Genomic DNA, 46,161 nt, shown 5'->3' with positions numbered 1-46,161 from the left:
TGGTATTTAAATTATACTACTAACTAAAACTCAGTCAATATACCCTTTTCAAGAAATTGCACATTTGCATGTACTACTTTAAAGCGCTCTGGAATTTGAGTATGAATTGGAAGAAGTATCTCAGGATTTATTTCCTTCGCCATCCAAAGTATTTCAGTTTCCGAAGCATGCCCTGGAGAGTGAATCCTAAATAAAGGAAGATTAAATTTTGAAAGCCAATTTTCCAAAATCTTCGTGTTTAAAGGATCAACTGAAGAAAGTGGCTCTCCTCCTGACATTATGTATGCTGATCCTTCGATGGGTTTAATATCAATAAGTTCTGGAATATGAGAAAAATTTAAAAGCAAAATTTCATTAACCTGATTTGACGCTAATTCATCTTTTGTAACGAACTTTTCCTTTGGTATGTTAAGTTTACTTCCAAACGGTGCATAAACAAAAGTATTAGGAGCATTTAAAATTTCACTTGCAATCGTTTCAAATTCGCCATATTTTAGAAGTGTGCTTGCATAATCCTCATGAATAATAAATTTCTTTCCAAGTTCACTTGCTGCATTAAAGAATGTTTGAATTCTCGTAAGATGAATTTCATAAACATTACCGATAATTAATCCCTTGAAAACCGACGCAACTTCCTTAATCTGTTCCTTAAGTTCGGGCTCGGTATTGCTCACAATACCGTTCCAACCGATACGAGTTCCTTCTGTGATAAGTATATAAGGCCTAAGAGATTTTGCATATTCAACGAACTTATTGGAAAGTTCACTTTTAACACCTTTAAAGTAAATATCGCCTGTGTAAATGACTAATCCTTTTGGCGTTTCAACAAAATAGGCAACAGCTCCCGGAACATCATGATCTATAAAGTAAGGAGTTATTTTAAAATCACCAATTTGAACTGTTTTTCCATCAACTATTTCAATATTTGAAGGCATACACTCTACAATACCCTTCTCAACAAAATAACTTAGTGTTGCAAAACTTCCCTTAGTCATATACTTTTTTAAAGAATCACTCAAATAACAAATTTGGCCTATATGATCAAGATGGGCATGTGAAAAAAACAGGCCACCAATCTCAATTGGAAGAGATTTTTCTTCACTTAATTCGTTTTTATAAAAGCCCCTAAAGGGTGGAAGTTCTCCTAATTCAACATAGTCTTCAAATCCTTTTTCAGGTCTCCCCTTAATAGTATCGTTAAAGAAAACCTGAGATGTGGGAAACCTTCTCCCAAAATCAAACACTATACCAACTCCATTTGACTCCATAAGGATTATATTTCCACCAATTTCTCTTACACCACCAAAAAACCCTATTCTCATATAATCACTCCCTTTTCTTAGTTATTTAGAGCACATATTATACACCTAATTTTGCGTTTGTCAAGTATTAATCGTACTGTATCCAACCGTTTTTTAAGCCTTCTTCTTTTACAATTTTCTTTACTTCATTTATCTCTTCTTTCAAAAGTTTTCTTGCAAGTTCCTTAAACTCGTACGCTCTGTACACTGGAACATATTGAGTCATAACGGAAATAAATACAGAATCTCCGAATTCTTTCTTGAGGAGTCTTAAAGCTATACGCAGCTCATCAAGCTTACCAGGAAATACCAAATATCTTACTACAACACCCTCTTTGAGAAGTCCATCAGTTCCGAATCTGATATTCTTTGCTTTTACCATTTCTTTTATTGCTTCTAATGTAATTTCAAAATATCTTGGTGCCCTTGAATATTTAAAGGCATCTTCATCATTTACATATCGAAGATCAGGAAGATATATATCAATAAAATTGTTGAGAAGTTTTATAACTTGAACAGTCTCATAGCCTATGGTATTCCAAACTGTAGGAATTTTTAAACCTTTTTCTCGCGCAAGTGTAAGAGCAGCCATTGCCTGTGGTGCATAGTGCGTTGCCGTTACGAAATTTATATTTGCAGCACCTTTCTTTTCAAGCGAAAGTATTAAATTTGAAAGTTCTCTTACCGAAACAGTCTTTCCCGAACCCAACTGGCTAAAATTATAATTCTGACAATAAACACATTTGAGATTACAATTACTAAAGAAAATCGTTCCTGAACCAAAACGACCCGATAGAGGCGGCTCTTCCCCTTTGTATAAAACTGCTGAAGATATTTTTACAAAAATATCAGAGTTGCAGAGTCCAATTTCACCCTTTAACCTTTCAACATTACATCGAAGGGGACATAGATTACAAGGTGATATAAGTTTATAAAGTTCCTTAAGTGATGTCAATTCATTCATATCATACCTCTTACAAGTTCTATTGATTTAATTGAATCCTCTATAAATTTTTCTTTTCTTTTGTTTTTGGGAATTTCAAAATATTTTTTAGGAATAAGGCCAAAGTTTGCACGCATTGGTTGTGGATCTTCAAGATCATTTTCAACAAGAAATCTAATGAGGCTTCCTATCATTGTTTCATCAGGTATTTCAATAGGTTTTTCTCCCCGATACAATCTTGCTACATTTATACCAGATACAAGTCCTGTAAGAATTGCCTCACTATAACCTTCAGATCCTGTAATTTGCCCTGCAAGAAAAACATTTGGAAATTTTTTAGTCTGAAGTGTTTTATTTAGAATTCTATTTGCTCTGAAATAGGCGTTCTTATGAATGCTTCCGTATCTTACAAATTCAGCATTTTCAAGTCCTGGAAGAAGTCCAAAAACCCTTTTTTGTTCCTGATACGTTAAAGATGTTTGAAAACCTACAAGTTCAAAAAGATTTCCATCTGTATCTTCTCTTCTTAATTGCACAACCGCAAAGAAGGCCTTCCCAAAGCCTTTTGGTGTTAAAGGCCCAAATCTTAAAGCATCAAAACCACGCCGAGCAATCTCTTCTATGGGAAGACACGACTCGAAAAATATTCTGTCAAAATCGTGAGGTGTATGAGTTTTTGCTTCAATAAGTTCCTTATAAAATCTTTCATAGTCATCATAATTAAGAGGTATATTCAAGTAATCAGGTGATTGATCGTATCTCCCACCAAAAAACATTTTTGATAAGTCAAGCGACTCTTTTGTAACGACAGGGGAAACTGCATCATAGAAGAAGAGATTTTCTCCAAAAAGTTTTTGCAACTCACTTAATAGTGCATCACTCGTTAAAGGTCCCGTTGCAATAACTACTATGTCGTTATCAAAATCTATTTTTGTAATTTCTGCTCTTTCGACATGAATTTTGGGATGTGATAAAATAATGTTTGTAATTTCCTCGGAAAATTTTACTCTGTCAACTGCAAGCGCCTTTCCAGCAGGGACCTTATTTTTTAACGCTACTTGAAGTAGAATTGATCCTAATCTCAAACCTTCCTCTTTTAAAAGCCCCCTTGCATCGGTAAGTTCAACCGATCCTAAAGAATTACTACAAACAAGTTCTGCAAAGTTCCCTGTGCGATGCGCTTCAGTTAATCTTATAGGTCGCATTTCATATAGAATTACTTCTATTCCTCTTTCTGCAATTTGAAGTGCTGCCTCACTTCCTGCAAGGCCACCTCCAATCACAATAACTCTCATATCTTAAAATACCTCCCTAAGGTTTTCTTTAAATAACCCCTCACTTCAAGTGTCGTAAGTGTAGCCAAAATTTCAGAATCACTAATCAAAAAATCTCCTACGGAAATTTTCTCCTTCAAGGTGTCAAAGGTGTCTCCGTCTTCAAGCATATTAAGAATTGTTTGCTCTATTTCTGAAAATTCTTCGATACGTTTACTTAATTTCAAATGGTTCAATTCTTTTATATTTTCAAAAATATCATTTACATCAAGTAAAGGGATTGCACCATCTCTTATAAGCGCATTGGTTCCTAAACTTGTTGGGCTTGTGATGTTGCCGGGTACTGCAAAAACCTCCTTTCCTTGCTCTATTGCATGCATCGCAGTTATAAGTGAACCACTTTTTAATTCAGCCTCAACTACAATAACACCAAGGCTCAAAGCACTTATAATTCTATTTCTAAAAGGAAAGTTGTATTTCATAGGCTCTGTTCCAAAAGGAAACTCAGAAACAATAAAACCATTTTCCTCAATTTTCCTTGACAAACTAAGATGATCCCGTGGATAAATTACATCAATGCCGCTACCCAAAATTGCAATTGTTTTTCCATTTGCATCAAGTGCGCCGTTGTGGGCAGCACTATCAATACCATATGCAAGCCCGCTTACGATAGAAACCCCTACGCTTGCAAGGTCATATGCAATTTTATAAGCAACACTTTTCCCATAATTTGTACATTTTCTTGAACCAACAATTGCAACTGCATCTTTTGGAAACTCAATGAAATCACCTTTTACATACAGTAAGATTGGTTTATCTTTTAAAAGAGATAAGGCATTAGGGTACTTTTCATCATAAAAAGGGATAAGTTGTACGTTATATTCTTTGGCCTTTTCAATTTCTTTTTCTGCAAACTCAATATAATATTTGTCAACATTAAAATCAAACGAATCGTTATCTAAAAATTCCTTTAAATAAATTTTTGCTTCTTTTGGTTTATTAAACCTTAGATAGTTTAAAGCAACTGTTTTGAGTAAATCCATACCAAAACAATATAACGAATTTTGAATTTTTTACAAAATTTACTAAAATATGATGCCTCCAGGGCAAGGTGAGTTACCCAAATGGGTAACAATTCCTGATCGGTGGTGATAGGGTAAACCCCTTAAGCCCACGAGCAACCACAAGGGTTGTTGATTGGGTGAAAGTCCCAAGCCGACAGTAAAGTCTGGAAGGAAGGAGGTTTAAAATGTCCTGGAAAAATTTAAGAAGTATCATTTTTGCTGGAATTCTTGCAGCCCTTAGTTTTGTACTAATGAGGTTTACAGAGTTTCCTTTGCTTCCTCAAGCAAGTTTCCTCAAAACAGATTTAGGGGACATTCCTTTACTTGTTGGTGCATACCTTTTTGGTCCAATTGCTGGAATTGCTATTGCATTTGTAAAAGATTTGCTATTTTTTGTTAGTGGATCAGGACAAGGTGGTCCCATTGGTGTCCTTTTGAACTTTATCGCAACAGGCACTTTTGCGTTAGTTTTAGGTTTGGTAAGCTTTAAAAAGAAAAATGACTTAACGCTTATTTTGGGGCTTATCTTGGGAACGATTGCAATGGCACTGATAATGATCCCTGCAAATCTTTGGGCAATACCAAAGTTTTTACCTTCATGGACAAAGGAACAAACACTTTCTTACATCTGCACAATAAATGTTCCTTTTAACCTTATAAAGGGGCTGCTTGATACAGTAGTAACATTTTTCATAGCAAAGGCATTAAAAAGCCGAAGAATTTTTACTGAAAAGTAAATAAAATTAGGGGGGAGCGTTTGCTCCCCTCTAAAAGTTGATTGAAGGTTTAAATTTTATGCTTTTACCCCGTTTTTCTCAAGTGCCTCTTTTGCCTTATTCACAAGTTCTTCAAAAGCCTTCGCATCATTTACAGCAAGATCTGCAAGCATCTTTCTATCAATTTCAATACTTGCAAGTTTCAATCCGTTAATGAATCTGCTATAAGTTAAACCATATTCTCTTGCAAGTGCGTTAATTCTCGCAATCCAAAGTTTTCTAAATTCTCTCTTCTTCTCTCTTCTATGAATGTAGGCATACTTAAGGGCATGCATTACTGCCTCATTTGCGACCTTAAATCTACGTGAAGCAGCCCCTCTATAACCTTCTGCTAATTTTAGAATCTTTTTATGTTTTCTTCTTGTAACAACTCCTGCCTTAACTCTCATAATATCACTTCCTTTCAAAAATTTTTGTTACTTTAAATAAGGAGCAACACCTAAAATGTTCTTTACATCAGTCTTAGAGATTACATGCAAACTGTTGAGTCTCTTTTTTCTTCTTGAAGATTTCTTTTCAAGATGGTGGCTATAGTTTGCACCATAAGCAACAAGTTTACCACTTCCTGTAACTCTAAACCTCTTCATTGCTGATCTGCTTGACCTGATTTTGTTTTTCATGTGCTTCTCTCCTTTCCCTTAATTTCTTTAAAACTTCTTTGTTCGGTTCAAGGGAAAAAAGTAAATTCTTGCCAGTCATTTTTGGGGGACTTGCAACAACTGCAACATCAGATAGTGCATCAATTATTTTATTTGCAAGCTCATAACCTTGATCTGTAAATGCCATTTCCCTTCCCCTAAACCATATTTCAATATTTACTCTATTGCCATCTTCTAAGAACTCTCTTACTTTTTTATTTTTTATAGCAAGATCATTTGTGTCAATCTTCAATCTGTAGCGCATCTGTTTAACTTCAATTTTTGTCTGTTTCTTCTTTGCTTCTTTTTCTTTCTTTGTTTGTTCGTAGAGATACTTGCCTAAATCTACAATCTTGCAAACCGGCGGATTTGCATTTGGTGCTATAAGCACTAAGTCTAAACCTTTTTCTCTTGCAATGTTCAAGGCATCCCTTGAGCTCATAATTCCAACCTGAGCGCCATTTTCGTCAATGAGGCGCACTTCCTTCAGGCGGATGTTTTCGTTTGCGATTACGTCCTTACTGTTAATACCTCACCTCCATAAAATAAATATAGGTAGCCGAGAGGCTACCAGAATAACATACAATTACTAACTATTAAAAACCAAAACCTTTTCGCAAGCTCTCGGCCGCTTAAGGTAGGGCTTTGCCCTTTTTCTTCAATTGTCCAAGTGCTATTATACAAATTCTTCAAAATTAGTCAAGTATAAAAGAATTTACTAATCTATAACTCTATTCTTAACTTCATTCAAAATGCGTTCAAGGAATGCATCTACACTCATTATCCCAATGTCACCTGAACGTCTTTTTCTAACGGAAACACTACCTAAAGAAACTTCTTTATCACCCACAATAAGAATATAAGGGATTTTTTCAGTTTCAGCATCTCTAATTTTTGCATTCATTTTTTCTGCTCTTTCATCAACTTCAACACGTAATCCATTTAGGAACAGTCTTCCCCTAACAGATTGAGCATATTCAAGATGTCTGTCTGCAATAGGCACAATTCTTACCTGAATTGGTGCAATCCAAGTAGGAAACGCCCCTGCATACTGCTCGATGAGAGTGCCGAAGAATCTTTCCATTGAGCCAAGGACAACTCTATGAATCATAATGGGTCTATGTTCTTTTCCATCTTCCCCAATATATGTTACATCAAACCTCTCAGGTAAATTAAAGTCAACTTGGATTGTTGGCCCTTGCCATTCACGTCCAATTGCATCAACAAGCTTTATATCAATCTTAGGTCCATAAAACACACCTTCACCTGGATCAATCTTATAAGGAATCTTTAACTCATCAAGTGCAACCTTAAGCGCATTTGTTGCTAATTCCCAGTTTTCAAGGCTTCCGACATATTTCTCTGGACGAGTTGAAAGGTAAACATTGTAATTTTTAAATCCAAAAGTCTCAATCATATATTTTGCAAATTCCACAACACCTATTATTTCTTCTTCCAGTTTTTCAGGTTGTACAAAAAGATGTGCATCATCCTGAGTAAAACCCCTTACTCTCAAAAGACCATGAAGAACGCCTGCTCTCTCATATCGGTAAACAGTTCCAAGCTCTGCAAATCTCAGAGGTAAATCCCTATAACTTCGCGTTCTTGATTTGTAAATTGCAATATGAAATGGACAGTTCATTGGCTTCACCATATAGGAACCTTTATCAACTTCCATTGGAGAAAACATATTTTCTCTGTAGAAATCCCAGTGTCCTGATGTCTTCCAAAGCTCAACTCGTGCGATATGTGGTGTATAGACGAAGTAATACCCACGTTTTATATGTTCATCACGCCAGAAATCCTCGATAATTTTTCGTACCGTTGCCCCTTTGGGGTGCCAAAGAATTAGTCCTGGTCCTATCTCTTCCTGAATACTGAACAAATCCAATTCTTTTCCAATTTTCCTGTGATCACGCTTCTTTGCTTCTTCCAGGAAATTCAAGTACTCCTTTAGGCGCTCTTCTGTTGCAAATGCAGTACCGTAAACACGCTGAAGCATTTTATTCTTTTCATCGCCCCTCCAATAGGCACCTGCGACATTTAGTAATTTAAAGTGTTTTGCGTAAGAGGTATCAGGAATGTGAGGGCCTCTACAAAGATCCGTGAAATCTCCTTGTCTATATATTGAAACAGTATCTTCCTTAACTTCTTCAATAATTTCTATTTTGTATGGTTGATTTAATTTTACAAAAAGTTCTATTGCCTTTTCTTTAGGAAGTTCAAGGCGCTCAAAGGGTATCTTTTCATCAATAATCCTTTTCATCTCTTCTTCGATTTTTGTTAGATCCTCTTCCGTAAGTGGATTTTCGAGGTCAAAATCATAATAGAATCCCTTCTCAATTGCAGGTCCAATGGTATATTTCGCATTTGGGAATAGATGCATTACCGCTTGTGCAAGGATATGAGAAGTGCTGTGTCTTAAAATTTCTTCCCCCTCTTCTGTATCAATAAATATTGGTTCTATTTCAACATCTTCATTTATCTTTGTCTTTAGGTCTTTCTCAACGCCATTAACCTTTGCAGCAACAATTTTTGAAATATCAAAGTTAATTTGTTTAAAAATCTCTTCTATGGTAAGCCCTTCTTGGAACTCATAAATTTTACCTGATATCTTTATTTTCACGCCCGCCTCCTAAATAAAAAATGGTGGGCGATAGTGGAATCGAACCACTGACCTCTTCGGTGTCAACGAAGCGTTCTACCTCTGAACTAACCGCCCACTCTGCATAACTATTTATATCAAAATTCATCTTTTTGTCAAGAGTTTAGACCTCTTTTATAAGTATGTTAGCAATAAGGTCTGCTGCTTCTGAAATTCTATCAGCAGAATTACTTATATGACGATAAACTTCTCTCATTTTGAATATGTAGTGAAAATCATCATGAGAAAAAAGGTCTGCAAGTGCCTCATGATACGTTTCCTCAATTTCATTTTCTACAACCTTTGCAGAAACAACATTACTGTTTGCAAGATTCTTGTCAGTAAACATGTTATCCACTGCATAGCTTATATGATTAACACCGCGAGAAATCTTCTCTATCATCTTCTTCAAATAGAAGTTGGGATAAAGCTGATAGATTATCATTTCTTCAATTGTATTATAAGCATAGTCAAGGATATTATCTATTGTATTTGATAGAGTATAAATATCCTGCCTATCAATTGGAGTTATAAGGCTCTTGTTGAGTTCATTTAACAGGTCTCTTCTTAAATTATCTCCTTCTGATTCAATCCTTTTTATTTGAATTTTGAGATTGTGTCTCAAAACATCCTTATTTACAACATCTTCGTTTATTCCCATAAACTCGTTTAAAGTATTAACTCCTTCTACAGTTTTTTTTGCCTGCTCCTTTAGGAGATTTTGAAATACATCAGGCCTCTTAAACATTGAATCCCAAACTTTCATTTTTTATCACCTCACATTATTTTAATATTGTAATAAAAATCTTCGATATTCCATGTGAAATAAGAATTGACATTGGTACTGTTACAAGCCATGTCAGGACAAGATTTCTAACAACATTGTATTTTACTGCATGTGGCTTCTCTGCAACGCCAATTCCAACAACTGACATATTTAAGGTTTCCGTTGAACTTACAGGAAGACCAAATTTTGCAAACGTGAGAACAGTTGCCGAGGTTATACTCTGGGCAAGAAAAGTTTCCTTAGGATTACTTTTCATAAGTCTAAATCCTGCTGTTAAAAGCGAATTTGCACCAAAGAAAAGTGTTCCCAAAATAAACAAAAAAGAGAGAAGTCCAATAACAAAAACATTCTTGGGATTAACGGCAAAATTAACATGTGAAATTATACTTGCCGTATAAACCAAACTCAATGTCTTTTCTGCATCGTTTGCTCCATAACCCATAACAAGAAAAATGGACGATATAACTTGGAGGATTTTAAAAAAAGGTGAAACCTTTGGGCTTAACGTACGCAAAATAAAATTAAAAATCTTCGTTAATACAAAAGAAACAATTAAACCTATAAATATAGAGGCAACAAGTCCTCCGAAAACTTTTATAATTTCAAATGTATTAATTTGTGTGTGCACTTTACTTGCAATAGCACTTCCCACAAGTGCACCAACAAATGTGTAAGAAATACTAACAGGATATTTAATTTTTTGGGCAACTACAACCCAAAGCATTGTCGCAATAATAGCACCATACAACATAGGAAGAGTTATGAATTGCATTGGAATTATCTTAGTACCAAGAGTTTTTACAACTTCGGTTCCAAAGATAAGTGGAGCAATAGTCAAAGACAAAAATAGTAATATTACTCCAAAAAGAGGATGTATGAAATTTGAAGAAATAATAGATCCAAGCAAAACTCCGCCATCGTTTGCTCCCATTAATATCTGGAAAACACCAGCTATAATTAAAAAAACTAAAAAACTTATATTGTTCATGGTTTAAAATAATAACACAAATTGGGTTTTTGTCAAGAGTCTTGTGATCTTAGAGTTTTGAAATTGAACTTGTTAAGAATTCTTTAAAATCGGTTTCAAGCGAATATAAATTCTTTTGTAAATTTACAAAAACTTTATTGCCTACGATATTAAATGCGAAATCCCCATTTACAATTACAAAATCAGCCACTTCTACAAGTTTTTTTGCCTCTTCCTTTATGGATACTCCATTTTTTCCAACAAAAAGAAATAGACTTGGCTTCATTATCCTATAAAAAACATTTCCTTCAACAATTACAGGGTCATCTAAAGTTTCAATAAGCTCTTTAATATGAATATTTATATACTCAAAGTCACCCTTTGCCCAAAATACATGCTTTGCATTTTCAAGGAGAAAATATGTGTCTTTTCCAAAAGGTGCGGTCTTAAATGTCTCCTTAGTAATCCCTAGTCCATGGATTAGATTATTTGTAATTTTAATAGCAACAAAAGTTTTCGGAAATAATTTTAGAATTATTCGCGCAAGTGTAGTCTTCCCGACATTACTTTTGCTTCCGCCTATAAGAACGATTTTTTGCATTTTTATTCTCAAATTCAAATTTTACGCTTCCGTCTTCTAAAACAAGATATGCTTTAAAGTTTTTTCCTTTTACCGAAATAAAATCTGAAATGAGTTCTGTTTTATGATCTTTTAGAAGTTTCTTAACCTCGTCTCGTTTGATTTCCCTTCCTCCCATCACCTTCTTTATTCTAAAGGTACACTTTCCTGGGTAGTTTTCACAGGCATAGACTGTCTCTTTCTCATAAACTTGACTACCACATTTAGGACAGGTACCAAGAGGTTCACTATTTGTAATGGTTTCTTCCTTTGGCTTTTCGAATATAAATGAAACTTTATTATCAACAAGTTGAATTTCTGCATCAAAATATTTTTTCCCATTTGAAAGTATCCTTTTTAGTTTAACCCGATTACCATTAAGTAGCTCCCTTGCCATATCTCTTGTAATTGTTTTATTTTTTAATTTTTTCCATATTACAAAATCACAAGTTCCTTTTTCTACGTTCTCACAGGTAAAACCTTTTGGAGTTTCATAAACTTGACCACCGCATTTAGGACAAACACCAACAGGTTCTTTCGAGCCTGTCTTTATATGATAATCACCACTATATGTTTTTACTTTTAGAACGATTTTAGTGGTTAGTCCTTTTATCCCCCCCATAAACTTATCAACATCGTATTTGCCCTTTTCTATTCTTAATAGTTTGTATTCCCACTCCCCAGTGAGAGCAGGAGAAAGGAGTTCTTCAACTTTCACATGTGAAACAAGTTCAATGAGCCTCATTCCTTTCTCTGTTGGCATAAGCAATTTTCCAACTCTTTCAACATACCCAACCTCAATAAGTCTTTCTATAATTTGTGCTCTTGTTGCAGGTGTACCAATACCTTTTTCTTTAAGTGCCTCTTTCAATTCGTCTTCTTCAACAAAACGACCCGCATTTTCCATCGCAGACAAAAGTGTTGCATCAGTAAATCGTGAAGGTGGTTGTGTTTCTTTCTCAAGTATTTTCAAATCTCTCACAAGGACAATATCATCTTTTATGAAAGTTGGATATTCTTCTTTTTCTTTCCCATAAACCTTTTGGAAGCCGGGTTCTATAAGGAAATTAAGCGATGATACAAAATGATTATCCATAACTTTAGTTGTAAGATTTATCTTTTTGGTTTCTGAATAAGGATAAAAAACCGAAAGGAATCTTCTTATAATTAAATCAAAAATCTTTTCTTCATCCTTAGTTAAATCTTTTAAATTTGAGAAATCTCCTGTTGGAATAATTGCGTAGTGGTCTGTTACTCCTTTATCGTTAATAATTCTAGCCGTAAAATTTATCCCTATTTGAAGGATCTCTTTCGCAAACAAGTCGTATGGCTCAAATTTAATTGCCTTTATTATTTGCGGAATGTATGTCTTTAAAGTACTCGGCAAATATCGTGAATCAGTCCTCGGATAAGTGATAAGTTTTCGCTTTTCGTAAAGATTTTGGGCAATATCAAGGGTTCTCTGTGCAGAAAATCCAAAAGTTTTGTTTGCATCTCTTTGAAGTTCAGTTAAGTCATAGAGCAGTGGTGGAGGTGTTTTTATAACATTTTCCTCAACGCTCTCAATTATTCCATTTTTTCCTTTCACATTTTTTAGGATATTCTCTAAAATCTCTCTTTTCTTAAACTTTGTCTCGTTGTCTTTTATATAAGTCCCGCTATAAATAAAATTATCTTTATCGAATTCAGCTTCTAATTCGAAGTATTTTTCACTTACAAAACTTTTTATTTCTTTTTCTCTTGCGACAATGATATTCAATGTGGGAGTTTGAACTCTTCCTAAAGACAACAGATCTCCCCATCTTCTTGTAAATGCCCTTGTTGCATTTATTCCAACAAGCCAATCTGCTTCTTCTCTTGCAAATGAAGCTTTCCCAAGATTATCAAATTCGCTTGCATCTCTCAGATTTTTGAACTCTTTTGTAATCTCTTCTTTTGTCATTGAAGAAAGCCACAATCTTTTAAGATTTTTACCTTTAGGATTCACCAAGAGTAAAATTTCTCTAAAAATGAGTTCTCCTTCTCTTCCTGCATCACATGCATTTACGATAGTATCAATATCTTTTCTTTGAATGAGTTTTTTAAGAACATTAAATCTATCTTTGGTATCTTTCTTGGGCTTGAATTTGAATTCCTCAGGAATAATTGGAAGATCTTGTAAAGTCCAATAACTAAGTTTTTTGTTGTAGTCTTCTGGCTCGTATAGTTCACAAATGTGTCCCAAGGACCATGAAATTACATATCTTTCGTTTTCAAGATATTCTTTTTCATCCTTAAATTTTCCAAGCGCTTTTGCAATATCTCTTGCAACTGTTGGCTTTTCTGCAATAATAAGCGTTTTCACGATTTAAATTATATTGATTAAACAGATTTTACAAAATAAAAAATATTAGCCCCGCTTGAGCGGGGCATTAAAAGTGTTTAGATTACTCTCTTAGCCAACTACTTTAACATTTACTGCCTTATCGCCTTTCTCTGTTTTCTCAATCTCAAACTCTACCTTTTGACCTTCCTTTAACGTCTTGTAACCACTTGACTGAATTGCTGAGAAATGCACAAAAAGATCCTTACCACCATTGTCTGGGACAATAAACCCAAAACCCTTCTGAGAGTTAAACCACTTAACTCTTCCTGTCAATTTTTCCACTTCTAAAATACCTCCGTAAAAAATTCCGCAATTTTTGCGGTTAAAAAATTATAATACGAATCAAAAAATTTGCAATAAAAAATCTAACTATCTTTCAAAAATTTCTTTCCCTTAAGTTCCTGAGGTAAGTAGTCCTCGCCTTCAACTTTATGGCGAGGATAGTCGTGTGGATATTTATAATCTTTTCCATAGCCAAGTTCTTCCATTAATTTAGTAACAGGATTCCTTAACTTCAATGGAACTTCTAATGAACCAGTTTTCTTTATCGTTTCCATAATCTCAATCTCCGCAAGGTAAAGACCATTATCTTTTGGCGCTTTTGATAGATACGCACAGGCTTCAGCAAGCAATAAATAACCTTCAGGCGGACCAATTAGATCAAATCCCTGAAAGGCAGACACTGCAATCATTAGTGCCATGGGGTCTTTTAAACCAATATCTTCAGATGCAAATCGAATCATTCTTCTTGCGATATAAAGAGGATCTTCTCCTGCTTCAATCATTCTATACATGTAATATAGCGCTGCATCCGGATCACTTCCTCGCATACTTTTTATGAATGCCGAGATGAGATCGTAATGAGCTTCTTTTCCATAAGAAAGAGTTACTACTGAATACTCTTGTGCTATTTTGAGAGTCACAACTCCGTCTTTCGCATTCTTTGAAACATTTTCAAGGATGTTAAGAGCCTTCCTTGCATCTCCATCTGAAACTTGTGCAATAAAATCAGATACTCCTTCTTCAAATTTCAAACCTTTTAGAACTTCGTCTTTATTAATTGCATTTTCAATAATCTTCTTTATTTCAGCATCTGTGAGCTTATTAAAAACAAATACAGAAAGCCTCGAAAGTAAAGCATTATTGACATAAAATGACGGATTTTCAGTAGTAAGTGCAATGAGTATAATCTTTCCCTGTTCTATGAACGTTAGAAAGGCATCCTGTTCTTTTCGATTAAAATGCTGAATTTCATCAACAATAACAACAGGTGTTTCTTTCACAAAAAGGTTTTCTTTGGTAAGGTCCTTTAGAAGTTTTTTAACATCTTTAATGTGCTCAGTTGTTGCTGAGATTGTTATGGTCTTTCTTCCCTGTGTTAAAATTTGTGCAATGGTTGTCTTTCCAGAGCCAGGTAGCCCCCATATTATAAAGGAGGAAAGTTTACCACTCTTTAACATATTAAAAAGGGGAGCACCCGGCTTAACAAGGTGCTCCTGCCCTACGAATTCCTCAAGTGTTTTAGGTCTTACCCTTACGGGAAGCGGTTCTAATTCCATCTAAATCTCTTCTATTTGTGCAAGTTGTTCTAAGACAAAATTCCTAATCTCCTCAGGCGTCTTATTCTCATAAACCACTTTTCCGTTGAGAATTATGGGAACAAGCGCCTCAGTGCCAGTCCCCGTTTCGTCGTTTTTCTTTACCTCGTAAATAACTTTGCCATTTTCAAATCTTTTATAAACCTTTTTTCTTCCAGAATATTTTCCTCTTTTTGCAATTGATGTGCCGTTTACTTCAACAATATCCATTGCAAAATCTATTGTATCAGCGTTAGAAATAGAAGTCCCCACTCCAAAACCATCCACAACACCAGATTCTACAAGTTGTTGTACAGTTTCTTCATCAAGTCCACCAGAGACAAGGATTTTTACTTGATCAAAACCACGTAGGTCAAGTTCCCAACGGACTTCTCTTGCAATATCAACGATATTTCCGCGGCGTGATCCTGGCGTGTCCAGTCTTACACCGTAAAGATGCTTTCCTATTGTTTGCGCTGCAAGAATAGACTCAAATTTTTCGTCTTGGAACGTATCAACAAGTGCAAGCCTTGGGACTGACGGATCTATAATTTCATCAAATGCCTTTACTGCTTCAACAATTCCTCCCATATTTATAATTAGCGCATGCGGAATCGTACCCGTTGGAGGTTTTCCTATTGTACTTGCTCCAATCAAACTTGAAACCGCATCACAACCGCCAATGTATGCTGATCTATCAATCATTGGTGCAATCGCAGGATGCATTCTCCTAATTCCAAACGAAAGAAGAGATTTGTCTTTTGCTATTTTTCGAAGCCTTGCAGCCTTTGTTGCAATTCCAGATGCTTCACAAATAAAACCAAGGATTGGAGTTTCAAATCGAGCAAATTCAAGATACGGCCCCTCTATAACCATTACAGGCACAGGATATCCTCTTACATCCCTTGCCGTAAAAATGCTTCCCTCAGGAAGTGCATATAGGCTAACATTTTTCCCTTCAAGAACTTCTATTACCTCAGGAAGTCCTACAAATACACCCCAAGGATATTTAAGTCCCTGCACAGTAAAATCAGCAACAACATTGTTATTAATACCTTTCTTTTTTAAAATTTCTTCGGTTCTTGTAAAATAAACATCAGTTGTTAAACCTTCTTTTATCTCTTTTTCACTTGCAATAAACACATTCAACCTCCTTCAACTATTTTTTCACTTCCATCGCTCTTGCAAGAATAAGGACTGCATCCTTTCTTTTTATAGGGTCGTTTGGATAAAACATAAGTTGCATATCGGAAACAGACCCCTGTATTATATTCAAATCAAAGGCTGTTCCAATCTCTTTATAGCCAAAATAAGTATAAGGAACATCAGAGAAAGGAGACACCGCATCAGGCTTTGCTAGTAAGAGTGCTCTCATAAGAAGTGTAACAAATTCCCCTCTTGAGATTACACGAGTTGGAGCAAATTGGTTAGAGGAAATTCCTTTAATTATCCCCCTCTTAACACCTTCTTCAATATAATTATGAGCCCAATACGTAACGCTTACATCAGAGAAAGATGAAGTTGAATAGTCTTTAGGTGTAATTCCAAGTGCTCTTAAAATAAGGACTGTTGCCTCGGCTCTTGTAAGGTTATTATCGCTCCTGAATGTGTTATCGGGATACCCTTTTACAATTCCTTTATCAACAAGCACCTTTAGATATTTTGAAACATAGTAATCGTTTACGTCTGAGAAAACAGGCGTAAAACTTGGAGTTCCAATCGTGAAATTGGTTGTTGCCTCAACTCCATAGTTATTGACAAGATAAAATTTTACAGTATATATCCCTGTATCAACCTTATTGCCTTTTGAATCAACCATATCCCAGGATACTGAAAACGCCTTTGTACCATTCGCAGGAATGTTAACCTCAGTTATAACTTGAGCAAACATTCTTGCAATTCCCCATTTAAAGATAATCGCGTTGCCCTTCATGATAACAAAGTCGTAAATCTGCGAAGTATTGAATTTCAGAGTAATAGGCGAATCAGAAGTATTCGTTACGGTAAAAAGAAATCTCACTGTCTCATTCAAGGCATACTCATTTCTATCAGTCACAACCTTACCTACAAGAGGCAGATTTGCAGATTTTCCATTAGCTACACTTGTAAAAGTCATAAACATCACCAATAAAGCAATTAAAATTTTCTTCATTCTTATCACCTCCATTAATTAGATATCCTATTCTCCTTTTTTGTTCCATTAAAATGCTTCCCCCGGTTTCAAAATAAGGCATGTTGAACGAGTTTCTTTATCAACCATTTCCTTAAATCTTTCGATATCAACAGAAATTATATCCCAGGTATTATAATGCATAGGGACAACATACTTGGGATGAATCATCTTTACTGCCATAAGGGCATCGTTTGCATCCATTGTAAAATAACCACCAACAGGTAAAAATGCAATATCAATAGAAAATTGGGATCCTATAATGCTCATATCAGAAAAGAGTGCCGTATCGCCTGCATGATAAATCGTCAAGTCATCCAGTTTTATAACATACCCTACAGAGACCCCTCCGTATATCAAATTTCCATTTGCATTAATGGAAGAGGTATGAATTGCCTGAACCATTTTTACCGAAAATTTATCAAAATAAACAGTCCCACCTATATTCATCAAGACAAGATTTTTAACACCTTCCTTCCCAAGATAATGTGCAACTTCATAAATTGCTATAACAGTTGCGTCATTATTCTTTGCAATTTGAATAGTATCCCCAAGGTGATCCGAATGTCCATGTGTTACAAGAATATATTTTGTGTTGCACTCTTCAACTTTCATTGGATTTAAGGGATTACCTGTAAAAAATGGATCAATAACGATGTTCCCAAAATCGTTAATTATCATAACTGTTGCATGTCCTAAATAAAGAATCTTGCTCATATTAACCCTCCTTTATTTTGCAATTCTTTGAAGAATGTATCAAGTTCTTCATGAATTACAAAATCAAACATATAATCCATTGAAGTTTTTGTTTTATTTACAAGAATTTTAGAACCTCTTGCAAATTGAACAAGGGTATTTGCAGGATAAACTTCTAAAGATGTACCAAGCGCCAAGAAAACATCGTAATCAGAAACACAACTTGAAGCCTTATCAAAATCAATTACTGGCTCGCCAAAAAATACAACATCAGGTTTAATTATTCCACCACATGATTCACAATGAGGCACAACATTCTTCTTTATTAATTCTTTCATTCGATCAAAAGAATACTCTTTTCGACAATTTAAACAGTGAGATTTCTCTACACTTCCGTGCAAATGGATCACATTTTTAGATCCGGCTTTCTCGTGTAAAAAATCAATATTTTGAGTAACAATGCAAACAGGACATTGGCTCTCGAGGTTAGCAAGAAATTTGTGAGTAAATGTTGGCTCTGCTTTTTCAAAAACTGGATACATTTCTCTTGCAAAATCGTAAAAAGGCTTTGGATCATGGAGAAAGTAATATATGTCAAATACATTTTCACTATAAAGTCCCTTCGTATAAATGCCTGTTTCTCCTCTAAAATCGGGGATTCCTGCATTAACCGATATACCTGCACCTGTCAAAACTGAAATACTTTTAGCATTTTTTAAAACCGCAAGGACCTCATCAATCATAAGCTCTTTATTTTTTCGACGACACTTGCTATACTTTGTGCTAACTCATTATCAAAGTTCTCGGAAACCCGCAGTGACTCTTCGTAGTGCAAAAGCGCTTTGTCCTTGTCTCCCAGATAAAAGTATGCCTCCCCAAGGAAGAATTGGGATGTAAGATAAGTATAAGGATTTTTCGTTTTGTCAATATCGTTAATAATTTCTTCAATATGATCTCTCACTTCAGAAATAAGTTGTGGGTCATTTTTAAGAAAGAAAAGTTCCCTTAAACACACTGAAATTTCGTAATGTATTCTTATGAAACTCTCCTTGTGAGTATCCTTAGGGAAGTAATTCAGCGCCTCTTCAAAATAACCCAGTGCATTCTCAAGTAGTTCTATCTTTGTTTTTTCATCAATATCTTTAAGTCTTGACTCGTTAAGGTAAAGAGTGCCAATATTAAAAAGTGTTGTCGCATAATCTTGAGGATCTTTATCTTTGTAGATATCAAGGACATATTTGTAGTGTTCAAGTGCTTCTTCATAAAAATCTTTATCTTCCTTTAAAAGGGCAAGTTCCAAAAGAGACGATGCAATGTGCGAACGGGTTGAAGCAATATCAAGGAGATCGTCGTTTTCAAAGTAGTTAAGACTTTCTCTAAAGGCTTCTATCGCTTTCTTAAGAAACTCTTCCTTTTTCTCAAGATCCCTTTCAAATTTTCCCAAAATAAAGTTTGACACACCAATGCCATGGTAAATGAGCCCTATAATCTTATTATCCTCTGCCTCATCCTTTAGTTTTAGCGCTTCCTCAAAATACTTAAGAGCCTCTTTTATGGATTCAATTTCCTTTCCTAAAAGATATGTATTTGCAAGATTATAATAAACCCTTACAAGTTTAGATTTATGGTCTGTATCCTTTAGAAGCTCAACTGCATTAAGATAGTGCTTTGCTGCTGTTTCAAGATTATAAAGAGGATCCTCAATGTGAGCAAGTTTATAAAAGACAAATCCCTTGTTAGATTCAATTTCCGCAAGGTCCTCTTTATTTTCAACGGTTTTTGCAATTTTCTCAGCCTCATCAAAGTTAAGTAGGGCGCTTACTATATTCTCACGCTCATCACCAAGGTCAGAAAGTAATAAATATGTCAATCCCAAATTCATAAAAATACGCAGTCTCTCGTAAGAAGACTTTGCATTCTTTAACTCTTCTTTTAATGACAAAATTGAATTCAAAAGTTCGTCGTAATTTTCCATTTTTTCATCTCCTCACAGAAATTATACTACTTATGCAAATTTAAGGGAAACTACTTTTGAAACACCTGCTTCTTCCATTGTAATACCGTAAAGTATATCGGCTTTTTCCATTGTTTGCTTGTTGTGTGTAATTACGATAAGTTGAGATTTTTTTGACATACTTTCAAGGAGTTTTCCAAATTTGTAGACATTTTCATCATCAAGAGCAGCATCCACTTCGTCCAAAACATAAAAAGGTGAGGGGTTTACTTCAAATATAGCAAAAAGAAAGGCAAGTGCAACCAAAGATTTCTCACCACCCGACAAAACGCTTAGTGGTTGTTTTTTCTTAAATGGAAGTCTTACGCTTATCTCAACTCCCTTAACCTCAGAAAATTCATCTAAGATTTTTTCTATCTTTGCTTCTCCTTCTCCAAAGATTTCAAGAAATATTCTTTCAAAATGCTTATTCAGAGCATTAAATGTCTCTTCAAATTTTTCCTTTATGGTGTGCTCAAGCTCATTTATGTACTTTTCAAGTTCTTTCTTTGCATTTGCTATATCATCAAAAACAACTTTCTTCTCCTCATAATTCGCCTTCAATTCTCCTTCTTTGTCAACGGAAGTAAAATCAAGAGGTTTAAGGTTTTCAATTTCACTTTTAAGTCTCTCAATTTCTTTCTTCAGGCTCTCTTCTGATAACTCGTTACTTACGGGCGCTTCCTTAAGACCTTTTTCTTCTAATTCATTTATGATGCTTCCAATACCTACTTCAATTCTTGCGATGTTTAGTTCAATCTTTTCTATGACTCCATGGATTGATTCTTTCTCATCATTCAATTTTTCAAGCATTACTCTTAAATTTCCTTCCTCAACTTTTTTCAAATTCAACTCATCTTTTATTTTTTCGATTTCCTTTGAAACTGAAAGAAGTTCTAATTCAGATTCGTTTAAGAGTGCAATTTCATTATTTAAAGCATTTTTCTTTTCTTCGATCTCTTTTAGAATTTTTTCGTATCTTTTATCAATTTCTATAAGATCCCTGTCTATACTTTCAATTCTTTTACTTAAATCATTATTTTCATTTTCAAGATTTTGAATTTTAAGCTCTATCTCGCGCTTCTTAATTGACAACTTCGATATTTCATCTTTTAATTTGTCAGTTTCGCTTCTTAGACTTGATAGCTTTGAGAAGTCGAATGAGGCTTTGAATTTTAACTTTTCTGCACGTTCATTCTTAAGGTCCGTCAATAACTTTTCGAATTTCTCAATTTCTATTTTGTTATTTTTTAATTCGTCTTCAAGCTTTTCTCTTTCAAGAATTTTTCTTTCTGTATCTTTTGCCAAATTTAACTCGTTTAGTAAATTTCTTCTACTGTTATCAAGGATATTCAAATCGTTCTTTTCATTTTGAACAATAACTTTAAGTGACTGTAGCTCTGTTAAGAGTGCATTATACTGATGCTCTTCCTCGATATTTATTCCTGAGCTTTTTTCTACCTCAAATGGCGAAAGGACAACATACCCATCGCCTGTAACAATTTTTCGTATAAAAATTTTTTTGTATAACGCCTTAAATCTTTCAATCGCTTCCTCAAGTGTTTCTGTGTAATAAATTCCCAAAAGAAATTTGCTATCAATTCCTATAACTTCGCCTATTGGCTTAAGTCCCCACTGAGCATCACTTAGATCTCCGAGAGGAACATCTATAAAAAATCTTTTCGCATTTTCTTTTCTAATATCTTCAACCGATTCAACTACAACACCTTCAAAATAATCCTTCAAACCAAAAAGGTTTTTATTAATGCCAAGAATTTGTCCAAGTGTACCATTTTTGAAAGAGGGAATTGTTGCACTATCGAGAATATTTTTGAGAGTTTTAATTCTAAACTCAAGCACTGCAATCTCTTTTTCTTTATCAACTATCACCTTTTTCTTTTCTTCTATTACCTTATTTACCTCTTCAAGTTCCAAATTAATCTTGCTTATATCTGCAGGTATTAAGTTTTTTAATGGAGCAATTTTTTGCTCAAGTTCAAAAGATCTCCTCTTAATAATTTCTAATTCTTTTTCAAAAGCGCTTATTTTTCTTTCTATTTGAATGCGCTCTGATTCTCTTTGTTCAATTTCCTCGTTAAACCTGTTGTATTCTTCTTCAAGGGCATCCCTTTGGTTTTTCTTTATTGTAAACTGTGACTTTAGAATATTTTCTTCGTTTTCAACTTGTAGAAGCTCTTCCTTCAACTTTTCAAGATTTTTCTTATTGTTTTCGATGTCAGAATATATATAGGACTTTGTCTTCAAGAGACGTTCTTTCCTTAAGTTTTGTTCTGTAAGTTCGTTTTCTTTAATTTCAATTAGATTCTTAATTGAATCAATATCGTTTAAGATCTTATTTTTCTTTATGGTAAGGTCTTCTCTTTTTTTATTATAGGTTTCAAAGACATCAAGTTTAGCTTCAAGCTCGCTACTTAGCTTTTCATACTGACCCTTTACCTCAAGCAATTTTTCTTGAATACCAGTCTCCTCTTTTTTCTTTTCATTTAACCCAATTTTTAAAGATGAAAGCTCTCTTCTTAATTTAAAGAGTTTAAGCCCATACAATTTTTCTTCAAGAGATTTCAAATCAGACATAAGAGAATAATAAATATGGACTTTTTTTGCTTCTCTTAGAACTCTGTCATACTCATTTTTTACAGAGGAGAGCACAACTGAAGCCTTTGCCAAGTTATCTTCTGTCTCTTCAAGTTTCTTTTTTGCTTCCTCTTTACGCTTCCTTAGGTCTGTAATCCCCGCAACTCGGTCAATCATACTTTTCTTTTCCTCTGGTTTTGCAAGAAGAATTTCTTCAATTCGACCCTGTCCAACAATTGCATGTGTAAGTCCAAATATATTTGAAGACTTAAATATCTCCTGAACACTTTGGAGGCTAGAATCACTACCATTAACAATGTATTTAGTTTCTTTGCCTCTAATAATTCGCCTTTCTATGATGATCCTTGGCGTTTTAAGAGGAAGTAATTTATCTTCGTTATTGATTATAATTTTAACTGAGGCTACATTCATGGGCTCTTTACTTACGGAGCCAGCAAATATTAGATCAGAGGACTCACTTGCGCGCAAAAGTGAGAGTCTATTCTCACCAAAAAGAAACCTTATAGCATCAACAATGTTGCTCTTTCCAGAGCCATTAGGACCAACAATACAAGTGAGTCCCCTTCCAAGAATAAATTTGGTATTATTAACGAATGTTTTAAATCCAAAAATCTCGATACTCTCAATATGCATTAAAACCCTTGTATATATCCGTTTTCATCAATATTAAGTTTTGTTGCAAGTGGTTCTTTTGGAAGCCCTGGCATTGTGTTAATTTTGCCAAGGATTGGCACTATGAAGTTTGCACCCCTCAAAGCACGCACCTCTTTAACAGTTACAACAAAATTTTCTGGTCTACCAAGAAGTTTGGGATTATCGGATAAAGAACTCTGTGTTTTTGCCATACATACAAAGGCATTATCCATAGAAAGCTTTTCTATTTCTTTAAGATTTGTCTCAGCTTCATCGCTATAAACAACATCCTTTGCTCCATACATTTTTGTTGCAATTTTATATATCTTTGCCTTCACAGGTTCATTAAGTTCATACAAGAAAGATGGAATTACCTCTTTTGCATTCTCAACAACTGCCTTAGCAAGTGCTTCGCCACCAACACCGCCTCTCTCATAAACATCCGATAGTGCAAAAGGAACACCTTCCTTTGAAAGTAGATTTGAAATTACTTCAATCTCCTTTTCTGTATCAGTTGGGAATTTGTTCAGTGCAACCACAACCGGAACACCAAAAGTTTTCATATTTTCGATATGCTTCTCTAGATTTGCAAAACCTCTCTTAACCGCCTCTACATCTTCGACATTCTCATCTTTTTGTCCACCGTGATATTTCAAAGCTCTAATCGATGCAACAATTACAGCTGCAGAAACTTTAAATCCACCAACTCTTGAAACTATATCTAAGAACTTCTCTCCGCCAAGATCAGTTGCAAAACCGCCTTCCACAAACACATAACCTGCAAATTGTAATGCAAGTTTTATTGAAATAACTGAGGCACTCCCATGTGCAATATTTGCAAAAGGACCCGTATGGATAAAAACGGGGTTATTTTCAAGGGTTTGGACTAAATTGGGGTTTATAGCATTCCGCAAGATTACAGCCATTGCTCCTTCTGCTTTCAAGTCCTTTGCGAAAACAGGGGATCTATCGTAAGTCATTCCTACATAAATTCTTGAAAGCCTTTCTTTAAGATCATTAAGATCACTTGAGATTCCTAAAATTGCCATAACTTCTGAAGCAACGGTAATGTTAAAACCATCTTCCCGAGGAATTCCACCCTCAATTCCACCAAGTCCAACTACTATGTGCCTTAGAGCTCTATCATTCATATCCATAACTCTTTTGAATTTGATTCTCCTCGGATCAATACCAAGAGGATTCCCTTGATAAATACTATTATCAATCATTGCACTTAGGAGATTATTTGCGTATTCTACTGCAGGAAAATCGCCAGTGAAGAGAAAGTTAATTTCTTCCATTGGGACAACTTGCGCATATCCTCCACCTGTTGCACCACCCTTAACACCAAAAATAGGGCCTAAAGATGGTTGCCTTAAAACACCTATTGCTTTATATCCTAAAAGATTTACTGCATCCGTTAAACCAATCGCAGTAGTAGTCTTGCCTTCTCCATGAGGGGTGGGAGTCATGCCAGTTACAAGGACAAGCTTACCTTGTATTCTATCAATCGATTTCAACAACCTATGATCAATTTTAGCGACATAATCTCCATAAAGCATTAAGGAATCCAAAGGAATATCAAAGTTACTTGCAATTTTGTCAATCTTCATCAATTTTGCATTTTTTGAAATTTCGTAGTCTCTTATATTCTTCTCCTTAAATAAATTTTTCTAAAATATACACAAAATGTTCAAAACTTGCAACCATTCTTTTTAAACTATTTACGCATCTCCTTCTTATTTCACTGTTAAACATATTTCTCATTAAAGCGTCTTTTGAGATTCTTTCAAATTCTCTAAAGAACATTATCGAATCTCCTAAGGCTTCAATCCCCTCAAATAAAATCTTCTGCTCATCTTTAGAAAGGAAGTGATAAATACCAAGCAAATATACCTTCAACCCGTAAAGAGCAGTCATTTGATTTTGTATTGTCTCAGTTAAGATTAATGAACTCATGCCGTGAAAAGTCTTTGAGTTATCGCCAAGATCTTTTATAAACATTTTGAAGGCATTTTTTCCAACGAAGTAGTTTAATGAGTCTTTATTCCTCTCGTAGTAATTGTGATGTATTTCATATGCTATATCCCTAAAAATTGATTGTTGATAAAGATCCTTTCTTTCAATTTTAGATACATTAAGCTTTAAGATTCTAACATTCTCATCAAAACCACCAACAGAAAGTTTAAATCTATCAAACCCATGCTCACATATCAAAGTATCTTCTGTGCGCTCAATTACAAGACAATTTCCTGGAATCAGAACAAAAGGAAGTTCAACATCTTTAATTGCATCTACATTTAAAAAGTTCAACTGAAAATTGAGGTATTTCTTTAAATTGAAAGCAAAATAAGAAAAATCTTCGTAAATTGAAGGATTTTCGTAACTATATACGAATCTCAATGAAAGTCCCAAAAAAACCGCAAGTTCATGAATGAGAATTTCAATATCATTTTTTAAGATTATCTTCTCAAGAGCAATAAGAAGATCATATGTCGGTAGATTTTCAGTATTTTTCAGTTTTTCAATAATTGAATCGTAGTCCATTTCAATAAAATTATAAGTAATTTCTGTAATTTTAGCATTTGAAATTTTTGTATATTTATTATAATTTGTTAATGGATTACAATATAATTCTTTACTTAACAGGTTTTTTGGGAGGTTTATTATCATTTTTCCCGTTTGGCGTACTCAAAAAAGGAGCAGTAAAGCTCAATAAGAAAGTTTCTGTAATTATTCCTGCAAGAAATGAGGAAAGTAATCTCATAAACATTTTAGAAGACTTAAAAAATCAGACATACAAGCCTTACGAAATAATTGTCGTAAACGATGAGTCGGAAGATAAAACTGAAAGTATTGCAAAACAAAATGGCGCAAAAGTAGTATCAATTAAGGAAAAACCAAAAGAGGTTTTAGGTAAACCATATGCATGTTTAAAAGGATTTGAGGAATCAACTCAAGATTTACTACTCTTCTTAGATGCTGACCTAAGACTTGGAAATGATGCAATTGAAAAACTTTTATACACATATGAGCTTGAAAATGCCGTAATAAGTGTATGGCCATATCATGAAATCAAAACATTGGAAGAAAATTTTTCTTTCTTTTTTAATTTTATAGGGGCAATTTCCCTTAACAATTTTTCCTTAATAAATCGATTCTTGCCTATACAAGGCCTTTTTGGCACATGCATTCTCATAGATAGAGATACCTACGAAAAAACTCAAGGACACAAAAACATCCTGAAAGAAGTAGTTGAAGATTTGGCTCTTGGGAAAGTAATCGCAAAAAAAGGGCATTAAAATAAAAAATTTTCTTGGAAGAAAGGATATTAAGTTTAGGATGTATAAAGGTGGCTTCAAAGAATTACTCTCAGGCTAGTCTAAAAATTTTTCAAAAGGTGCTGTTTCAACACATCCTTCGAATTTTATCATCGTTTTCATTTTCATAACGGCAACTTTCTCGATTCTTTTTCATCTTAAAGAGTATTTTATATTTGCAATATTTTTCTCAGTTGAGTTTCTTCTTTTTGGAAGAATTATTGGAAACTTTAATCCAGTTTTACTTATGCTATATCCCATACATTTGTTTATATTCTTTATAATTTTTGCAAATTCAATCTTGCAAACTTTTATAAAAAGAGAAGTAGAGTGGAAAGGCAGAAAAATTAAAATAAGATGAGCTCAACTAAATTTATATTTCTATTTTTAATTGAGTACTTAATCGGTTCAATAATGTTTTCATATATAATTGCTAAAATATATAATATTGACCTCAGAAAATTCAGAGACGGCAACCCTGGTGGTTCAAATTTATGGAGACTTAAAGGCATTAAGCTTGGATTAATCGCAATTTTCCTTGATTATTTAAAAGGGTTTATACCTCTTTACTTTATTATCTCAAAAAACAGCTTAACTCCTTTTGAGCTAACTTTAATTCCAATTGCACCATTACTTGGACATATTTTCTCTCCGATGTTGAATTTCAAAGGAGGCAAGGGAATTGCAACAACATTTGGTATATGGTCAGCACTTACAAAGTATGAAGTTCCGCTAATTTTAGGTACTGTTTATACAATTTTTATATTCATCAAAAGAGAAAATACAACTCCAGAATTCGATGCCATTCGTGCATTAAGCGGTATGTTTTTAACCTTAATATTCATTTATGTAGCACATAGAGAGTTTATTAATGTAGCAATTTTAAACACAGTTCTATTGATTTTTTCTCACAAAAGAGAGATAATAAACATAGTAGAAAGGAGGCAAATATGATTAAAAATCAGTGGTATGTCGTCTTATCATCAAAAGAATTGAAAGATAAACCTATTGGACTTACAAGATTCGGGGAAAAACTTGTAATGTGGAGGACAAAAAACGGAATTGCATGTATCAGAGATATATGTGCCCATAGAGGTGCAAGCCTCTCAAGAGGAAAAATTGTCGAAGGACACATTCAGTGCCCATTTCACGGCTTTCAATATGATTCAAACGGTAGGGTAGTTTTAATACCAGCAAATGGAAGGAACTCAAAAGTTCCTGAAAACTTTAAAGTAAAAAGTTATAAAGTAAAAGAAAAAAATGGATTTATATTTTTGTTCTATGGTGATGAAGAAAAAGCTCCCGATAAGATACCATTTTTTGACTGGATTGACGATAGTTTTGCATATGATGAATTAAAAGATCCTTGGAATACGCACTATTCAAGATGCATTGAGAATCAACTTGACCCAATTCATCTTCCATTTGTCCACTATAATACAATAGGAACAGGCAATAGAACTGTTGCAGATGGACCAGTTGTGGAGTGGTTTGATACTGATAAGATGCGCTTCTATGTGTTTAATAGAAAAGACGATGGTACTCCTCCAAAGAAACCAGAAGAACTAAAAGGACAGAAAAGTAAGGTTTATCTTGAATTCATTTTCCCAAATATTTGGCAAAATCACATAAGTGACAAATTCTTTATCGTTGCTGCATTCGTTCCTGTTGATGAAGAACACTCTTTAGTCTATGTTAGACAGTATGTAAAACTTACGGGAATTAAATTTATAGATAAACTCATCGCAACGCTTTCCATTCCATTTGATAGAATTGTGCTTCATCAAGACAGAAGGGTTGTGGAAACACAAATTCCCAAAAAGAGTTCATTACATATGGATGAAAATCTTGTGCAGGGGGACCTTCCAATAATTGAATACAGAAAAAGAAGGGAAGAACTCATAAGGCAAAATAACTGACATGAAGAATTATAAATTTAACTTAATTATTCCAAAGCTTGAGAAATTTGTAAAAGACCTTGGAGTGCCCGTTGTAACTCGCATTAAAGAAAAGGAGGCTGATCCTTTCAAAATTCTCATAGGCACAATTCTTAGTTTGCGAACGAAAGATGAAACAACAGAGCAAGCCGCAAAAAGATTGTTTGAGGTTATAAAAACGCCTCACGACCTTGTTAAACTAAGTGAAGAAGAAATAGAAAAACTCATATATCCTGTAGGTTTTTACAAAAGAAAGGCAAAGCAAATAAAAGAAATCGCATGGACACTTATACAAAAATATGGAGGCCGTGTCCCAAATGATCTTGAGGAACTCTTAAAAATGAAAGGCGTTGGAAGAAAAACTGCAAACCTTGTCATAACTGAAGCCTTTGATGACTACGGCATTTGTGTTGATACTCATGTTCACCGCATTTCAAATAGGCTTGGCTGGGTAAAAACAAAAACCCCTGAACAAACCGAAATGGAATTGCGAAAAATACTCCCAAAGAAGTACTGGAAGACCATAAACCCCATTCTTGTCACATTTGGCCAAAATATTTGCAAGCCTGTAAGCCCTCCCTGTTCTAAATGCCCCATTAAAGAGTTATGCCCAAAAATAGGAGTAACAAAGTCTCGGTAAGAAATTTTGAAACATACCCCTTTTGTTGTAAAATAATTCGCTATGAAAAAGATAATTTTAGTTTTATTAATATTTTCTCTTTTGTATTTTGTAGGTTGCGGCAACTCTTATAAGATAAATTTCTTTGATGAAGTCACAGGAAAACCTATTAATACCGTTATTATAAATGGAAAAACAATTGAAGGGGAAGTGAAGCTCTCTCCAAATACTTATGAGGTGTCTGCAAATAATTATGAGGAAAAAACAGTATCTGTAAATAAGGATACAACAACTTTTTTCTTAAAGCCTATTTCTTACCTTTCAGTCGAAGCAAATGCAAGGATTAACTCTATAAAGATTGATAACAAATATTATGAACCAGTAAGTCTAATTGTAAATGGACGAGAAGTATTCGTTATTTCCCCAGTTGCATTAGGAAAGCATAAAATTGTGATCGAAAGCAAATTCTTTATTCCACTCTCAAAAGAAATCGAATTCAAAGAAGGCGAAAACCATTTAAATGTTGCTCTTTCGGTAGATAATGTTACATTCTCAAAGTTCCTTGATACGGTCGAGTTTCCTCTTGAAGGCTCTTCAAATAAGAAGATTGCAGTAAAAATAAATGGTATTGCAAACAAAAACCCCGTGAAAAAGGAAATTGAAGTTGAAAAAACCGGCGATTTCCTTACCTTTAAAGATGGAAATTTAACATACTCTTATAAAAATGGTGATTTTGACATCAATGGTCGTAGACCAAATGAAGAAGAAAAGGCAATTTTATCTTATTCAAAATCTGTTATCGAGGAGTTTTTAAATTTAAGAAGTACTTTAAAATCTTTGAATCTAAAAGAAGTTAAAGATAACGAATTTATTTTATCAAAGACAGGTGACTTTGAAGGAAGAAAAATAAACGAGTCAATATCATTTACTCTAAATAACGCAAAAATTACTAACATAATTTTGAACATTGTACAAGAACAAATAAACACTAACTTGTCAATAGAAGTGGAGGTTAAGTAGTTATGGGATTTACACACTTGCATCTTCACACTGAATATAGCCTTCTTGACGGAATGAATAAAATTTCAGAACTTTCTTCCCGGGTTAAAGAATTAGGAATGGATGCTGTTTCTATAACTGACCATGGAAATATGTATGGAGTTATTGAGTTTTATGATGAAATGAAGAAAGCAGGCATCAAACCCATTATTGGTGTTGAGGTTTATATTGCTCCAAATGGTGTGGAAAAAAAAGAAAAAGACGAAGAGCGATACCATCTTATTCTTCTTGCAAAAAGCCTTAAAGGATACAAAAACCTTACAAAAATTGTAACAGAAAGTTATATAAAAGGATTTTACTATAAACCAAGGATTGACTTTGAAATTCTCAAAAAATACAATGAAGACATTATCGCAATGTCTGCCTGTCTTCAAGGCGAAATTTCTGCAAAAGCACTTAAAGGAGACATAAAGGAAGTCAAGAAAGCACTTTATAAATACCTTGATATATTTGGCAAGGAAAACTTCTTTGTTGAAGTGCAAAATCACGGACTTGATGAAGAAAAGGCAGTTATAGAAGTTGCAAAAACTCTCAAAGACACAGAAGGCGTCAAACTTGTTGCTACAAATGATGCACATTACTTACGAAAAGAAGATGCGCACGCACACGATATACTACTATGCGTTCAAACTTTAAGGCCATTTGATGATCCAGAGAGAATGCGTTTTCCAAATCAAGAGTTCTATATAAAAAGCGAAGCTGAAATGCTTGAAGTATTCAAAGGTCTTGAAGATGCAGTTTATAATACAGAACTTGTAAAAGAATTGTGCAATGTCGAATTTGATTTTTCATCATACCACTTACCTGTTTATAGAAAAGATGAAAACTGGGATCCATCAAAAAACAAAGAGTACCTCGAAGAGTTAACTTTTAAAGGGATAAAAGAAAAATACGGAGACAAAGCAGAAGAAGTAATGGAACGAGCTCGCTACGAACTAGATGTCATTGAAAAGATGGGTTTTACCGACTACTTCCTTATAGTTCAGGACTTCATAAATTATGCAAGAAATAATGATATTCCCGTTGGACCAGGACGTGGTTCTGCCGCAGGGTCTGTTGTTTCATATGCTTTAGGTATAACAGAAATTGATCCGATTAAATACAATCTATTCTTTGAACGATTCCTAAATCCGGAAAGAATAAGTATGCCTGATATTGATGTTGATTTTGGTGATAGAGGTAGAGATGCTGTTATAGATTATGTAAGAAAAAAGTACGGGGAGTCTCATGTTGCACAGATTGCAACATTTGGTAAAATGGAAGCACGCCAGGTTATCCGTGATGTTGGTCGTGCCTTAAAGTTCACATATCAGGAAACAGATAGAATTTCTAAACTCATTCCGCCAGGACTTAAACTTAAAGAGGCAATTGAAACACTTCCTGATTTAAGAAAACTCTACGAAGATTCACGCTATAAAGAACTTTTTGATGTTGCGCTAAAACTTGAAGGCCTTTCAAGAAACTTTGGTACCCATGCAGCAGGAGTTGTAATAGGTGATGCACCATTAACTGAATATCTACCTCTTCAGACTGACAAAGATAATTCTATTATCACTCAATTTGATAAAGATGTTGTAGAACACATTGGGCTTTTAAAGATGGACTTTCTCGGTATTAAGAACCTCACAATAATACAGGATACAATAGACATGCTTAAATCGAAAGGGATCAATATTGATATAGACAAAATTCCTGAGGATGATAAAGAAACTTTCGATATGCTCAAACGTGGTGATTCAGTGGGCGTGTTCCAATTAGAAAGCGCAGGTATGAGAAGAGTTCTAAAAGGAGTTCAACCTGATAGTATAGAAGACCTTACAGCAGTTGTTGCCCTCTACAGACCCGGCACCATAAAGGCAGGAGGTATTGAAGAATACATCAACAGAAAATCTGGTAAAACAAAAGTAACTTACCCTCATCCAAAACTTGAACCAATTCTTAAAAATACATATGGAATTATTGTTTATCAGGAACAGGTAATGCAGATTGCAAATGCCCTTGCAGGCTACACTTTGGCAGAAGCTGATACCTTAAGGAAGGCTATAGGTAAAAAGATTCCCGAAATAATGAAAGCTCAAAGGGAAATATTTGTAAAGAGAGCAGTCGAGAATGGTGTTGATAAAATTGTTGCCGAGAAAATTTTTGATCTCATTGAATTTTTTGCAGGTTATGGATTTAATAAGTCTCATGCAGTCAGTTATGCAACGCTTGCCTACCGAACTGCTTATTTAAAAGCACATTATCCCAAGGAATACTTTACTGCCATATTAAACTCATACATAGGAAATGAAGATAAAACTCGTGAAACTCTCCTTGAAGCAATAAGCAAAGGCATACCCATATATCCTCCTGATATAAACAAATCAGATGCCCTATTTAAGGTAGAAGGAAGCGGAATTAGATTTGGTTTTCTCGGTATAAAGAATGTAGGAGAAGCCTCAATTAATGAAATAATAAAAGAACGCATTGCAAACGGGCCATTTTCATCGTTTAAGGATTTTGAAAAAAGAACAGCTTCCTTCAAGGTAAACAAAAAAGTTATTGAAAGCCTAATTAAGGCGGGTTGCTTTGACTCACTTGATGAGGACAGAAAAGCAATCCTTGAAGGTGGTTCAGAAACTCATGCAACCGTTTCCCTGTTTGGTGGGCTGCCACAGGCTACAACACCAAGGGTCCATGCAACAAGAGCAGACATCCTAAAATACGAGAAAGAAGCATTTGGATTTTATCTTTCTGATAACCCAATAAATGCATATCTTGGAATCCTTGAAGATCTTGGAATTGAAACAGTATCGCAAGTGATTTCAAAATTTAAAAGAGAAGAGGATATTGAAAGCGAAAACTCTCTTGATTCATTAGAAATTGAAGAAATCACAATTAACAAAGTCAAGGTTGCAGGCGTAATAAACAACGCTAAAAAATCAAAAACAAAAAACGGTAACTTTATACTCAGGTTTGACCTTGAAGATGGCGCAAATAAAATTGGATGCCTTGTTATGCCACAATACCTTGAAAAATTTTCTGAATATCTCGATAAAGATGGAATTGCAATAATCGAAGGAGAAATAAGGCAGGAAGAAGATTCGTTCACTCTCTTTGCAATGGATGTTGTTAAGTTCTTAACAGAGAAAGATATTAAGAAAAACGATAAAAATAACGCACTCCATATAAATATCTCATTGGATGAAGAAAGCTCTCAAACAGTATTTACAAAACTTTCAAAATTAAAGGAAATCGCACAGAGTTTTAAAGGCGAAGTCCCAATTATACTGCACATAAAAACTGACGGTGTAATCGTAAGAATTCACTCATCACCGAAATTCTCAGTTGATCCATTAAAGGGATTTATTTCAAAGTTAGAAGAAATATTTGGAAAAGACTCTTACGAAATTAAAAGCTTCCTTGAATAGAGTTGAAAAAATCTTCCAATAATGTATAATTCATTGAGTGCCGGAGTGGCGGAACTGGCAGACGCGGCGGACTCAAAATCCGCAGGGGTTCAGAGCTCCGTGTGGGTTCGACTCCCACCCCCGGCACCATTTTTATTTTCAAATATAAAGTAAATCTTTTGTATAATATTTGTATAATATTTATGAAATCATCTTGAAGGAGGTCGATTTAGATGGATTTAGGCATCAAAGGGAAAGTTGCATTCGTCATGGCTGGCAGTAAAGGGCTCGGTAAAGGTGTTGCCCTTAAACTTGCAGAAGAAGGCGCGCTTGTTTCAATAATGGCTCGTTCTATGGAAAATCTCAAAAAGGCACAAGAAGAAATAAAAACTAAAACTGGCTTTGAACCGCTCATCGTTTCGGGAGACGCCACCAAAAAGGATGATGTACTAAGAGCAATAGATGAAACAGTTAAAACTTATGGCACAATACACATTCTTTTTACAAATGCAGGTGGACCACCATCAGGTGGATTCTTTGACGTAAAACCCGAAGACTACCTTGATGCAGTTCATTTGAATCTAATGAGCACAATCTATGCAGTTTATGGTGTTAAAGATCTTATGATAAAACAAAAATGGGGAAGAATTATTGCTTCAACTTCAATATCAGTTAAGCAACCACTTGATAATCTTATTCTTTCAAATGTTTCAAGAGCTGGGGTTGTTGCATTTATAAAGTCTGTTTCAAATTCACTTGCACCTTATGGAATAACGGCTAATGTAGTTGCTCCAGGCTACACAATGACTGAGAGAGTTGAAAACCTTCTTAAAGCAAGAGTAGAAAAAGAAGGAATAACGTTTGAAGAGGCAGAAAAGACAATGGTTGCAAGTATCCCGATGAAGCGTATTGGAACTGTCGAGGAATTTGCTTCTACTGTTGTATTTCTTGCTTCTGATAAGGCTTCTTATATAACTGGTATCGTTTTGCCAATCGATGGTGGCTTTATAAAGGGGGTGTAAGAATGATTAAGATAAATCCAGAACAAGATTTTGAGGTTGTATTAGATATTGCAACTAAGATGTGTGTTGCAGCTCGCACTGCTCCAAAAGCAAATGGACTTGATTCAATTGTTACGGCAATAGTATATGGGGAAGAACTTGATAAAATTAGAGAAGAAATGGTAAGATTTGGCACAGAGAGAAATCTTCAATACTTTATAAGAGATGCAAAAAACATTGAGGGAAAAGTTGTTGTCATTATCGGTTCTAAACCAAAAGAAAAGGCACACGGCTTTGAAGATGGCGAATCTGAGGAAACGGTTTTAAAAGAAAGTAGTGCAATAGACCTTGGTATCGCAATTGGAAGTGCTGTATCGCTTGGAAAAGATTTATGCATAGATAACAGAGTAATGTATTCGATTGGAAGAGCTGCAATTAATCTGAAAATTCTTGGCGAAGATGTAATAATTGCGTATGGCATACCTTTGAGTATTTCGGGTAAAAATCCGTTTTTTGATAGAAAATAAAAAGGAGGTAAACTTATGCAAGAATTATTACTAATTCCAGGGCCAACTCCTGTAAGTGATGATGTACTTGACGCAATGTCAAAACCCGTTATTTCACATACAAGTGTTGAATTTGCAAATTTGCTTAAAGAGACATTGTCCTATGTAAAGGATCTTTTTGGAACTAAAAATGGTTTTCCATTTGTTATAACAGGATCGGGAACTTTGGGTATGGAAATGGCAATAACAAACATTCTTGGGGAAAAGGACAATCTTCTCGTGTTATCACATGGATATTTTGGCGATAGATTTGAAGAACTCGCAAAACATCTTGGAATAGAAGTCGACAAGATAAAGGCAAACCCAGGCGAACATGTAGATCTTGAATTGCTAAGAAAAACACTCAAAGAAAAACACTATACTGCAGTAACTTTAACTCATGTTGATACATCAACAGGAGTGCTTGCAGATGTTGAAACTGTTTCAAAAATACTTCAAGAAGTAAGTCCTGAAACTCTATTTATAGTTGATGGCGTATGTGCAACTGGGGGAGTAAAAGAGGAGTTCGATAATTGGAAAATAGATGTAATCTTAACTGGCTCGCAAAAGGCACTTGCAACACCACCAGGACTAACACTTCTTACCTTCTCAAAAAGAGCAATCGAAAAAAGGAATTCAATTAAGCCACGTACTTATTATGGTGATATTTTAAAATGGATACCTGTTATGGAAGATGGCACAAAATATTTTGCAACACCATCCGTTAATCTATTTTTTTCACTTCATCAATCTTTAAAAGATATCTTTGATATGGGGCTTGAAAATTACTTTAAAAAACACGAAGACCTTGCAAGAAGAGTAAGAAACGCAATGAATGAGTTAGGTTTAAAGCTTGTTGCAAAAAGACCTGCACCAACGCTATCAGTATTCCTATATCCTGAGGGAATTGATGATAAAACATTTAGAGGAAGATTAAAAGATCATGGAGTTGTTATTGCGAATACGCTTGCAGAACTCTACGGAAAGGGTTTTAGAATCGGACACATGGGAAGCATTACGAAAGACGAACTACTAGTTGCAGTTTCAAAAATTGCAGAAACATTCGAAGAATTAGGAGTCAAAGTTAGTAAAGGAAACGTAATTAATGCATTCCTAAGTTAAGAAAATACTCTTGAAAAGAGGCGCTCTCCTAAGACAAGGAGTGTGCCTCCTATTATAAATGTAGCAAAGTAGCCAAGGTGAAGTGCAATAAATCCCGCAACAAAGGAGGCAAGAATTACAGCAAAATTGATTGACATGTTAAAAATTCCTAAAGCTTTACCACGTTCTTTGTGAGGTGTAAGATTTGTGATTTCAAGCGTTAAAGGAATGTAAAGAAAAGGCCAAGTAAAACCGAAGAAAACAAAACTTAAATAGATAAATACTTTCATGAAATCGATTTTAAATACAACAAAAATTCCAATTAGAATGAAAAGCATACCTCTTAAAAATAAGACATACCTTATAAAGAGTCGATCATATTTGGTCGTACGCAATTTTCCTATTAAGAAAAAGGCGATATTACCTGCAAAACTGTTTGCCGAATAAAGTAGGAATATCAGCTGAGATGATACTTTGAATACTTCCTTTAAAAATACAGTAAATATTGAGAATACAAGGTTTGCACCAAAAAATGCCATAAAAACAGCCATAGTAATAAGTCTAATATTCCTTGGTAGATTTCTTAAATCCACAACTTTAAAGAATTCACTTGCAAAATTTGCAACTTTAAGGAATAAAATCTTGGTTGTACGGAGATTCGGTATAACTTTAACCTTTAAGGCACCTCGTTCAATGGTTAAAAAAGAACTTAAAAGAAGAAGAATTGAAGCAATAAAAAAGATCATTTTGAGCTTAAGTATATCATTTAGGCTCTTCACTATGGTAAGCACAAAACTTCCAAAAAGCATACCGAAAGTCGAACCAACACTATTAAAGAGATTTAAATTATTAATTTGCCTTCTTACAAAGCCTTCATCTCCGATCTTCGAAAGGTGTAGAGTCATTGCAGGACCAGTGAAAGAAATTACATTTCCAAGTATGATTGAAAAAAGATAATAAATAAAGATAGATTTAACAAAAGCCATAAGAACTATTATAAAAGATGCAAGGAAAAAACTTGTATATATCAAGACAGAAATTCTTTTAATTCTATCCAATATGATACTTGCAGAAATTGAGCCTAAAAGGTTTCCAAACGAAAATAGTGCAACTGCAATAGATGCACTTTGTACATTGCCCCTTAGAGCAACTACCACATACAAACTTATAACTATATTAAAAAGAGAGATCGATGCACCTTGCAGTGCAAACGAAATAAACCATTTTTTAAATCCCATTTTAACCTTCAAGGATATTTTATATTAAAGATGGTTTTTGGCAAACTAATTTAAAAAGTATTGACTTAAAAATAAAACTTCATATAATAAAAAAAATTTTGCAAGGAGGAGAGCATGAAGAAAGTTTTAGTAAGCTTGATCTTGGTTGCACTGTTGCTTACAGTGTTTGTCCAAGTAAAAAGTGCTGAACCCTTATTTGTTGGTGGAGAACCACTCTCAATTAAGAATGAGGTTGCAACCGGTGAGTTTATCGTTGGATTTAAAGATGGGATTAATGTTGGATTAAAGGCTAAAGCACTCGAGAATTCAAAATCCTTAAAAGTAAAAAGAATCGGTCTTAAGAACTTTGCGGTATTTTCATTGACTCAAGGAAAAACAGTTGATTCAATGAAAGAATTATTGCAGAACGATCCAGATATTGCCTACATTGAACCAAACTTTATTGCACACGCATTTGCAATCCCAAACGACCCACTATTCTCACCATACCAGTGGGATCTATATGATTATGGAATGCTATCCAATGGATATGCATCTAATTATGGCATTCAGGCTGTTTCAGCTTGGAACATCACAAGAGGCACAGGCGTAAAAGTTGCCATAATCGATACAGGCATTGCTTATGAAAATTACACTGATCCTGTAACAGGCACTCAATATGCTCTTGCTCCCGATCTTGCAAATACAAAGTTTGATACTGCAAATGCCTATGATTTTGTAAATAATGATACTCACGCAAATGATGACAATGGACATGGAACACATGTTTGTGGGACAATTGCCCAATCAACAAATAATGGTATAGGTTGCGCTGGTATTGCATATGAAGCTACAATCCTCCCAATAAAGGTGCTTGATAGCTCTGGCTCAGGAACCTATGATGCAATTGCAAATGGAATTATATGGGCAGCAGATCATGGTGCAAGAGTTATTAATATGAGTTTAGGAGGAAGCCAAGGCTCAACCACGCTTTACAATGCTATTAAATATGCATACAACAAAGGTGTTGTAATTGTTTGTGCCGCAGGAAATGACGGAAGGTCTTTGGTAAGCTATCCTGCAGCCTATACAGAATGCATTGCAGTTGGAGCAACTCGATTTGATGGAACAAGAGCAAGATATTCAAACTACGGAAGCGCACTTGATCTTGTTGCACCGGGCGGAGATACATCAGTTGACCAAAACAAAGATGGCTATGGCGATGGAATATTACAACAAACATTCTCAGGAAGTCCCACAAGTTTTGGATATTACTTCTTCCAAGGAACTTCAATGGCAACTCCACATGTTGCAGGAGTTGCAGCATTAGTGCTATCGGTTCATCCAGAATTTACAAATGAACAAGTGAGAACTGCACTTCAATCAACTGCAAAAGACCTTGGATCAAAAGGTTGGGATAAATACTACGGTTATGGACTTGTTAATGCTTATGCTGCAGTAAACTGGAAACCATAGTTTATTAAACTATAAAAGATTGGGGGGCTTTTGCCCCCTTTCTTATATTTTCATATCCCTTCCACCTAAAACAATTACAATTTCACCTTTAGGCGGATTTGCCTTAAAGTATTCCAAAACCTCTTTAACAGAGCCTCTCACAACACTTTCATGAATCTTTGAAATCTCCCTTACAACTGAAACATAACGGTTAGAATCAAAAATGTCATTCATTATTGAAAGAACCTTTACAAGTCTATATGGAGATTCATAAAAAACGACAGGGTATTCAAACTCTTTAAAGTATTCAAATGTCTTTTTAATTTTGCCTTCAGCTCTTTTAAGAAATCCATAGAAGAAGAATTTATCTGGTGGAAAGCCAGATAAAATAATTGCAGGGAGCACTGCGTTTGGCCCAGGTAAAACTTCAAAGTGAATATCCTCTTCTATACATCTTTTTACAAGATCATAGCCTGGATCAGAAATACATGGAGTGCCTGCGTCAGAAACAAGAGCAATTGATCGACCAAACTTTAGATCTTCAACAATATTCTCTAAAACTCTTTTATTTGAATATGAATGAAAACTCTTCAGAGGTGTTTTTATTTCATATTTATTGAGAAGATTTCTTGTAATTCTTGTATCTTCTGCAATTATATAGTCAACGCTTTTGAGTACTTCAAGAACTCTTAAGGTTATATCTTTAAGATTACCTATAGGTGTTGGGCAAATATAAAGTGGCATCTATTAAACTTCTTGCACCTCAACTACTTCAAACTCATCTCCAACCTTTATATCATTGAAGTTCTTCAAACCAACGCCACACTCATATCCTTTAACAACCTCTCTTACATCCTCCTTGAATCTCTTAAGTGATGAAACCTCAGTTGTATAAATAACAGTATTATTTCTTATAACCTTAACCCTTGCCCCTCTGTAGATTTTCCCTTCATTAACAAGGCATCCTGCAACTGTTCCAACATTGGGAACCTTAAATGTTTGTTTCACTGTAACTCTTCCAACAACGACTTCCTTTGTCTCTTTTATCTCAGCACCTTTCAAAAGCCGCTCAATCTCGTCAACAAGTTCAAATATAATATCATAGGTTCTTATTTCAATTCCTCTTGATTTTGCCTCATTTATCGCTTCTTGAACAGGCCTTACGTTAAATCCAAGAATAAAACCTTTAGAGGCCGATGCAAGGAGCACATCACTTTTGACAATCCCACCAACACCCTCGTGTACAATTTCAATTGGAATTGGCGATTTTATCTCACTTATTGCCCTTTTTACTGCCTCAAGAGACCCTTGAGTGTCTGCTTTGAGAATAACATAAAGGTGTTTTTCCTCGCGTTCCTCCATCTCTTTCAAAAGCTCCTCAAGAGTTTTTGGAACACGCCCTTCTTCTTTTGCCTTCTTCTTTGCCTCTTCTATTTTTTCTTTTTCTTCACGCATTTCCTCTATACCTGAAAGTTCATAGAAGATCTCTCCTGCCTCTGGAATCTCCTCTAAACCTGCAATCTCAACAGCTGAAACAGCAGGACTTAAATTGACACTTTTACCAAATGTATCTTTCAAGAATCTAATTTTACCAACGGTATTACCTGCCCTCAAATATGTACCAACTTTCAATGTTCCTGTTTGCACAATAACTGTTGCAAGTGGACCAACATTTTTATCAATCTTAGACTCAATAACTGTTCCTGACGCAATTGTGTTTGGATTAGTTTTCAAATCGAGCAGATCTGCTTCAAGTCTTATTATTTCAAGAAGATCTTGAACACCCTGTCCAGTTTTTGCTGAGACAAGCACATAAACAGTCTGTCCACCCCATTCTTCTGGTAAAAGTCCTCTATCTGCAAGTTGATGCTTTACCATTTCTGGATCCGCGCCTGGCTTGTCTATTTTGTTTATTGCAACAATTATTGGCACTTTTGCTGCTTTAGCATGGTTTAAGGATTCTATTGTCTGCTCTTTAACACCTTCATCTGCTGCAACTACAAGGATAACAATATCAGTGACAAGCGAACCTCTAAGTCGCATTTCGGTAAAAGCTTCATGCCCCGGTGTATCAATAAAAATAATATCTTCTCCATTTATCCTTACAGTAGAGGCACCGATTGCCTGAGTTATCTGACCTTTTTCTCTTGCTGCAACATTTGTTTTTCTTATAGCATCAAGAAGTGTTGTTTTTCCATGATCAACATGACCCATCACTGTTACAACTGGGGCACGTTTTACAAAACGCTTTTTAAATTCTTCGTCAAGAAATGGAGGAGTCTTAAGTCCTAATTCCTGCGCAAGATAGTGCACTTCCTGCCTTGAATACCTGTAAGAGGGTTTATAAGGGAGTCCAAACTTCATTATTTTTTCTCTTACTTCTTCGATTGGGATGTTGAAGTATACACAAAATTCATCAAGTGTTATATTATCTGGAATGCTTTCGAGTTCTTGTTTTTGTTCTTGAGCCTTATGCTTCAACTCGTTAACATAATCAGTAATTAATGATACAGACTCAGAATCTATTGTAGAAAGGGTACTCTTAGCAGGAATTCCCAACTCCTGCATTATTTCCATGAGATTTTGAGACTTCAATCCTAATTCCTTTGCAAGCTCATAAACCCTTTTCCCTTGCTTACTTTCTTTCTTCATTTACTTCACCTTCTTCCAGTTCCACAAGATGAATGTTGTACCCTGTTAATTTGGATGCAAGTGCAACATTTACCCCGTCTTTCCCCATTGCAACAGGGGCTTCCTTTTTTTCAACATACACATTTGCTTCTTTTGTATTAGGAATAATTTCTACTTTCTTAACCTCAGCGGGGCTTAAAGAATTTGCAATGAAAACCTCCGGATTAGGGCTATATCTTATAATATCTATCTTTTCAAAGTTTAATGATTTCGACACGCTATTTATCCTTGTGCCTTTTGGTCCAATACACGCTCCAACTGGGTCCACATGAAGATCTTTACTCAATACCGCAACCTTAGCTCTTTCACCCGGTACACGCACTATCCCTTTTATTTCAACTATCTTTTGTGAAATCTCTGGTACCTCTCTTTCAAGGAGTTTTGCAAGAAAATTAGGATCTGCCCTTGAAAGAACTATTAGAGGATTCCTGTCACCAATTCTAACTTCTTTAACATAGACATCGTATTCCTTTCCTCTTATGAGATGTTCATTAGGTATTTGTTCTTCAATTGGAAGAATTCCTTCAACTGTTTGCATACCCTCTTCAAGGCTTATACCTATGGAACCTCTTCCTTTAATCCTTGTAACTCGTCCTTTTACAATTGTACCTTGCTTGTTTGCGAAAAGGTTTACTAAATGTTCTTTTCTTCTTTCGGCAATTCTTTGCATAAACACCTGTCTTGCGGCCATAACCGCAGATGAGGAAAGCATCTTTATGGGGATTTCAATAAGCACCTTTTCTCCCACCTTTGGGTTATCAGTAAAGTTGAGTGCTTCCTTAGGTGAAATTTCGGCTAAGGGATTCATAACATGTTCAACAATGGTTTTCTCTGCGTATAGTCTTATCTCGCCCTTTGCAAGGTTCACCTTCACAACAGAATTTTCCTCACCAAAATGCTTTTTATAGGCTTCCTTAATAGATTCAATTATTATTTCAATAATTTCTTCCTTAGGAATACCTTCTTCTTTTTCAATGTTTCTTAAGGTTTCTATGTCTATCACTTTTTACCCCCTTTTCTTTTTTCAAACATTCTTTCAAACAATGCAACCCTTATAATCTTTGAAAAGGGAACGGAAAATTTAACACCATCAATTTCAAAATTCACATTGTCTCCTGTATTTCCTCTCAAGATACCTTCTTTGCTCACGGTCTGTCCATTTTCATCTTCATAAGTAAACCTTACTTCTCGCCCTTCAAAAATATCAAGCTCAGTTCTATCTTTCAAAACTCTATCAAGTCCTGGAGTTGAAAGGTTAATATCATAAACACCTTCAATTCCAATTGCCTTCAAATCACGCTGTATCTCTCTTGTAAGTTCTTCAAGATCACCAACAGTAACGCTTTTGGTTCTTCTATAAACAATTGCTTCAATTGTATCACCAGTGATAGACAACTCTATCACCATCATATTAAATCTCTCAGCGTTTTTTCTTACAATACTCTCTATCTTTTCCATATTTTTCTAAAACAAAAAGTGGGCACAAATTACCCACTTATGCAAAAAATTCACCTTTATATTGTAAAACAATTCTTTGAATTTTCCAAATTATACTAAAATTGCTTATGCCTTGAACTATTTCTGAAGTTTTTCGATTTAAATTTTATTAAATTTAATAGGGTTGCAAGCATCATTTTTCTTCTTTCTGTTTCCATAGCCTTCTTTAAATCATACAAGTCAAGCAACACTGCAAAATAACTAAAAATTAATTTTAAAAACCGCGTAGCTTTAATAATTTTTCAAATGTTATTTTGGAAATTTTGCAAAAAAATTACTTTAACTATAATATTAAAAACATAAAGGAGATAACATGGGGCTAAAAAGTGATAAGTGGATAAAAGAGAAGGCTATCAAAGAAAAGATGATTGAACCGTTTGTTGATCATCTTGAATCCCACGGTGTAATTTCATATGGACTCTCTTCCTACGGCTATGATATGCGTATTGCAAACGAATTTAAAGTCTTTACAGGTGCAATAGGAAAGGAAACTGCAATAGTTGACCCAAAAAAGTTTGATAAAGACCTTCTCCAAGATTATGTAGGTGACTTTGTGATTATTCCTCCAAATTCATATGTACTTGGAAAAAGTGTAGAATATTTTAGAATCCCAAAGAATGTCCATTGCATAGTCCTTGGAAAAAGCACATATGCAAGAAGTGGCATCATTGTTAATATCACACCGTTAGAAAGCGGTTGGAATGGGTTTGTAACAATAGAGATCTCAAACGCTACACCCCTTCCTGTAAAAGTCTACGCAAACGAAGGTATTGCTCAGGTTCTTTTCTTTGAAGGAGATGAAGCGTGCGAAGTTTCATATGAGGATAGACACGGAAAATACCAGAATCAAGAAGGAATAATTCTTCCAAAGGTAGATAAGAATGGATAACAGATTCAAAAGGATGCTAACCTTTTTAATTTCAGAACAACCTGTTGCCCTTTTTGTTATCACAATTGTAAGGCTTTCAAACCTCATCAATAATCTTGAATTTTTACTTTTAATTACATTCTTTTCATTACTCCCAAGTTTGTCGTTTCTATCTTTCATAAGATATCCATGGGATTTTAAAAAAGAAAGACGCCTATCATTTATAGTGAATATGATAAGTTTCTTAACTGGTCTTGTGGTAATTTTGATTCTAAAATGCAATAAGGTAAGTATTTTTATATCTCTTTCCTACAATTTAGCGGGTATCATACTTGGAGTTTCCAATTTGTTAGGCTACAAGGCCTCAGGACACGCAACATCTATTGCAGGATCAGCAACAATACTTACAGCGATTGTTGGATTAAAAGGAAGCCTTCTTTATCTTTTGCTTATACCTGCTTTCTACCTCAAAATTACACTTAAAGATCATACAATTGGGCAATTTATCACAGGAATATTGATTGGTATGCTTTCGACAGTTGTCATATATTACTTTATAGGAGGGATTTAATGATAAAAATAGTAACAGATACAACAGCATACTTTAACGATGACGAGTTAAAGAAATATGACATAAAGATTGTTCCCCTGTATGTTAAAAACGAGAGAGGCCAATGGAAAGAGAGAATTGAAATCTCTGACGATGAATTTTATGAAAGACTTAAAAGTGGTGAACGATTTGAAACGTCTCAACCCTCGCCACAAGATTTTATAGATGCATACAAGCCTTTACTTGACGAAGGACACGAGATTATTTCAATACATATCTCAACCGGACTTTCAGGCACAGTTAATTCTGCAAATGCAGCAAAAACGCTGCTCCAAACTGATAAGATAACTGTAATAGATTCAAAATCTTCGTCTGCAAACCTTTTAAGAAAAGTGCTTCTCGCATATAACCTTGCAAACAAGGGTTATACAAGAGAGCAAATTGCAGAAGAAATTGAAAAGTCTTATTCAAGGATTTTCGGATTTTTTCTCCCAATGGATATCCAATACCTTGAAAGAGGTGGACGCATAAGCCATTTTCAAAGCAAGATATCGACTGCTTTGAAGTTATATTTCATAGTTCACCTTAATGAAGGCAGAATTGATTTCTACAAGTTAGGAAGAACAAGAAAAGGCTCAACAGAAGAACTCATAAATATAGTAAAAGGTCTTAAAAATAAATTTGATGGATTTGAATATGTTGATACAATATATGGAGCAAATGTCGAAGAGGGTGAAGAATTTAGAAAAAGAGTTGAAGATGCCTTTGGACAAAAGGTAACAAAGTATAGAATAGGGCCTGTGCTTGGAGCACATCTCGGTCCTGAATTTTTAGGAATAGGCGTCGTTTGTAAAAATAAGGAGGTAAATGATGGAAAAAGTAAAAATCGTAACTGATTCAACATGCTATATGCCAAAAGTATACCTTGAAAAGTACGATATTAAAGTCGTGCCTTTGTATGTAAGATTCGGTAATGAAGTCTATCGTGAAGGCATAGATATGACCCATGACGAATTCTACAAAAAGCTTCATACAACAAGCATTCTTCCAGAAACAACACAACCTGCACCTGAAGACTTTGAAAAAGTCTATAGAGAACTTCTTAAAGAAGGATATAAAATTATATCAATTCATATTTCAGCAGGCTTATCTGGTACTCTTAATTCAGCGAATGCTGCAAAAGAAGCATTAGGAAGTAACGATATTTACATCTTTGATTCAAAGTTCACCTCTATGGGCTTGGGATATCAAATATTAGAAATTGCAAAGATGCTCTATGAGGAAAATATGCCTTTGCAAGATGTTTTAAAAATAACTTCTACACTATACAAGCATATGAATATTTACTTCCTTGTTCCAGATCTATTCTGGCTTGCTCGCCTTGGAAGAATTGGTAAAGCAAAGGCAATTCTTGGAACTGTTGTAAAAATTAAACCGATACTTTTCTTTGACGAAGGTGTAGTAAATGTCCTTGAACAGCCGCGTACACTTGAAAAAGGCAAGGAAAGAATGATTGAGCTTACAAAAGAAAAAGTGGAAAAATTAGGTTTAAAATACATTACTGTAGCATATGGTGAAAATCTCGAAGAAGCAGAAAAATATAGAGATTTTGTTGAAAGGGAATTTAATAAGTCAGTATCATTGACACAACTCGGACCTGTTATAGGAACTCACACGGGTCCACAGGTTCTTTCAATTCACTTCTATACAGAAAGGATATAGGAGGTTGATATGAATTTAACAGAAAGTAAAGTATTTTCAGGAATACTTGTAATCTCTTTGGGTCTTACATTGCTTATCAAAGAAGTTGCAATAATTCATGATGCATTTGGTTTATTCGTTGCAATTT

At 34.7% G+C, this 46,161-nt stretch carries 43 protein-coding genes, 2 tRNA genes and 1 riboswitch (1 of these 46 running past the window's edge); of the genes, 17 read left to right on the top strand and 28 right to left on the bottom strand.

The features are described from left to right. Positions 1-23: 23 nt before the first annotated feature. The 4 genes from ACMV0E_RS03755 to dprA form a co-directional block, all read right to left on the bottom strand. The gene (locus ACMV0E_RS03755) at positions 24-1,322 is read right to left on the bottom strand and encodes an MBL fold metallo-hydrolase (protein ID WP_416085029.1); all 1,299 of its coding nucleotides are present in this window, start codon (positions 1,320-1,322) and stop codon (positions 24-26) included. Between the two features lie 67 nt (positions 1,323-1,389). Further along, entirely contained in the window at positions 1,390-2,265 is an 876-nt protein-coding gene (locus tag ACMV0E_RS03750; protein ID WP_416085028.1) for a radical SAM protein, read from the bottom strand. Next, a complete protein-coding gene (gene trmFO / locus ACMV0E_RS03745; protein ID WP_416085027.1) occupies positions 2,262-3,539 on the bottom strand; it encodes a methylenetetrahydrofolate--tRNA-(uracil(54)-C(5))-methyltransferase (FADH(2)-oxidizing) TrmFO in 1,278 nt (425 codons plus the stop codon). Before trmFO ends, ACMV0E_RS03750 begins: the two co-directional genes overlap by 4 nt. Continuing rightward, the gene (dprA, locus tag ACMV0E_RS03740; protein ID WP_416085026.1) at positions 3,536-4,561 is read right to left on the bottom strand and encodes a DNA-processing protein DprA; all 1,026 of its coding nucleotides are present in this window, start codon (positions 4,559-4,561) and stop codon (positions 3,536-3,538) included. The genes trmFO and dprA overlap by 4 nt, the downstream gene beginning before the upstream one ends. Before the next feature lie 50 nt (positions 4,562-4,611). Then, a riboswitch (FMN riboswitch) is annotated at positions 4,612-4,766 on the top strand. Between the two features lies 1 nt (position 4,767). Between dprA and ACMV0E_RS03735 the strand changes: the two genes are divergently transcribed. Continuing rightward, entirely contained in the window at positions 4,768-5,319 is a 552-nt protein-coding gene (locus tag ACMV0E_RS03735; RefSeq protein WP_416085025.1) for an ECF transporter S component, read from the top strand. Between the two features lie 56 nt (positions 5,320-5,375). Here ACMV0E_RS03735 and rplT read toward each other — a convergent pair whose 3' ends face one another. From rplT to ACMV0E_RS03640, 19 genes are all read right to left on the bottom strand, one after another. Then, a complete protein-coding gene (gene rplT, locus ACMV0E_RS03730; protein WP_416085034.1) occupies positions 5,376-5,750 on the bottom strand; it encodes a 50S ribosomal protein L20 in 375 nt (124 codons plus the stop codon). A 24-nt stretch (positions 5,751-5,774) separates the two neighbouring features. Beyond that, a complete protein-coding gene (rpmI, locus tag ACMV0E_RS03725) occupies positions 5,775-5,945 on the bottom strand; it encodes a 50S ribosomal protein L35 (RefSeq protein ID WP_416085024.1) in 171 nt (56 codons plus the stop codon). After that, on the bottom strand, positions 5,932-6,507 hold the full coding sequence (infC, locus tag ACMV0E_RS03720; RefSeq protein ID WP_416085033.1) for a translation initiation factor IF-3: 576 nt from the start codon (positions 6,505-6,507) through the stop codon (positions 5,932-5,934). Before infC ends, rpmI begins: the two co-directional genes overlap by 14 nt. A 207-nt stretch (positions 6,508-6,714) precedes the next feature. Then, the gene (thrS, locus tag ACMV0E_RS03715; RefSeq protein ID WP_416085023.1) at positions 6,715-8,622 is read right to left on the bottom strand and encodes a threonine--tRNA ligase; all 1,908 of its coding nucleotides are present in this window, start codon (positions 8,620-8,622) and stop codon (positions 6,715-6,717) included. 21 nt (positions 8,623-8,643) lie between these two features. Then, positions 8,644-8,718, bottom strand: a tRNA-Val gene (locus ACMV0E_RS03710). Between the two features lie 46 nt (positions 8,719-8,764). Further along, positions 8,765-9,406, bottom strand: coding sequence for a DUF47 domain-containing protein (locus ACMV0E_RS03705; protein ID WP_416085022.1), 642 nt, complete (start codon positions 9,404-9,406; stop codon positions 8,765-8,767). 16 nt (positions 9,407-9,422) lie between these two features. Further along, positions 9,423-10,415, bottom strand: coding sequence for an inorganic phosphate transporter (locus tag ACMV0E_RS03700; RefSeq protein ID WP_416085021.1), 993 nt, complete (start codon positions 10,413-10,415; stop codon positions 9,423-9,425). 49 nt (positions 10,416-10,464) lie between these two features. Continuing rightward, entirely contained in the window at positions 10,465-10,995 is a 531-nt protein-coding gene (locus ACMV0E_RS03695; protein WP_416085020.1) for a hypothetical protein, read from the bottom strand. After that, positions 10,958-13,357, bottom strand: coding sequence for a DNA topoisomerase 3 (locus tag ACMV0E_RS03690; protein ID WP_416085019.1), 2,400 nt, complete (start codon positions 13,355-13,357; stop codon positions 10,958-10,960). Before ACMV0E_RS03690 ends, ACMV0E_RS03695 begins: the two co-directional genes overlap by 38 nt. A gap of 90 nt (positions 13,358-13,447) precedes the next feature. Beyond that, entirely contained in the window at positions 13,448-13,660 is a 213-nt protein-coding gene (gene cspE / locus ACMV0E_RS03685; protein ID WP_416085018.1) for a transcription antiterminator/RNA stability regulator CspE, read from the bottom strand. A gap of 83 nt (positions 13,661-13,743) precedes the next feature. Further along, positions 13,744-14,937 (bottom strand): replication-associated recombination protein A, encoded by a 1,194-nt coding sequence (locus ACMV0E_RS03680; RefSeq protein WP_416085017.1) that lies wholly within the window; start codon positions 14,935-14,937, stop codon positions 13,744-13,746. After that, entirely contained in the window at positions 14,938-16,098 is a 1,161-nt protein-coding gene (locus ACMV0E_RS03675) for a nicotinate phosphoribosyltransferase (protein WP_416085016.1), read from the bottom strand. Between the two features lie 16 nt (positions 16,099-16,114). Then, positions 16,115-17,107, bottom strand: coding sequence for an S-layer homology domain-containing protein (locus tag ACMV0E_RS03670; protein WP_416085015.1), 993 nt, complete (start codon positions 17,105-17,107; stop codon positions 16,115-16,117). Positions 17,108-17,155: 48 nt separating this feature from the next. Then, positions 17,156-17,842, bottom strand: a complete 687-nt coding sequence (locus ACMV0E_RS03665; protein ID WP_416085014.1) for a metal-dependent hydrolase — start codon at positions 17,840-17,842, stop codon at positions 17,156-17,158. Next, positions 17,839-18,564: an SIR2 family NAD-dependent protein deacylase gene (locus tag ACMV0E_RS03660; protein WP_416085013.1), complete on the bottom strand. Its 726-nt coding sequence runs from the start codon at positions 18,562-18,564 to the stop codon at positions 17,839-17,841. The genes ACMV0E_RS03665 and ACMV0E_RS03660 overlap by 4 nt, the downstream gene beginning before the upstream one ends. Further along, complete coding sequence (locus ACMV0E_RS03655) at positions 18,561-19,796, bottom strand: tetratricopeptide repeat protein (RefSeq protein ID WP_416085012.1); 1,236 nt, start codon at positions 19,794-19,796, stop codon at positions 18,561-18,563. The genes ACMV0E_RS03660 and ACMV0E_RS03655 overlap by 4 nt, the downstream gene beginning before the upstream one ends. Positions 19,797-19,826: 30 nt before the next feature. Next, positions 19,827-23,063 (bottom strand): AAA family ATPase, encoded by a 3,237-nt coding sequence (locus ACMV0E_RS03650; RefSeq protein ID WP_416085011.1) that lies wholly within the window; start codon positions 23,061-23,063, stop codon positions 19,827-19,829. Continuing rightward, the gene (locus ACMV0E_RS03645) at positions 23,063-24,676 is read right to left on the bottom strand and encodes a formate--tetrahydrofolate ligase (RefSeq protein WP_416085010.1); all 1,614 of its coding nucleotides are present in this window, start codon (positions 24,674-24,676) and stop codon (positions 23,063-23,065) included. Before ACMV0E_RS03645 ends, ACMV0E_RS03650 begins: the two co-directional genes overlap by 1 nt. Before the next feature lie 46 nt (positions 24,677-24,722). Further along, the gene (locus ACMV0E_RS03640) at positions 24,723-25,610 is read right to left on the bottom strand and encodes a hypothetical protein (protein ID WP_416085009.1); all 888 of its coding nucleotides are present in this window, start codon (positions 25,608-25,610) and stop codon (positions 24,723-24,725) included. Positions 25,611-25,681: 71 nt separating this feature from the next. Between ACMV0E_RS03640 and ACMV0E_RS03635 the strand changes: the two genes are divergently transcribed. The 10 genes from ACMV0E_RS03635 (at position 25,682) to ACMV0E_RS03590 (ending at position 36,055) form a co-directional block, all read left to right on the top strand. Next, complete coding sequence (locus tag ACMV0E_RS03635; RefSeq protein ID WP_416085008.1) at positions 25,682-26,365, top strand: glycosyltransferase family 2 protein; 684 nt, start codon at positions 25,682-25,684, stop codon at positions 26,363-26,365. Positions 26,366-26,740: 375 nt separating this feature from the next. Beyond that, entirely contained in the window at positions 26,741-27,337 is a 597-nt protein-coding gene (locus ACMV0E_RS03630; protein WP_416085007.1) for a glycerol-3-phosphate acyltransferase, read from the top strand. Continuing rightward, positions 27,334-28,302 carry an aromatic ring-hydroxylating oxygenase subunit alpha gene (locus ACMV0E_RS03625; protein WP_416085006.1) on the top strand — a complete coding sequence of 323 codons (969 nt, stop codon included), beginning with the start codon at positions 27,334-27,336 and terminating at the stop codon, positions 28,300-28,302. Before ACMV0E_RS03630 ends, ACMV0E_RS03625 begins: the two co-directional genes overlap by 4 nt. A 1-nt stretch (position 28,303) precedes the next feature. Continuing rightward, positions 28,304-28,960, top strand: coding sequence for an endonuclease III domain-containing protein (locus ACMV0E_RS03620; protein WP_416085005.1), 657 nt, complete (start codon positions 28,304-28,306; stop codon positions 28,958-28,960). 42 nt (positions 28,961-29,002) lie between these two features. Next, complete coding sequence (locus tag ACMV0E_RS03615) at positions 29,003-29,959, top strand: hypothetical protein (RefSeq protein WP_416085004.1); 957 nt, start codon at positions 29,003-29,005, stop codon at positions 29,957-29,959. Positions 29,960-29,961: 2 nt separating this feature from the next. Beyond that, positions 29,962-33,408, top strand: a complete 3,447-nt coding sequence (locus ACMV0E_RS03610) for a DNA polymerase III subunit alpha (protein ID WP_416085003.1) — start codon at positions 29,962-29,964, stop codon at positions 33,406-33,408. A 39-nt stretch (positions 33,409-33,447) separates the two neighbouring features. Further along, positions 33,448-33,537 (top strand) — tRNA-Leu (locus ACMV0E_RS03605). A gap of 83 nt (positions 33,538-33,620) precedes the next feature. After that, positions 33,621-34,409 carry an SDR family oxidoreductase gene (locus ACMV0E_RS03600; protein WP_416085002.1) on the top strand — a complete coding sequence of 263 codons (789 nt, stop codon included), beginning with the start codon at positions 33,621-33,623 and terminating at the stop codon, positions 34,407-34,409. A 2-nt stretch (positions 34,410-34,411) separates the two neighbouring features. Next, positions 34,412-34,915 carry a ferredoxin domain-containing protein gene (locus ACMV0E_RS03595; protein WP_416085001.1) on the top strand — a complete coding sequence of 168 codons (504 nt, stop codon included), beginning with the start codon at positions 34,412-34,414 and terminating at the stop codon, positions 34,913-34,915. Positions 34,916-34,930: 15 nt separating this feature from the next. Beyond that, positions 34,931-36,055, top strand: a complete 1,125-nt coding sequence (locus tag ACMV0E_RS03590; RefSeq protein ID WP_416085000.1) for a pyridoxal-phosphate-dependent aminotransferase family protein — start codon at positions 34,931-34,933, stop codon at positions 36,053-36,055. Here ACMV0E_RS03590 and ACMV0E_RS03585 read toward each other — a convergent pair. Continuing rightward, positions 36,052-37,272 carry an MFS transporter gene (locus ACMV0E_RS03585; RefSeq protein ID WP_416084999.1) on the bottom strand — a complete coding sequence of 407 codons (1,221 nt, stop codon included), beginning with the start codon at positions 37,270-37,272 and terminating at the stop codon, positions 36,052-36,054. The two genes, ACMV0E_RS03590 and ACMV0E_RS03585, sit on opposite strands and share 4 nt — an antisense overlap. Before the next feature lie 114 nt (positions 37,273-37,386). Between ACMV0E_RS03585 and ACMV0E_RS03580 the strand changes: the two genes are divergently transcribed. After that, a complete protein-coding gene (locus ACMV0E_RS03580; RefSeq protein WP_416084998.1) occupies positions 37,387-38,727 on the top strand; it encodes a S8 family peptidase in 1,341 nt (446 codons plus the stop codon). Positions 38,728-38,769: 42 nt separating this feature from the next. Here ACMV0E_RS03580 and rsmI read toward each other — a convergent pair whose 3' ends face one another. The 4 genes from rsmI to rimP are packed head-to-tail and all read right to left on the bottom strand — an operon-like array spanning position 38,770 to position 42,855. Beyond that, positions 38,770-39,450, bottom strand: coding sequence for a 16S rRNA (cytidine(1402)-2'-O)-methyltransferase (gene rsmI / locus ACMV0E_RS03575; protein WP_416084997.1), 681 nt, complete (start codon positions 39,448-39,450; stop codon positions 38,770-38,772). 3 nt (positions 39,451-39,453) lie between these two features. Then, positions 39,454-41,358: a translation initiation factor IF-2 gene (gene infB, locus ACMV0E_RS03570; RefSeq protein WP_416084996.1), complete on the bottom strand. Its 1,905-nt coding sequence runs from the start codon at positions 41,356-41,358 to the stop codon at positions 39,454-39,456. Beyond that, entirely contained in the window at positions 41,342-42,400 is a 1,059-nt protein-coding gene (gene nusA, locus ACMV0E_RS03565) for a transcription termination factor NusA (protein WP_416084995.1), read from the bottom strand. The genes infB and nusA overlap by 17 nt, the downstream gene beginning before the upstream one ends. Beyond that, positions 42,397-42,855 (bottom strand): ribosome maturation factor RimP, encoded by a 459-nt coding sequence (gene rimP, locus ACMV0E_RS03560; protein ID WP_416084994.1) that lies wholly within the window; start codon positions 42,853-42,855, stop codon positions 42,397-42,399. Before rimP ends, nusA begins: the two co-directional genes overlap by 4 nt. Positions 42,856-43,207: 352 nt before the next feature. Here rimP and dcd point away from each other — a divergent pair, with 352 nt between their 5' ends. The 5 genes in view from dcd to ACMV0E_RS03535 are tightly spaced (at most 9 nt apart) and all read left to right on the top strand, a layout consistent with a single transcriptional unit that may run on beyond the window. Then, positions 43,208-43,783: a dCTP deaminase gene (gene dcd / locus ACMV0E_RS03555; protein WP_416084993.1), complete on the top strand. Its 576-nt coding sequence runs from the start codon at positions 43,208-43,210 to the stop codon at positions 43,781-43,783. Then, positions 43,776-44,333, top strand: coding sequence for a hypothetical protein (locus ACMV0E_RS03550; RefSeq protein WP_416084992.1), 558 nt, complete (start codon positions 43,776-43,778; stop codon positions 44,331-44,333). Before dcd ends, ACMV0E_RS03550 begins: the two co-directional genes overlap by 8 nt. Next, the gene (locus tag ACMV0E_RS03545; protein ID WP_416084991.1) at positions 44,333-45,208 is read left to right on the top strand and encodes a DegV family protein; all 876 of its coding nucleotides are present in this window, start codon (positions 44,333-44,335) and stop codon (positions 45,206-45,208) included. Before ACMV0E_RS03550 ends, ACMV0E_RS03545 begins: the two co-directional genes overlap by 1 nt. Continuing rightward, positions 45,183-46,034, top strand: coding sequence for a DegV family protein (locus ACMV0E_RS03540; protein ID WP_416084990.1), 852 nt, complete (start codon positions 45,183-45,185; stop codon positions 46,032-46,034). The genes ACMV0E_RS03545 and ACMV0E_RS03540 overlap by 26 nt, the downstream gene beginning before the upstream one ends. Positions 46,035-46,043: 9 nt before the next feature. Then, positions 46,044-46,161 carry the 5' end (the start) of a hypothetical protein gene (locus ACMV0E_RS03535; RefSeq protein WP_416084989.1) on the top strand. Its footprint extends 386 nt past the window's final position, so 118 of the gene's 504 nt are visible here — the first part of the coding sequence; its start codon is at positions 46,044-46,046; the stop codon falls past the right edge of the window.

Origin of the sequence: Caldisericum insulae, from assembly GCF_047785965.1 — a bacterium.
GTDB classification, from domain to species: domain Bacteria; phylum Caldisericota; class Caldisericia; order Caldisericales; family Caldisericaceae; genus Caldisericum; species Caldisericum exile_A.
This window is presented reverse-complemented; position numbering and strand designations above follow the sequence as displayed.

What these genes read in the sequence shown, in the direction of transcription:
- ACMV0E_RS03695 (WP_416085020.1), bottom strand. Translation starts at nt 10,995, where the DNA reads ATGCAAAAAATCGTTCTTATAGGCGGAAGCAAAAGTAATGTCGGGAAG.
- ACMV0E_RS03620 (WP_416085005.1), top strand. Translation starts at nt 28,304, where the DNA reads ATGAAGAATTATAAATTTAACTTAATTATTCCAAAGCTTGAGAAATTT.
- ACMV0E_RS03755 (WP_416085029.1), bottom strand. Translation starts at nt 1,322, where the DNA reads ATGAGAATAGGGTTTTTTGGTGGTGTAAGAGAAATTGGTGGAAATATA.
- ACMV0E_RS03580 (WP_416084998.1), top strand. Translation starts at nt 37,387, where the DNA reads ATGAAGAAAGTTTTAGTAAGCTTGATCTTGGTTGCACTGTTGCTTACA.
- ACMV0E_RS03590 (WP_416085000.1), top strand. Translation starts at nt 34,931, where the DNA reads ATGCAAGAATTATTACTAATTCCAGGGCCAACTCCTGTAAGTGATGAT.
- ACMV0E_RS03680 (WP_416085017.1), bottom strand. Translation starts at nt 14,937, where the DNA reads ATGGAATTAGAACCGCTTCCCGTAAGGGTAAGACCTAAAACACTTGAG.
- ACMV0E_RS03600 (WP_416085002.1), top strand. Translation starts at nt 33,621, where the DNA reads ATGGATTTAGGCATCAAAGGGAAAGTTGCATTCGTCATGGCTGGCAGT.
- ACMV0E_RS03595 (WP_416085001.1), top strand. Translation starts at nt 34,412, where the DNA reads ATGATTAAGATAAATCCAGAACAAGATTTTGAGGTTGTATTAGATATT.
- ACMV0E_RS03540 (WP_416084990.1), top strand. Translation starts at nt 45,183, where the DNA reads ATGGAAAAAGTAAAAATCGTAACTGATTCAACATGCTATATGCCAAAA.
- ACMV0E_RS03670 (WP_416085015.1), bottom strand. Translation starts at nt 17,107, where the DNA reads ATGAAGAAAATTTTAATTGCTTTATTGGTGATGTTTATGACTTTTACA.
- ACMV0E_RS03735 (WP_416085025.1), top strand. Translation starts at nt 4,768, where the DNA reads ATGTCCTGGAAAAATTTAAGAAGTATCATTTTTGCTGGAATTCTTGCA.
- ACMV0E_RS03545 (WP_416084991.1), top strand. Translation starts at nt 44,333, where the DNA reads ATGATAAAAATAGTAACAGATACAACAGCATACTTTAACGATGACGAG.
- ACMV0E_RS03630 (WP_416085007.1), top strand. Translation starts at nt 26,741, where the DNA reads ATGAGCTCAACTAAATTTATATTTCTATTTTTAATTGAGTACTTAATC.
- ACMV0E_RS03750 (WP_416085028.1), bottom strand. Translation starts at nt 2,265, where the DNA reads ATGAATGAATTGACATCACTTAAGGAACTTTATAAACTTATATCACCT.
- ACMV0E_RS03625 (WP_416085006.1), top strand. Translation starts at nt 27,334, where the DNA reads ATGATTAAAAATCAGTGGTATGTCGTCTTATCATCAAAAGAATTGAAA.
- dcd (WP_416084993.1), top strand. Translation starts at nt 43,208, where the DNA reads ATGGGGCTAAAAAGTGATAAGTGGATAAAAGAGAAGGCTATCAAAGAA.
- dprA (WP_416085026.1), bottom strand. Translation starts at nt 4,561, where the DNA reads ATGGATTTACTCAAAACAGTTGCTTTAAACTATCTAAGGTTTAATAAA.
- ACMV0E_RS03585 (WP_416084999.1), bottom strand. Translation starts at nt 37,272, where the DNA reads ATGGGATTTAAAAAATGGTTTATTTCGTTTGCACTGCAAGGTGCATCG.
- ACMV0E_RS03550 (WP_416084992.1), top strand. Translation starts at nt 43,776, where the DNA reads ATGGATAACAGATTCAAAAGGATGCTAACCTTTTTAATTTCAGAACAA.
- trmFO (WP_416085027.1), bottom strand. Translation starts at nt 3,539, where the DNA reads ATGAGAGTTATTGTGATTGGAGGTGGCCTTGCAGGAAGTGAGGCAGCA.
- rimP (WP_416084994.1), bottom strand. Translation starts at nt 42,855, where the DNA reads ATGGAAAAGATAGAGAGTATTGTAAGAAAAAACGCTGAGAGATTTAAT.
- ACMV0E_RS03650 (WP_416085011.1), bottom strand. Translation starts at nt 23,063, where the DNA reads ATGCATATTGAGAGTATCGAGATTTTTGGATTTAAAACATTCGTTAAT.
- ACMV0E_RS03665 (WP_416085014.1), bottom strand. Translation starts at nt 17,842, where the DNA reads ATGAGCAAGATTCTTTATTTAGGACATGCAACAGTTATGATAATTAAC.
- ACMV0E_RS03705 (WP_416085022.1), bottom strand. Translation starts at nt 9,406, where the DNA reads ATGAAAGTTTGGGATTCAATGTTTAAGAGGCCTGATGTATTTCAAAAT.
- ACMV0E_RS03700 (WP_416085021.1), bottom strand. Translation starts at nt 10,415, where the DNA reads ATGAACAATATAAGTTTTTTAGTTTTTTTAATTATAGCTGGTGTTTTC.
- rsmI (WP_416084997.1), bottom strand. Translation starts at nt 39,450, where the DNA reads ATGCCACTTTATATTTGCCCAACACCTATAGGTAATCTTAAAGATATA.
- ACMV0E_RS03610 (WP_416085003.1), top strand. Translation starts at nt 29,962, where the DNA reads ATGGGATTTACACACTTGCATCTTCACACTGAATATAGCCTTCTTGAC.
- ACMV0E_RS03660 (WP_416085013.1), bottom strand. Translation starts at nt 18,564, where the DNA reads ATGATTGATGAGGTCCTTGCGGTTTTAAAAAATGCTAAAAGTATTTCA.
- ACMV0E_RS03615 (WP_416085004.1), top strand. Translation starts at nt 29,003, where the DNA reads ATGAAAAAGATAATTTTAGTTTTATTAATATTTTCTCTTTTGTATTTT.
- ACMV0E_RS03640 (WP_416085009.1), bottom strand. Translation starts at nt 25,610, where the DNA reads ATGGACTACGATTCAATTATTGAAAAACTGAAAAATACTGAAAATCTA.
- rpmI (WP_416085024.1), bottom strand. Translation starts at nt 5,945, where the DNA reads ATGAAGAGGTTTAGAGTTACAGGAAGTGGTAAACTTGTTGCTTATGGT.
- infB (WP_416084996.1), bottom strand. Translation starts at nt 41,358, where the DNA reads ATGAAGAAAGAAAGTAAGCAAGGGAAAAGGGTTTATGAGCTTGCAAAG.
- ACMV0E_RS03645 (WP_416085010.1), bottom strand. Translation starts at nt 24,676, where the DNA reads ATGAAGATTGACAAAATTGCAAGTAACTTTGATATTCCTTTGGATTCC.
- ACMV0E_RS03655 (WP_416085012.1), bottom strand. Translation starts at nt 19,796, where the DNA reads ATGGAAAATTACGACGAACTTTTGAATTCAATTTTGTCATTAAAAGAA.
- ACMV0E_RS03635 (WP_416085008.1), top strand. Translation starts at nt 25,682, where the DNA reads ATGGATTACAATATAATTCTTTACTTAACAGGTTTTTTGGGAGGTTTA.